The sequence below is a fragment of the Aeromonas sp. 603757 genome (assembly GCF_049171255.1).
Lineage (GTDB): Bacteria > Pseudomonadota > Gammaproteobacteria > Enterobacterales > Aeromonadaceae > Aeromonas > Aeromonas veronii_A.
In genome coordinates, this window is sequence record NZ_JAAKOE010000011.1 from 1 (window position 1) to 56478 (window position 56478).

Annotated in this window: 56 protein-coding genes, 2 tRNA genes, 1 pseudogene and 1 riboswitch (1 of these 60 only partly in view); of the genes and pseudogenes, 36 read left to right on the forward strand and 23 right to left on the reverse strand. The window is 59.9% G+C overall.

Translation table 11 applies throughout. From position 1 onward, the window contains the following. The 8 genes and pseudogenes from G5332_RS11860 to lolB form a co-directional block, all read right to left on the reverse strand. Window positions 1-77: transfer RNA gene (locus tag G5332_RS11860), tRNA-Met, on the reverse strand. A 234-nt stretch (window positions 78-311) separates the two neighbouring features. Continuing rightward, complete coding sequence (ychF, locus tag G5332_RS11865) at window positions 312-1403, reverse strand: redox-regulated ATPase YchF (RefSeq protein ID WP_005334961.1); 1092 nt, start codon at window positions 1401-1403, stop codon at window positions 312-314. A 116-nt stretch (window positions 1404-1519) separates the two neighbouring features. After that, the gene (gene pth, locus G5332_RS11870; protein WP_058059203.1) at window positions 1520-2116 is read right to left on the reverse strand and encodes an aminoacyl-tRNA hydrolase; all 597 of its coding nucleotides are present in this window, start codon (window positions 2114-2116) and stop codon (window positions 1520-1522) included. Between the two features lie 218 nt (window positions 2117-2334). Beyond that, window positions 2335-4323 (reverse strand): bifunctional metallophosphatase/5'-nucleotidase, encoded by a 1989-nt coding sequence (locus tag G5332_RS11875; protein ID WP_421311262.1) that lies wholly within the window; start codon window positions 4321-4323, stop codon window positions 2335-2337. Window positions 4324-4438: 115 nt separating this feature from the next. Next, complete coding sequence (locus G5332_RS11880) at window positions 4439-5386, reverse strand: ribose-phosphate pyrophosphokinase (protein ID WP_005343846.1); 948 nt, start codon at window positions 5384-5386, stop codon at window positions 4439-4441. Window positions 5387-5583: 197 nt separating this feature from the next. After that, window positions 5584-5658 (reverse strand) — tRNA-Gln (locus G5332_RS11885). After that, window positions 5638-6508: pseudogene (gene ispE, locus G5332_RS11890) on the reverse strand (4-(cytidine 5'-diphospho)-2-C-methyl-D-erythritol kinase). Before ispE ends, G5332_RS11885 begins: the two are co-directional and overlap by 21 nt. Beyond that, window positions 6508-7086 (reverse strand): lipoprotein insertase outer membrane protein LolB, encoded by a 579-nt coding sequence (lolB, locus tag G5332_RS11895; protein WP_005353907.1) that lies wholly within the window; start codon window positions 7084-7086, stop codon window positions 6508-6510. The pseudogene ispE and the gene lolB overlap by 1 nt, the downstream one beginning before the upstream one ends. 126 nt (window positions 7087-7212) lie before the next feature. Between lolB and hemA the strand changes: the two genes are divergently transcribed. From hemA to kdsA, 6 genes are all read left to right on the forward strand, one after another. After that, entirely contained in the window at window positions 7213-8472 is a 1260-nt protein-coding gene (hemA, locus tag G5332_RS11900; RefSeq protein ID WP_005362209.1) for a glutamyl-tRNA reductase, read from the forward strand. A 51-nt stretch (window positions 8473-8523) separates the two neighbouring features. Further along, entirely contained in the window at window positions 8524-9612 is a 1089-nt protein-coding gene (gene prfA, locus G5332_RS11905; RefSeq protein WP_005353897.1) for a peptide chain release factor 1, read from the forward strand. Window positions 9613-9673: 61 nt separating this feature from the next. Continuing rightward, a complete protein-coding gene (prmC, locus tag G5332_RS11910) occupies window positions 9674-10525 on the forward strand; it encodes a peptide chain release factor N(5)-glutamine methyltransferase (protein ID WP_421172529.1) in 852 nt (283 codons plus the stop codon). A 56-nt stretch (window positions 10526-10581) separates the two neighbouring features. After that, a complete protein-coding gene (locus G5332_RS11915; protein ID WP_236302749.1) occupies window positions 10582-10965 on the forward strand; it encodes a SirB2 family protein in 384 nt (127 codons plus the stop codon). Between the two features lie 12 nt (window positions 10966-10977). Then, complete coding sequence (locus tag G5332_RS11920) at window positions 10978-11778, forward strand: SirB1 family protein (protein WP_005334938.1); 801 nt, start codon at window positions 10978-10980, stop codon at window positions 11776-11778. Window positions 11779-11875: 97 nt separating this feature from the next. After that, a complete protein-coding gene (gene kdsA, locus G5332_RS11925) occupies window positions 11876-12730 on the forward strand; it encodes a 3-deoxy-8-phosphooctulonate synthase (RefSeq protein ID WP_216951850.1) in 855 nt (284 codons plus the stop codon). Window positions 12731-12874: 144 nt separating this feature from the next. Here kdsA and grcA read toward each other — a convergent pair whose 3' ends face one another. Further along, the gene (gene grcA, locus G5332_RS11930; protein WP_216951849.1) at window positions 12875-13255 is read right to left on the reverse strand and encodes an autonomous glycyl radical cofactor GrcA; all 381 of its coding nucleotides are present in this window, start codon (window positions 13253-13255) and stop codon (window positions 12875-12877) included. 459 nt (window positions 13256-13714) lie between these two features. Here grcA and G5332_RS11935 point away from each other — a divergent pair, with 459 nt between their 5' ends. From G5332_RS11935 to G5332_RS11945, 3 genes are all read left to right on the forward strand, one after another. After that, window positions 13715-14362, forward strand: a complete 648-nt coding sequence (locus tag G5332_RS11935) for a substrate-binding periplasmic protein (protein ID WP_254204216.1) — start codon at window positions 13715-13717, stop codon at window positions 14360-14362. Window positions 14363-14431: 69 nt separating this feature from the next. Beyond that, window positions 14432-15109 carry a uracil-DNA glycosylase gene (gene ung / locus G5332_RS11940; protein WP_227341130.1) on the forward strand — a complete coding sequence of 226 codons (678 nt, stop codon included), beginning with the start codon at window positions 14432-14434 and terminating at the stop codon, window positions 15107-15109. A gap of 72 nt (window positions 15110-15181) precedes the next feature. Continuing rightward, a complete protein-coding gene (locus G5332_RS11945; RefSeq protein ID WP_216951846.1) occupies window positions 15182-15733 on the forward strand; it encodes a hemerythrin domain-containing protein in 552 nt (183 codons plus the stop codon). 73 nt (window positions 15734-15806) lie between these two features. On the opposite strand, the gene G5332_RS11950 is transcribed toward G5332_RS11945, so the two are convergent. Next, window positions 15807-16781, reverse strand: coding sequence for an ABC transporter substrate-binding protein (locus tag G5332_RS11950; RefSeq protein WP_266134093.1), 975 nt, complete (start codon window positions 16779-16781; stop codon window positions 15807-15809). Between the two features lie 445 nt (window positions 16782-17226). Here G5332_RS11950 and nrdD point away from each other — a divergent pair, with 445 nt between their 5' ends. The 4 genes from nrdD (at window position 17227) to G5332_RS11970 (ending at window position 20751) form a co-directional block, all read left to right on the forward strand. Further along, complete coding sequence (gene nrdD, locus G5332_RS11955; protein WP_263084400.1) at window positions 17227-19344, forward strand: anaerobic ribonucleoside-triphosphate reductase; 2118 nt, start codon at window positions 17227-17229, stop codon at window positions 19342-19344. 100 nt (window positions 19345-19444) lie between these two features. Continuing rightward, window positions 19445-19954, forward strand: coding sequence for an anaerobic ribonucleoside-triphosphate reductase-activating protein (gene nrdG, locus G5332_RS11960; RefSeq protein WP_064337043.1), 510 nt, complete (start codon window positions 19445-19447; stop codon window positions 19952-19954). A gap of 64 nt (window positions 19955-20018) precedes the next feature. Then, window positions 20019-20189, forward strand: a complete 171-nt coding sequence (locus G5332_RS11965; RefSeq protein ID WP_005343870.1) for a YqaE/Pmp3 family membrane protein — start codon at window positions 20019-20021, stop codon at window positions 20187-20189. Between the two features lie 169 nt (window positions 20190-20358). Further along, a complete protein-coding gene (locus tag G5332_RS11970; protein ID WP_005358848.1) occupies window positions 20359-20751 on the forward strand; it encodes a TonB family protein in 393 nt (130 codons plus the stop codon). Between the two features lie 56 nt (window positions 20752-20807). Here the strand turns inward: G5332_RS11970 and G5332_RS11975 are convergent, their stop codons facing one another. From G5332_RS11975 to G5332_RS11995, 5 genes are all read right to left on the reverse strand, one after another. Further along, window positions 20808-21164 carry an MliC family protein gene (locus G5332_RS11975; RefSeq protein ID WP_201972991.1) on the reverse strand — a complete coding sequence of 119 codons (357 nt, stop codon included), beginning with the start codon at window positions 21162-21164 and terminating at the stop codon, window positions 20808-20810. A gap of 146 nt (window positions 21165-21310) precedes the next feature. Next, window positions 21311-22075 (reverse strand): substrate-binding periplasmic protein, encoded by a 765-nt coding sequence (locus G5332_RS11980; RefSeq protein ID WP_421275088.1) that lies wholly within the window; start codon window positions 22073-22075, stop codon window positions 21311-21313. A gap of 174 nt (window positions 22076-22249) precedes the next feature. Further along, complete coding sequence (locus tag G5332_RS11985; RefSeq protein ID WP_206665078.1) at window positions 22250-23347, reverse strand: DUF2955 domain-containing protein; 1098 nt, start codon at window positions 23345-23347, stop codon at window positions 22250-22252. Next, window positions 23337-24392: an HlyD family secretion protein gene (locus G5332_RS11990; RefSeq protein WP_042079833.1), complete on the reverse strand. Its 1056-nt coding sequence runs from the start codon at window positions 24390-24392 to the stop codon at window positions 23337-23339. The genes G5332_RS11985 and G5332_RS11990 overlap by 11 nt, the downstream gene beginning before the upstream one ends. Window position 24393: 1 nt before the next feature. Further along, entirely contained in the window at window positions 24394-24906 is a 513-nt protein-coding gene (locus G5332_RS11995; RefSeq protein WP_421231281.1) for a MarR family transcriptional regulator, read from the reverse strand. Between the two features lie 986 nt (window positions 24907-25892). On the opposite strand from G5332_RS11995, the gene G5332_RS12000 reads away from it, so the two are divergent. From G5332_RS12000 to G5332_RS12015, 4 genes are read left to right on the forward strand one after another with little or no spacing between them, the layout of a single operon-like run. After that, entirely contained in the window at window positions 25893-27209 is a 1317-nt protein-coding gene (locus G5332_RS12000) for a 2-hydroxycarboxylate transporter family protein (RefSeq protein WP_421249694.1), read from the forward strand. A gap of 23 nt (window positions 27210-27232) precedes the next feature. Then, window positions 27233-28783 (forward strand): NAD-dependent malic enzyme, encoded by a 1551-nt coding sequence (locus G5332_RS12005; protein ID WP_421231279.1) that lies wholly within the window; start codon window positions 27233-27235, stop codon window positions 28781-28783. 17 nt (window positions 28784-28800) lie between these two features. Beyond that, the gene (locus G5332_RS12010) at window positions 28801-30369 is read left to right on the forward strand and encodes an ATP-binding protein (RefSeq protein ID WP_263084395.1); all 1569 of its coding nucleotides are present in this window, start codon (window positions 28801-28803) and stop codon (window positions 30367-30369) included. A 3-nt stretch (window positions 30370-30372) separates the two neighbouring features. Continuing rightward, window positions 30373-31068, forward strand: a complete 696-nt coding sequence (locus G5332_RS12015) for a response regulator (RefSeq protein ID WP_005338420.1) — start codon at window positions 30373-30375, stop codon at window positions 31066-31068. Window positions 31069-31144: 76 nt separating this feature from the next. On the opposite strand, the gene G5332_RS12020 is transcribed toward G5332_RS12015, so the two are convergent. Further along, entirely contained in the window at window positions 31145-32044 is a 900-nt protein-coding gene (locus G5332_RS12020) for a DMT family transporter (RefSeq protein ID WP_040066692.1), read from the reverse strand. A gap of 233 nt (window positions 32045-32277) precedes the next feature. Between G5332_RS12020 and G5332_RS12025 the strand changes: the two genes are divergently transcribed. The 12 genes from G5332_RS12025 to G5332_RS12080 all read left to right on the forward strand — a co-directional run bounded on the left by G5332_RS12025 (window position 32278) and on the right by G5332_RS12080 (window position 42742). Next, complete coding sequence (locus G5332_RS12025) at window positions 32278-33072, forward strand: AraC family transcriptional regulator (protein ID WP_167572381.1); 795 nt, start codon at window positions 32278-32280, stop codon at window positions 33070-33072. A 167-nt stretch (window positions 33073-33239) separates the two neighbouring features. After that, window positions 33240-34520, forward strand: a complete 1281-nt coding sequence (locus tag G5332_RS12030; protein WP_167572380.1) for a GGDEF domain-containing protein — start codon at window positions 33240-33242, stop codon at window positions 34518-34520. A gap of 35 nt (window positions 34521-34555) precedes the next feature. After that, window positions 34556-34969 (forward strand): VOC family protein, encoded by a 414-nt coding sequence (locus G5332_RS12035; protein WP_167572379.1) that lies wholly within the window; start codon window positions 34556-34558, stop codon window positions 34967-34969. A 101-nt stretch (window positions 34970-35070) separates the two neighbouring features. Beyond that, window positions 35071-35760, forward strand: a complete 690-nt coding sequence (gene phoB / locus G5332_RS12040) for a phosphate regulon transcriptional regulator PhoB (protein ID WP_026457670.1) — start codon at window positions 35071-35073, stop codon at window positions 35758-35760. Window positions 35761-35768: 8 nt separating this feature from the next. Then, the gene (phoR, locus tag G5332_RS12045) at window positions 35769-37064 is read left to right on the forward strand and encodes a phosphate regulon sensor histidine kinase PhoR (protein ID WP_266134086.1); all 1296 of its coding nucleotides are present in this window, start codon (window positions 35769-35771) and stop codon (window positions 37062-37064) included. A 178-nt stretch (window positions 37065-37242) separates the two neighbouring features. Then, complete coding sequence (locus G5332_RS12050) at window positions 37243-38217, forward strand: PstS family phosphate ABC transporter substrate-binding protein (RefSeq protein ID WP_216951835.1); 975 nt, start codon at window positions 37243-37245, stop codon at window positions 38215-38217. A gap of 181 nt (window positions 38218-38398) precedes the next feature. Then, entirely contained in the window at window positions 38399-39205 is an 807-nt protein-coding gene (locus G5332_RS12055; protein ID WP_216951834.1) for a M48 family metallopeptidase, read from the forward strand. Beyond that, window positions 39193-39699: a GNAT family N-acetyltransferase gene (locus G5332_RS12060; RefSeq protein ID WP_421249693.1), complete on the forward strand. Its 507-nt coding sequence runs from the start codon at window positions 39193-39195 to the stop codon at window positions 39697-39699. Before G5332_RS12055 ends, G5332_RS12060 begins: the two co-directional genes overlap by 13 nt. Window positions 39700-39807: 108 nt before the next feature. Continuing rightward, on the forward strand, window positions 39808-40710 hold the full coding sequence (locus G5332_RS12065; RefSeq protein ID WP_139443243.1) for an ROK family protein: 903 nt from the start codon (window positions 39808-39810) through the stop codon (window positions 40708-40710). A 41-nt stretch (window positions 40711-40751) separates the two neighbouring features. After that, window positions 40752-41477 (forward strand): copper homeostasis protein CutC, encoded by a 726-nt coding sequence (locus G5332_RS12070; protein ID WP_421231275.1) that lies wholly within the window; start codon window positions 40752-40754, stop codon window positions 41475-41477. A 150-nt stretch (window positions 41478-41627) separates the two neighbouring features. Beyond that, a complete protein-coding gene (locus G5332_RS12075) occupies window positions 41628-42239 on the forward strand; it encodes an FKBP-type peptidyl-prolyl cis-trans isomerase (RefSeq protein ID WP_005338405.1) in 612 nt (203 codons plus the stop codon). A 188-nt stretch (window positions 42240-42427) separates the two neighbouring features. Beyond that, window positions 42428-42742: a DUF2845 domain-containing protein gene (locus tag G5332_RS12080; RefSeq protein WP_005338404.1), complete on the forward strand. Its 315-nt coding sequence runs from the start codon at window positions 42428-42430 to the stop codon at window positions 42740-42742. Between the two features lie 52 nt (window positions 42743-42794). On the opposite strand, the gene G5332_RS12085 is transcribed toward G5332_RS12080, so the two are convergent. Continuing rightward, window positions 42795-43013 (reverse strand): DUF1107 family protein, encoded by a 219-nt coding sequence (locus G5332_RS12085; RefSeq protein ID WP_005338403.1) that lies wholly within the window; start codon window positions 43011-43013, stop codon window positions 42795-42797. 203 nt (window positions 43014-43216) lie between these two features. On the opposite strand from G5332_RS12085, the gene yfcD reads away from it, so the two are divergent. Then, the gene (gene yfcD, locus G5332_RS12090) at window positions 43217-43699 is read left to right on the forward strand and encodes an NUDIX hydrolase YfcD (protein WP_047435956.1); all 483 of its coding nucleotides are present in this window, start codon (window positions 43217-43219) and stop codon (window positions 43697-43699) included. 83 nt (window positions 43700-43782) lie between these two features. Here the strand turns inward: yfcD and G5332_RS12095 are convergent, their stop codons facing one another. Next, a complete protein-coding gene (locus tag G5332_RS12095) occupies window positions 43783-44709 on the reverse strand; it encodes a phenylacetate--CoA ligase family protein (RefSeq protein ID WP_216979277.1) in 927 nt (308 codons plus the stop codon). A gap of 126 nt (window positions 44710-44835) precedes the next feature. Between G5332_RS12095 and G5332_RS12100 the strand changes: the two genes are divergently transcribed. Then, window positions 44836-45309 (forward strand): peroxiredoxin, encoded by a 474-nt coding sequence (locus G5332_RS12100; RefSeq protein WP_100646526.1) that lies wholly within the window; start codon window positions 44836-44838, stop codon window positions 45307-45309. 125 nt (window positions 45310-45434) lie between these two features. Next, window positions 45435-46403 carry a calcium/sodium antiporter gene (locus G5332_RS12105; protein WP_421249692.1) on the forward strand — a complete coding sequence of 323 codons (969 nt, stop codon included), beginning with the start codon at window positions 45435-45437 and terminating at the stop codon, window positions 46401-46403. 84 nt (window positions 46404-46487) lie between these two features. On the opposite strand, the gene G5332_RS12110 is transcribed toward G5332_RS12105, so the two are convergent. Further along, window positions 46488-47654 carry a type III PLP-dependent enzyme gene (locus G5332_RS12110; RefSeq protein WP_216977247.1) on the reverse strand — a complete coding sequence of 389 codons (1167 nt, stop codon included), beginning with the start codon at window positions 47652-47654 and terminating at the stop codon, window positions 46488-46490. 507 nt (window positions 47655-48161) lie between these two features. Further along, window positions 48162-48277, forward strand: a riboswitch (glycine riboswitch). Between the two features lie 107 nt (window positions 48278-48384). Between G5332_RS12110 and G5332_RS12115 the strand changes: the two genes are divergently transcribed. Beyond that, the gene (locus G5332_RS12115; RefSeq protein WP_069526299.1) at window positions 48385-49761 is read left to right on the forward strand and encodes an alanine/glycine:cation symporter family protein; all 1377 of its coding nucleotides are present in this window, start codon (window positions 48385-48387) and stop codon (window positions 49759-49761) included. Between the two features lie 114 nt (window positions 49762-49875). On the opposite strand, the gene G5332_RS12120 is transcribed toward G5332_RS12115, so the two are convergent. Beyond that, window positions 49876-50592, reverse strand: coding sequence for a lipoyl protein ligase domain-containing protein (locus G5332_RS12120; protein WP_421172540.1), 717 nt, complete (start codon window positions 50590-50592; stop codon window positions 49876-49878). Between the two features lie 99 nt (window positions 50593-50691). Continuing rightward, window positions 50692-52089 (reverse strand): nucleobase:cation symporter-2 family protein, encoded by a 1398-nt coding sequence (locus G5332_RS12125; RefSeq protein WP_040066712.1) that lies wholly within the window; start codon window positions 52087-52089, stop codon window positions 50692-50694. Between the two features lie 246 nt (window positions 52090-52335). On the opposite strand from G5332_RS12125, the gene G5332_RS12130 reads away from it, so the two are divergent. Continuing rightward, window positions 52336-53457, forward strand: a complete 1122-nt coding sequence (locus G5332_RS12130) for a GGDEF domain-containing protein (RefSeq protein WP_421172541.1) — start codon at window positions 52336-52338, stop codon at window positions 53455-53457. A gap of 33 nt (window positions 53458-53490) precedes the next feature. Here G5332_RS12130 and G5332_RS12135 read toward each other — a convergent pair whose 3' ends face one another. Together G5332_RS12135 and G5332_RS12140 are read right to left on the reverse strand one after the other, a co-directional pair. Continuing rightward, window positions 53491-53739, reverse strand: a complete 249-nt coding sequence (locus tag G5332_RS12135) for a YciN family protein (RefSeq protein ID WP_005338382.1) — start codon at window positions 53737-53739, stop codon at window positions 53491-53493. 123 nt (window positions 53740-53862) lie between these two features. Further along, complete coding sequence (locus tag G5332_RS12140) at window positions 53863-55242, reverse strand: MATE family efflux transporter (RefSeq protein WP_407956428.1); 1380 nt, start codon at window positions 55240-55242, stop codon at window positions 53863-53865. A gap of 120 nt (window positions 55243-55362) precedes the next feature. Here G5332_RS12140 and G5332_RS12145 point away from each other — a divergent pair, with 120 nt between their 5' ends. Together G5332_RS12145 and G5332_RS12150 are read left to right on the forward strand one after the other, a co-directional pair. After that, the gene (locus tag G5332_RS12145) at window positions 55363-56220 is read left to right on the forward strand and encodes a helix-turn-helix transcriptional regulator (RefSeq protein ID WP_270904672.1); all 858 of its coding nucleotides are present in this window, start codon (window positions 55363-55365) and stop codon (window positions 56218-56220) included. 69 nt (window positions 56221-56289) lie between these two features. Next, window positions 56290-56478, forward strand: the beginning of a protein-coding gene (locus G5332_RS12150; protein ID WP_100654267.1) for an NAD-dependent malic enzyme. 1506 nt of this gene lie beyond the right edge of the window; the window shows 189 of its 1695 coding nt (coding positions 1-189); its start codon is at window positions 56290-56292; the stop codon falls past the right edge of the window.

The following is a 56478-nucleotide window of genomic DNA, read 5'->3' on the forward strand; positions in this document are numbered from 1 at the left end:
TGGTGGCTATGACGGGATTCGAACCTGTGACCCCCGCATTATGAGTGCGATGCTCTAACCAACTGAGCTACATAGCCAACCTTGCTTCCGGTGAGTCGTTACCTCGTCACCGTGCGGGCCGAATTATGCGTATCTGGCTCTGGGGCGTCAACCCTTTTTTTGCCAGAAAAACGCAATTTGAGTGCGTTTGACCAGTTATTGGTCTCTGTTGCGCAAAAGCCCAACAATCTGGTTTTTTTTAAGACATTGCCATTATTGCCCGGGCAATGGCAGATAAAAAACAGGCCAGCAAATGCTGGCCTGTCATGGGATTAGACGTTGAACAGGAAGTTCATGATATCGCCATCTTTGACGATGTAATCTTTCCCTTCAGCGCGCATCTTGCCCGCTTCCTTGGCGCCTTGCTCACCCTTGTAGTTGATAAAGTCTTCAAAGGCGATGGTTTGGGCGCGAATAAAGCCTTTTTCAAAGTCAGTGTGGATCTTGCCAGCCGCTTGCGGGGCGGTGGCACCGACCGGAATAGTCCAGGCGCGCACCTCTTTCACACCGGCGGTGAAGTAGGTCTGCAGGTTGAGCAGCTGGTAGCCGGAGCGGATAACACGGTTCAGGCCCGGCTCTTCGATGCCAAGGTCAGCCATGAACTCGGCGCGATCTTCATCGTCCAGTTCGGCTATGTCGGCTTCGATGGCGCAGCAGACCACGACTACGACTGCGTTCTCGGCGGCGGCGATTTCACGCACCTTGTCCAGATAGGGATTGTTCTCGAAACCATCTTCCGCCACGTTGGCGATATACATGGTGGGTTTCAGGGTCAGGAAGTTGAGGTGGCTCACGGCGGCCAGCTCTTCCTTATCCAGCTTCATGCCGCGGATCATCTGGCCGTTTTCCAGCGCGACCTTGATCTTCTCCAGGGTTTCCACTTCCAGCTTGGCATCCTTGTCGCCGCCTTTGGCGCGCTTGGACTGACGGTGAATGGCGCGCTCGCAGGCGTCCAGATCCGACAGGGCCAGCTCGGTGTTGATCACTTCGATGTCGTCGGCAGGGGAGACCTTACCGGCAACGTGAATGATGTTCTCGTCGTCGAAGCAGCGCACTACGTGGCCGATCGCTTCGGTTTCACGGATGTTGGCCAGGAACTGGTTACCCAGACCTTCACCCTTGGAGGCACCGGCAACCAGACCGGCGATGTCGACGAATTCCATGGTGGTCGGCACAACGCGCTGCGGATTGATGATGGCAGCCAGCTGATCGAGGCGCGGGTCCGGCATCGGCACCACACCTGTGTTCGGCTCGATGGTGCAGAACGGGAAGTTGGCGGCTTCGATACCGGCCTTGGTCAGCGCGTTGAACAGGGTGGATTTGCCTACATTGGGCAGGCCCACGATACCGCATTTAAAACCCATGGATTGTTACCTTACTTGATGGATGCTGTTGGGGGTCGCCCGCAGGCGGCCCATGTCATGCTTGTTCTGGTCGTTGCTCATGTACCGGCACAATGCCCGTACAGGGTCAAACCGACCTAACCCTTTTCAGCCTTGAAGCTGTGCAAGCGATTCATGGCCTTGGTCATATCTTGTTTGAACAGGATGTCGGTGGCACGCAGGGACTCGTCCAGCGCGGCGTCGATCAGGTTCTGTTCACTGCTGGGGGCCTTGGTCAGGACGAAGCCAGCCACCTGCTCTTTGCTGCCGGGATGGCCGATCCCGAGACGCAGCCGGAAGAAGTTATTGTTGTTGCCCATCTTGGCGATGATGTCCTTGAGGCCGTTATGGCCACCGTGACCACCACCCTGCTTGAACTTGGCGATGCCTGGCGGCAGATCCAGTTCGTCATGGGCCACCAGTATCGCTTCCGGTTCAATCTGATAAAAACGCGCCAGTGCGGCCACCGCCTTGCCAGAGAGGTTCATATAGGTGTTCGGGATGAGCAGCCGCACATCCTGCCCCTCGACCAGGATGCGGGCAGTATGGCCGAAGAACTTGGGTTCTTCACGCAGGCTGACATTGTGCCAGCGGGCCAGTTGCTCCACATACCAGGCGCCCGCATTGTGGCGGGTCTTGGCATATTCCGGGCCGGGGTTGCCCAGTCCGACGATCAGTTTGATTTCGCTTGTCACGCTTGATGTCTTCACTCGCAGCTGCCATGGGCACACTACCCAGGGCAATAGGACGCAATATTCTAGCCGCCGAGTGGCGATCACTCAACCAATGCGCATGTTATGGCGGGATTTGCAGCATTATTGCGGCCAATGGGTAGCTAACGGTGGGCAAACGGGCCTCTTGCATGAGGCCCGTTTCAGCTTACCGATGGATTGTGCCCGGTTGACTACCGTCGTTATTTGGCGCGCAGCAGGGTGACGGTCTCTTCATCCAGTACGGTCAGGGTGGGACGGGCATCGCGCACATACTCCACGAAAGACGCTGCATCGGTGCCGCAATCCACGCCGCTGGCTTTGCAATCGAGGGCCTGGCCCGTGGCATAGACGGCGCTCAGCAGTTCACCGTTTTGTGCCACCTTCAGCACCGGGAAGGCGGTCAGCTTGCCATTGACACTGGCGATGTCGACCCGCTCGCTCTTCTGACGCTGGGCATTGGCCAGTGCTTGCCAGCCATCGTTGCCGTTGGCGCTGTAGGCGTTCATCACTACCCGATAGCGCTGGCTATCCACCAGATCTTGCCACTCGCCGCTTGCGGTCTTGCGCTGCAATTGGGTCAGGATGCCCGCCTTGCCTGCGTCGGTCTCCTGGAAGGTGTAACGCAGGTGGCCGCCATAGGGGAACTTGCCGGCATGGGCGCTGGCGGGCAGGGTGGCGGTGATGGTCTCGGTCAGCAGGGCGCGGACCTCGGCGCCGGTCAGGGTAAGCACCGAGAGCTGGTTCTTGAACGGCAGCAGGGTGAGGGCGCTATCCCCTTCGCGCCATTCTCCTGCAGGCAGGTCGGCACGCACGCCGCCCACCGCCACCAGAGAAAAATCGACCTGGCCACCGGTCAGGGCCTGAACGGCCGGGGTATTGGCCCAGTAGAACTCCCCTTCGGCAACCAGCGGCGCTACATCTGAGCCGTGGCTGTCGCTGCCGTTGTCGCCGGGGCGACGGGCATTTTGCAGCTGCTCGGGGATGGTGCCGATCACCGGGCCATAAGCTTTCTCCAGCGCCGGTTTGTAGTGGCTGTCGATGATGCCGCGCAGGCGCGGATCTTCATCCACGGTCACCAGATTGGGCTGGTTGTCGACAAACTGGCTTGCCTCTTTGCTGCGGGCGTCGTCGAGCGCTTGCTTGCGCGCCGCATCGGCGAAGAAATCGCGGCTGGCCAGCAGGCTGTTGTGGCCCTGGCAGTCGGTCACCTGACCCTGGCTGTCAAAGGTCACCTGAGCCAGGCCGATGGCCTGGGCGTAGGAGCCCGCCTGCACCACGCAGGTTTTGCCGATGCCATCCGGATTGGTCACCAGCTTGGCGTAATCGCCGGTCTTGCCCCAGCCGATATTGCGAAAATCGCCGAGCAAGCTGTGGGAGTGGCCGCCGACGATGGCATCGAGGCCGTTTACCTTGGCGGCCAGTGCCAGATCCCGCTCGTTGCCGATGTGGGTGAGCGCCACGATCTGATGGATCCCCTTGGCTTGCAGCATGTCGACCGTGGCCTGAGCCGAGGTGACCTCCTTGCCAAAGCGCAGCTTGCCGACGTTGGGGGCGATATTGCCCATGTCTTCCAGCACCAGACCGATGACGGCGACCAGTTGCTTGCCTTGCGGCAGGTTGTCGAGATCGGTGACCGGACTCTTCTGGTTGCCGTCAAAGGCGTAGACCACGAAGGGCTTGAGGTTGTCAGCCTTGCTGAGGGCCGGATCGGCCTTGGTGTCGAGGTTGGCGGCCAGCACCGGGAAGTTGACCCCCTCGATGAAGCGGGCCAGCTTCTGGTTATCCAGATCGAACTCGTGGTTGCCCAGCGCCATGGCATCGAGGCCGAACTGGCTCAGCAACTCGGCATTGGCCATCCCCTCGTTGAGCTTGAAGTAGCCACTGCCCTGCCAGGCATCGCCGCCGTGCAGCAGCAGCAAGGGTTGGTTCTTGGCCAGCGCATCGGCCTGATAGGCTTTCGCCATGGTCAGCAGGCGCGGATAACCGCCAAAGCGGGTATAGAGGGTGTCCGTCTCCCCCTGCTGGGCAAAGATCTGCCCTTTGATCTCGGCATTGACCGGATCAAACTGGGAGTGGGTGTCGTTCATGTGAGCCAGGGTCAGCACAAAGGGCGGGTTCTCTTTGGCGGGCTGACAGGCGAACAGGGCGGAGGTGAGGGTCGCGAGCAGGAGGGGACGCAAGCAATTCATGGGTAAATCCTTAAGCCTGCCGGGGCAGGGTCGTACCAGATAGCAGAAAGTTGGAAAGAGAAGGTCCAGAAAGACGAAAACCGCCTGATGGCGGTTTTCGTTATTGCTGAATCTATCAATGCTCAAACATGGCAGAGATGGACTCTTCGTTGCTGATGCGACGAATGGCTTCGGCCAGTACAGTTGACAGCGTCAGCTGCTTGACCTTGCCTACCGCTTTCATCTCCGCAGTGAGCGGGATGGAGTCGGTGATGATCAGTTCATCGATCACGGAGTTCTTGATGTTCTCGACGGCGGAACCGGAGAAGACCGGGTGGGTAGCGTAGGCGAATACACGCTTGGCACCGCGCTCTTTCAGGGCCTCTGCGGCTTTGCACAGGGTGCCGCCGGTGTCGATCATGTCATCAACGATGATGCAGTCGCGGCCGGCAACGTCACCGATCAGGTGCATGACCTGGGAGACGTTCGGGCGGGGACGGCGCTTGTCGATGATGGCGATGTCGGTGTCATCCAGCAGCTTGGCGATGGCGCGGGCACGCACGACGCCACCGATGTCCGGGGAGACAACGACAGGAGACTCGAGGTTCTTGGACTTCATGTCTTCCAGCAGCACCGGGCTACCGAACACGTTGTCTACCGGAACGTCGAAGAAACCTTGAATTTGCTCGGCATGCAGGTCAACGGTCAGCACGCGATCCACACCGACGCTGGAGAGGAAGTCAGCGACAACCTTGGCGGTGATGGGTACACGGGCGGAGCGGACACGGCGGTCCTGACGGGCATAACCAAAGTAGGGGATAACGGCAGTGATACGGCCAGCTGAAGCACGACGCAGAGCATCCACCATGACGATCAATTCCATCAAATTGTCGTTGGTCGGGGCACAGGTGGATTGAATGATGAAGATATCGCCACCACGTACATTCTCATTGATCTGTACGCTGATCTCGCCGTCGCTAAAGCGACCTACGGCAGCATTGCCGAGTTTGATAAACAGGCGATCTGCGATCTTCTGGGCTAGTTCCGGCGTTGCGTTACCAGCAAACAGCTTCATGTCAGGCACGGTTTGAAACCTCGGGGTTGCATCCAGTATGTGGGGGAGTCTGAAATCAGACCCTATCGTTTTGGGGCAAACGATTTATCAAGATAACGTACAAGGTGTCTGCTGCCCAATGATTGTGATGATACCGGTAACCCGAATCCGTGGCCGAGTGCAAAACCGGCCACGTTAATCACAACGCATCATTGATACTTGGGAATTGGCTGGGGTACTAGGATTCGAACCTAGGAATGGCGAGATCAAAACCCGCTGCCTTACCGCTTGGCGATACCCCAATCATTTGAACTGTTGCAATGTGGAGAAGAGAGGTGATATGTTCTCGCCCTTGGCGACAAACCCATCAAGTCCCTTCGGCACGCAGGCCAACACTTCCCGAGCAGTCACTTCGTCTTCAAATTGAGCAAAGACGCAGGCTCCTGTGCCCGTCATTCTTGACGGCGCGTATTCTAGCAACCAGCCGAGCGCATTGGCAACCTCGGGGTGGCGCTTTTTCACCAGTGATTCGCAATCGTTTTTCCACTCGCCTTCCAGCAGGTTGTCCAGCGCCATTTTCGGCGTGGCTCTCGGCAGGTCCGGATCCTGAAATACGGCCGCGGTCGCTACATGGCAATCGGGCTTGAGCACCAGATACCAGGCATCGGGCAGTTCGACCGGTTGCAGCCGCTCACCTACTCCTTCGGCAAAGGCCGCCTTGCCACGGACAAACACCGGCACATCGGCCCCCAGCTGGACGCCAAGCGCTGCCAGTTCATCTTCGTCAAGACCTGCCTGCCAGAGGTGGTTAAGCGCCACCAGCGTGGTGGCCGCATCGGACGAACCGCCGCCAATGCCGCCGCCCATGGGTAGCACTTTCTCCAGCCGGATATGGGCACCTTGCGGGCTCGGCAGGGTTGCTTGCAGCAGGCGTGCCGCCCGAATAATCAGATTCTGCTCATCCGGCACCCCGGGAATGGCCGGGCTCAGGGTGAGAGTGTCGCTATTCGGTATCACTTCAAACTCGAGCCAGTCGCTGTGATTGAGGAAGATAAACAGGGTCTGCAGCTCGTGATAGCCATCGGGACGACGGCCATTGACGTGTAGAAACAGGTTGAGTTTGGCCGGTGCCGGCCAGCGTGTGGAAGCCATTAACGTGCAAGAGTCCATTGGTTGATCTGAAGCTTGAGGCGGCTGTTCTGGCCGGTCATGGTCAGCTGGTGCGGCAGGCGGTAGCCATCCTGATCCCGATAATCGCCATAGACGATCTGCCACTGGCCGTCGCGCACGCTGGCCAGACTGCTGTCGGGGTTGAGTTCAAACTCCGCCTGACCCGGCAGCCCCTTGATCCACTCTGGCAATCCAGCAACCGGAATATTCCAGCCGGTCAGTTGATAGATGAGCGCTTCGGCATCCTGGCTCTGGTGGCGATTGCCGTCGCTGTCGAGCAGGGTGATCTCCCCCTTGCTGCGGGAGAGCTCCAGAATGCTGGTGCCGATCAGGCTGGTGAGGTTGAGGCGATAATCCTCGCCATCCTGCTGCCAGTTGAGACGGGCGCTGCCCTTTTGCTGTGGCGTGATGATGGCCATCTTGCCGGATAGCTGCCAGTGGGTCAGCTGCTCGAGACGGGTCCGCTCCTGGTTCCAGTTCACCTGGTCACGCTGGGGCTGGGTGGTGGCACAACCGGCCAGCAACAGCAGGCAGGTGAGGGTAAAAATACGTAGCAGCAAGAGACGGCTCCAGAGAGAGGAATTTGCCACAGTATACGGGGCGGCCGTATTGCTTTTAAAGACTTACCCTTTCTCGTACAATTGGCAGCCTTTGCACCCAGCGTATGAAATGATCGTCGCCCACTCATGAGTTTGCTTGCCCTCGGAATCAACCACAACACCGCCAGTGTCGCCTTGCGGGAACGGGTCGCCTTTGGCCCGGACTGCATCGATCGCGCCTTGCGTGAGCTGGTGAGCCAACCCGGTGTCAGCGAGGCGGTGATCGTCTCCACCTGCAACCGGACCGAACTCTATTGCAATCTGGAGGAGGAGCGGCAGGAGCAAGTGCTGCGCTGGCTGCAGCAGTTCCACGGGCTGGACGCTGCCGAACTGGTCACTGCCATCTATCAGCATCACGATGAAGAGGCGGTGCGCCACTTGATGCGGGTGGCGTGCGGGCTCGACTCGCTGGTGTTGGGGGAGCCGCAGATCCTGGGGCAGATCAAGCAATCCTATGCCCACGCCCAGCAGGCGGAGTCGGTGAAGGGGGCGCTGGAGCGGCTGTTCCAGAAATCCTTCTCGGTGGCGAAAAGAGTGCGCACAGATACCGAGATTGGCGCCAGTGCCGTGTCGGTGGCGTTTGCCGCCGTCAGCTTGGGTCGGCGGATCTTCTCCGATCTCTCCCAGACCAAGGTGCTGCTGGTCGGTGCTGGCGAAACCATTGAACTGGTGGCCCGTCATCTGCGCGAGCAGAACGTCACCAAGATGATGGTGGCGAACCGCACCCTGCAGCGCGCCCAGACTCTGGCAGCCGAATTCGGCGCCCAGGTGATGACGCTCGAAGAGATCCCCGACTATCTGCACGAGGCGGATATTGTCATCAGCTCGACCGCCAGCCCCCTGCCCATCATCGGCAAGGGGATGGTGGAGCGCGCGCTGAAGGCCCGCCGCTTCAAACCCATGTTTCTGGTGGATATTGCCGTGCCGCGCGACATCGAAGCCGAAGTCGATGAGCTCTCCGATGCCTATCTCTACACGGTGGATGATTTGCAGGGGATCATTGAGCAGAACCTCGAAACCCGTAAACGGGCTGCCGCGCAGGCGGAAGTGATCGTGCAGGAAGAGCGTGACGAGTTTATGGGCTGGTATCGCGGCCAGAGCTCGGTCGACCTCATTCGCGATTATCGCCATCAGTCCCAGCAAGTGGCTGATGAAGAGTTGCAACGGGCCCTGCTGGCATTGGCGCAGGGCGAGAGTGCCGAACAGGCGCTCAAGGCGATGGCCCATCGCCTCACCAACAAATTGATCCACGCGCCGACCCAGGCGTTGCGCCAGGCTGCCTCCCAGGGGGATCAGAGCGAGCTCTCCCGCTTGCGGCAGGCGCTGGGGTTGTCACAAGAGCCATAATTTTCGGGCAACCTGCCGGTTGTCCCGTCCTCCATTGAGAATGCAAGAGTTATGAATCCGTCACTGATCAGAAAGCTGGAAGGCCTCATCGAGCGCCACGAAGAAGTACAGGCCATGCTCGGCGAGCCAGACGTGGTCTCGGATCAGGATCGCTACCGCGCCCTGACCCGCGAATATGCCCAGCTGGAAGATATCGTTCACGCCTTCCAGCGTTACCGTCAGGCTCAGGATGATCTTGAGACCACCCAGATGATGCTGGAGGAGGACGATGCCGACCTGCGCGAGATGGCGCAGGAGGAGCTGCCGCTCGCCAAGGCCAATCTGGAGGCGTTGGAGCAGGAGCTGCAACTGATGTTGCTGCCCAAGGATCCCAAGGATGACAACAACTGCTATCTGGAGATCCGCGCCGGTGCCGGTGGCGACGAAGCGGCCATCTTTGCCGGTGACCTGTTCCGCATGTATTCACGGTTTGCCGAGCGTCAGGGCTGGCGCGTCTCCATCGTCAGCTGCAACGATGGTGAATATGGTGGCTACAAGGAGGTGATCGCCAAGATCGACGGCGAGCGCGTCTATGGCCGTCTCAAGTTTGAATCCGGTGGTCACCGGGTACAACGGGTGCCGGAGACCGAATCTCAGGGCCGCGTGCACACCTCCGCCTGTACCGTCGCCGTGCTGCCGGAAGTGCCGGAAGCCGAGCAGATCGAGATCAACCCTTCTGATCTGAAGATCGACACCTTCCGCGCCTCCGGTGCCGGTGGTCAGCACGTCAACAAGACCGACTCGGCCATCCGCATCACCCACCTGCCGACCGGTCTGGTGGTGGAGTGTCAGGACGAGCGCTCCCAGCACAAGAACCGCGCCAAGGCGATGTCGGTGCTCTCCGCCCGCCTGCAAGCGGCCGAGGATGAGCGCCACCGCGCCGCCGAGCAGAGCACCCGCCGCAATCTGGTGGGCTCCGGCGATCGCTCCGAGCGCATTCGTACCTACAACTACCCGCAGGGCCGCCTCTCCGAGCACCGCATCAACCTGACCCTCTATCGCCTCTCCGAAATTTTGGAAGGGGATCTGGACTGCGTCATCACACCGCTGGTGCAGGAGTATCAGGCCGATCAGCTCGCCTCGCTGGCCGAGAACAACTAATGCAAATGGTGATCCGGCAAGCTCGCATTAAGTGTTCTGCCCATAAGGTGGAGTGGCACTGATGCAGATCCAGCAGGCCCGCGCCCATATCATGACTGTGTTGGCTGAGGGGGAGTCCCCCCGCGCCGACGCCGATGTACTGCTCTGCCATCTGCTCGGGTGTCGTCGCAGCTATCTGATGACCTGGCCCGAGCGTGAGCTGGATGCCGCCCAGCAGGCCACCCTGCAGGGGTGGCTGGCTCGTCGTCTCAACGGCGAACCCATCGCCCATCTGGTGGGCGAGCGGGAGTTCTGGTCGCTGCCGCTGAAAGTGAGCCCGGCGACCCTGATCCCGCGCCCCGATACCGAGGTGCTGGTCGAGCAGGCGCTGACCAGAATCCCGCAAGGTCCTTGCGCCGTGCTGGATCTGGGCACCGGCACCGGCGCCATCGCGCTGGCGCTCAAGTCCGAGCGGCCCGAGGTCGATGTGTGGGCGGTGGATCGGATGGCGGATGCCGCGGCGCTGGCCCGCGAGAACAGCGCCGCGCTGGGGTTACCCATCGAGGTGCGTCATGGCAGTTGGTTCGAGCCCCTTGGCGAGCCGGATCGCGACGAAACGCCACGTTTTGCGGTGATTGTCTCCAATCCCCCCTATATTGATGGCGCCGATCCCCATCTCGAGCAGGGTGATGTGCGTTTTGAACCCCGCTCGGCGCTGGTTGCCGATGACGCCGGGCTGGCCGATATCTGCCACATCGTGGCCCATGCCCCCGCTTATCTGTTGCCTGACGGCTGGTTGCTGCTGGAACATGGCTGGGATCAGGGGGAGGCGGTGCGTCAGTTGCTGCGTGATGGCGGCTACCGCGAGGTAGCCACGGTGCGCGATTACGGGGATAACGACAGGGTGACGCTGGGCCTCTGCCCGCTGCGCTGACAGCCCCTTACTGTTACACGGCGGGTTGCCTGTGCGCCCCCATGCAAGGATTGAATATGGTTTTTGTGCTCAAACACCTGCACCTCACCCTGATTGCCGGGGCCGTGCTGATGTTTATGCTCCGCTTCTACTGGGTACAGACCGCCACTAGCCGAGCCTATAGTGCGCCGGTGATGAAGGTCAGCGGCTGGCTCAACGGTCTGGTGGTGCTCTCCGGCGTATTGCTTTGCATGGTGCTGGATCTCAACCCGCTCAATAACGGAACGCCCTGGCTCAGCGAGAAGCTGATGGCCATTCTGGTGCTGGTATTTCTGGCGGCGATGGCGCTGCGGCTGGCCAAAAGCAATCTGGTGCGCTGGTGCTCCTTTCTGGGGGCGCTCGGCTGGATCTACTTTATTGCCAAGTTGGCAGTGCTCAAACAGACGAGTGTGTTCGGCTAAGGCATGAAGAGAATGTTACACATAGACGAATGGACCGATTTCGAAGCCCACGACATCACCGAGCTGGCGTTGTCAGTCAGTGACGAAATTTATGGCTCGGTCGAGGAGGGGATGCGCGAGTTGAACCTGCTGGACGAGTGGCTGGACGAGCAGATCGAAGAGGGCACCTGCGACGAGGTGCGCCAGCAGTTGCTGCAGGGCTTCTACCACAGCCTCGGTTTTCATGGCGACTGGCAGGATTATTTCTCTGCCAACAACTGCGATCTCAATCAGGTGCTGGTTCAGCGCAAGGGGATCCCGGTCAGCCTCGGCATTCTCATTATCCAGCTGGGGCGCAAGCTCGGGCTCGATGTGGAGGGGATCTGCTTCCCCGGCCACTTCCTGGTGAGCTTTGCCGGTGGCGAGGGGGAGGTCTATGTCGACCCCTTTACCGGCGACGAGCTGAGTCTGGCCCGCATCGAGCTGCTGCTGCGCGGTGCGTTGGGGGACTTGGCGACCCTCACTCCCGACTACCTGCAGCCCTCCGGCCAGTGGGAGATCATCGAACGGCTGCTCAACGTCAGCAAGGGGGCCCTGCTGCGGGAAGATCGCATGCCCGAGGCGCTGCGTTGCAGCGAGCTGTTGCTGCGGATGAAGCCCGGCGATCCGCTGGAGACGCGGGATCGCGGCTTTATCTACGAGCAGCTCGATTGCCCGCGCCAGGCCGCCGACGATTTTGAATATTTTATTGAACAATGCCCGGACGATCCGGTCGCCGATGTGCTGAAAGTACAGCTGGCCGCGCTGGATCTGAGCCCCAAGCCCCTCCATTAAGGGCGGCTTGAAACTGAAACAGAAGAATATCAAGGCCGCTGCGTCCGGTCGCAACGGAGTAACTAGGCTTCAAGCCCTTTTATTAAGGATGTCTTAGATGGAACAGAAGAATATCAAGATCAACCAGATCGACGTTGCCAACGACAAACCGTTCGTGCTGTTTGGTGGCATGAACGTGTTGGAATCCCGCGACATGGCGATGGCGGTGTGCGAGAAGTACGTGGAAGTGACAAGCAAGCTGGGCATCCCGTTTGTCTTCAAGGCGAGCTGGGACAAGGCCAACCGCTCCTCCATCCACTCCTACCGCGGTCCGGGTCTGGAAGAGGGTATGAAGATTTTCCAGGAGCTGAAAGCGACCTTCGGCATGCCGGTCATCTCCGATCTGCACGAACCCCATCAGGCCAAGCCGGTCGCCGAGGTGGTGGACGTTATCCAGCTGCCCGCCTTCCTGGCGCGCCAGACTGATCTGGTGGAAGCCATGGCCCGCACCGGCAACGTCATCAACATCAAGAAGCCGCAGTTCCTCAGCCCAAGCCAGATGAAGAACATCACCGACAAGTTTGAGGAGTGCGGCAACGATCAGCTGATCCTGTGCGAGCGCGGTGCCAACTTCGGCTACGACAACCTGGTGGTGGACATGCTGGGTCTGGGCGTGATGAAGAAGAGCACCGGTGGCTATCCGGTGATCTTCGACGTGACCCACTCCCTGCAGTGCCGTGATCCGCTGGGTGCCGCCTCCGGTGGCCGTCGCGAGCAAGTGACCGAGCTGGCGCGCGCCGGCATGGCGGTCGGTCTGGCCGGTCTCTTTATCGAATCACACCCGGATCCGAAAATTGCCCGCTGTGATGGCCCGAGCGCCCTGCCGCTCGACAAGCTGGAAGGCTTCCTCAAACAGATGAAGGCCATCGATGACCTGATCAAGGGTTTTGAGCCCCTGGATACCTCTGCTTGATGGGACAAGCACTTATCACAAGGCCTCGCAATGCGAGGCCTTGTTTTTTGCGCTTGCCCAGTGAAAGCACGTATAAAAAAACGGCCGACAGGCCGTTTTTTGTGCTGATACAGCAAGTATCAGCGGTTCACTGCAGGACGCTGATTACAGGCTCTGGGTGAAAGTACGGGTAACCACGTCACGCTGCTGTTCCGGGGTCAGGGCGTTGAAACGCACTGCGTAGCCAGATACGCGGATGGTCAGCTGCGGGTACTTCTCCGGATTCGCGATAGCATCTTCCAGGGTTTCGCGACGCAGCACGTTGACGTTCAGGTGCTGACCACCTTCAACAGCCGGTTCGGCCTGAACAGGCAGTTCGCGGTATTCGAACTGACCCAGATCAGAGAGTGCGACTTCCTGATCGGCAGCAAAGGCATCGCCTTTGACACAGATGCAGCGAGCCTGTTGCTTCTCTTCGTCCAGCAGCCAGAAAGAGTTCAGCAGGGCGGTGTTGGCAGCCTGGGTGATTTGAATGCCTTTGATCATGGTATGACTCCTCAATGGGAACGCGAATCCAACTGTAAGGAAATTACCCTGATGTATTTAAGCTACCGTTAATTGTGGTGGCTTAAAGGGCCCTTGCCTTACACCTTTGCTTTGATGGGGTCATATATACCATGTTGGTAATATTACTAAAATTGATCTAGATCAATAAAAATCAATAAAGTGCCATTTAAATGGGATTAAATTCTTGAGTTTAATCAAAAATAGGTCATTTTTCTGATTTTGTAAGATATCAAAATTATGCATCTTTTACCTTTTTAATCTAGTAATTTAACTACATCTTTTTCGGCTTTTCTGTGGTGGATTGAGGAGTTGGCTACACTCAGCAGAAAGCAAGGAGAGTGTCGGGTGAATATCAGGTGGCGAATGTGGGGATGGTTGGCCCTGTTCTGTTGCTGGGCAATCACAGCTGTGGTCCGGGCCGAAACAGTACGCATAGCGGTGGGCGAATGGCCGCCTTATATCAGTGAGTCGCTTCCCAATCAGGGGTTTCTCTGTCAGGTGGTACGTGAGGCCTTTGCCGAGCAGGGGGTCGATGTCAGCTTTCATTTCTACCCCTGGTCTGAGGCATACAGCCTGACTCTTGAAGGGCGTTATATGATTACCATGCCCTGGTTTCGCTCTCGCGAGCGCGAGCAGCACTTCTATCTCTCTGCATCGCTGGGCAAATTTACGACCCGTCTGCTTGCACTTAATGGTTCGCCATTGGTCAGTTTGGGTGAGCTGAAAAACGAGCCTGTCGGGGTTACCCGTGGCTATTTTTATGGTGAAGGGTTTGCAGCAAGACAATCCGAGCTGTCTCTTGAGTGGTCCGACTCCGATGAGGAGAGCATGGAGAAACTGCTCACCGGACGCATTCGTTATCTGGTCATGGATGAACAGGTGGCACAGGTTCTGTTTCAGCAGGTTCTCTCTCGTCATCCCCAAGCGGCAGCATTGAGTGGTGCCCCCGATCCCATCTGGTCCCAGCCGGGCTATCTGCTGATGCGCAAGGCCGATCCCGATGCCCGCCGCTTGATGTTGCTGTTTAACGCCGGTCTGCACAAACTGGAGCGCTCCGGCCGGCTCGCCAGGCTCTGGAAAGTGTGAGTCACGGTTGCGTCTTGCGGGCTGCCCCCCTATCCTGACTCCTTCGCCGTATCAAGTGAGGAGGCCGGGGTGCTGACCTGGAGTGATGTGATTGGCTCTGAAAAAGAGCAGGACTATTTCAAGTGTACGCTGGCGACCGTCAGGGCAGAGCGGGAAGCGGGCAAGGTGATCTACCCCCCCCCGGCCGATGTGTTCAATGCTTTCAAACTGACCGAACTGGATCAGGTCAAGGTGGTGATCCTGGGGCAGGATCCCTACCATGGCCCGAATCAGGCACATGGTCTCTGCTTCTCCGTCCTGCCCGGGGTGCGTACTCCCCCCTCACTGGTCAACATCTATAAGGAGATGCAGCGGGATCTGCCTGGTTTCGTCACACCCAATCACGGTTTTCTGGAGTCCTGGGCCAGACAGGGGGTTCTGCTGCTCAACACAGTGCTGACAGTGCAGGCCGGTCAGGCACACTCTCATGCCCATCTGGGGTGGGAAACCTTCACCGATCGGGTCATCGAGCAGATCAATGCCAGTTGTAACGGGGTGGTATTTCTGTTGTGGGGCTCCCATGCCCAGAAGAAAGGGCGTTTTATCGACCGGCAGCGCCACCACGTGTTGACGGCACCCCATCCCAGCCCCCTTTCAGCCCACCGTGGTTTTATCGGCTGCGGCCACTTTTCCGAGACCAACCGCCTGCTGGAATTGCAGGGTAAAAGCCCGATCGAATGGCAATCTGTCTGCCAACCACTTGATTGAGTGCAAAGTTCGGGCGACAAATGACCGTATACTCAGGAAAGTAACATTTTATTTCAGCGCCAAGGAGTGCCCATGTTATCGAGTTTGCACAAGGATCACCTCAATATCGCCCGACTGCTGGATCTGCTGAAGCAGAAGCTAGCCGCCATTCGTGCCGAGCAACCTATCAGCTATTTTCTGGTGCGCGATGTCATCGATTATCTGCGGGAGGTTTCTGACAAGTATCACCACCCCAAGGAAGATCTTGTCTATGACTACTACCTGAAATACCGGGTGGTGGAGGGGGATGTCGCGAACCGCTTGCATGAGGAGCATCTCAAGTTGCTGGAGGCGGGGACCGAGCTCAAGGAGATGGTGGAGATGATCCTGATGGATGCGGTGATCCCGCTCGATCAGTTCACCGCCAAGCTGGAGCGCTTCGTGGAGCTGCAAGAGGCACACATGAACTACGAAGAAGGGGTGATCTTCCCCCATCTGCGTGACTCCCTGACCGAGGATGACTGGCGTCATCTGGAGCAAAACTGGCAGAACCGAGCTATCGGTGATCCTCTGTTTGGTGCCGAGATCAGCCAGCACTTCCAGGCGCTTGCCAAGCGCCTCTCCCTGCCTTTTGCTGCCAGCTGACGCACGCGGCTTTCGGTCATCAGTCATCTGACTGTGCAGGTGTTACCCGGCCAATGTGCCGGGTTACTTATTGTTACTCACGCCACATGATCTTGTTGTGCCATTTGTCGGGCACAGTGAGCTGCCAGCGGGCCAGCTCGCTCTTGCTGAAGACATATTCGCCGCGCAGGGCCGCTCGCGGGGAGATAGTACGGGGCAGGGTGCCCGCCAGTATGGTGTTGATAAGGGACGCTGCCTGCAACCCCTGATCGTGGCCGTCCAGTACCAGCCCGCCGATGGCCATCCCCTTGCCGACGGTAAACTCCCAGAAACAGAAGAGCGGCACCGGCGTGTTGGCGCTGGTCCACTCCAGCACAGTCTGTTCGCTCACATGCTTGCCATTATCATCGACCAGCGTGTGGTAGAGGCCGAGGAAGATTGCCTGATAGCCATTCTTCTTGGCGTTGAGCACCGCCTCCTGCCAGAGGCTGTAGTCGCCCATCAGCTGGCTGTTGACCCGGGTCTGGCCGACTCGCAATTCGGTCTGGGTCTTGAATTCATCCTCGATAGCGGTGAGGGCCACATTGCTGGAATCAAACAGTACCAGCGCCTTGTCGAGCCCCCCCATCATCTGGCTTATTTCGCTGATGTTGCGCTTGAGCAGGGGGCGTTCCAGCACCCCGGTGATCTTGGGGTGGCCGACAAAGCCCTTGAGGCGGGGGTTTTCGTTCATGCCGAGAAAGACCACCGGGGTACCCAGCGAGGCGATCTCGTTGGCCAGATAGTTGATGGCATTGTCATCCCCCAGCACCACCAGATCCGGTTTGCTCTTGAGATAAAAAGCGATAGCCCGTTGAGCGATGTCGTCGAACGCCTCCCGTGGATGGCGTTTGGTGTCCATATAGAAGTGAGAGATCTTGTGCTCCCCCTGCAACCCTTTGCGCAAACCTTCGTTGTAGCTCTGGTCCCAAAGGTATTCGGGATGGTAGCTGCTGATCACCAGAATGTTTGCGGCCCAGAGCGGCAGGGAGAGGGTGGAGAGCAGTAGCAACAGCAGGGAGGTGCGCATGGGAAGGCCCCTGTCGAGTGATAGTGTATGCATGCTCAGTATGGGCAGTGTTTGCCGTTACTGTCATCTCGAAACCGGTATGGCAGGGCGCGATTTTTTTTCGGTTGAGCGGATCGGACGCCAGCCCGCACTCTGCTTGGGATCGGGTTTTATTGAGTCTTTTTTTGGTTGGTCGTGAACTGTCCCGCTCGCTGAAAAACCTGTTCTGGATCAAGAAATGAGGCTGCGCTTTGGTGCCTAATAGACACCACATATAGGGACGCATTCGTTTTTAATCCCTATATGTTGTGTTATTAAGCTGTGTATAAGCTGTTCCCCTCCTATCTTCAGCCCAGGCTTGTCAAGCCTCGGCTGAATTTATTTGCGTCCAGGACGAGATGCCGGGAGGGGGGCCCAACAAGGGTGAGCCAGAGGCAAATGCCTGGCCTTTTAACGGGGAAAATCCATGAAACCGGTTGTGATCAAACGTGACGGATGTCGCGCACCATTCAATGCCCAGCTGATTCGCGATGCGGTCAGCCGAGCGGCGGAAGCGGTCAATCAGGCCAATCCGGCACTCGCCTCCCGCATTGCCAATGCAGTGAGTCAGGAGCTGGAAGGGCGTGGTGAAGTTGATATCCACGAGATCCAGAACCGGGTCGAAAACCACCTGATGGCTTCCGACGACAAGGCCATCGCCCGTGCCTATATCGAATATCGCCACGACAGGGATCAGGCTCGCGAGGCGCGCGGCCGTCTGGCGCAGGAGATCCGTGGTCTGGTCGAGCAGACCAACGCCGCCCTGCTCAACGAAAACGCCAACAAAGACTCCAAGGTGATCCCGACCCAGCGCGACCTGCTGGCCGGTATTGTCGCCAAGCACTATGCCACCAGCCACATGCTGCCCCGTGATGTGGTTCAGGCCCACGAGAGCGGTGATCTGCACTTCCACGATCTCGACTACTCACCTTTCTTCCCGATGTTCAACTGCATGTTGATCGATCTGAAAGGGATGCTGACCCACGGCTTCAAGATGGGCAATGCGGAGATCGATACCCCGAAATCCATCAGCACCGCCACGGCCGTGACCGCCCAGATCATCGCTCAGGTGGCGAGCCACATCTATGGCGGCACCACCATCAACCGCATCGACGAAGTGCTGGCCCCCTATGTGACCATCAGCTGGCAGAAACACCGTGAAGTGGCCGAAGAGTGGGGCATTGCCGACGTGGAAGCTTACGCCATGGCCCGCACCGAGAAAGAGTGCTACGACGCCTTCCAGTCGCTGGAGTACGAGGTCAACACCCTGCACACAGCCAACGGTCAGACGCCGTTTGTCACCTTCGGCTTTGGTCTGGGGGACAGCTGGGAGTCGCGAATGATCCAGCGCGCCATCCTCAGCAACCGCATCGCTGGCCTTGGCAAGAACAAGAAGACCGCCGTGTTCCCGAAACTGGTGTTTGCCATCAAGGATGGCCTCAACCACAAGCAGGGTGATCCCAACTACGACATCAAGCAGCTGGCGCTGGAGTGTGCCTCCAAGCGGATGTATCCGGACATCCTCAACTACGACCAGGTCGTGAAAGTGACCGGCTCCTTCAAGACTCCCATGGGTTGCCGCTCCTTCCTCGGTGCCTACGAGGAGAATGGCGAGCTGATCCACGAAGGTCGCAACAACCTGGGGGTGGTGAGCCTCAACCTGCCGCGCATTGCCCTGAAATCCCGTGACGAAGCGGACTTCTGGGATCGTCTCGATGCCTCCCTGCGGGTCGCCAAGAAGGCGCTGATGTACCGCATCACCCGTCTGGACGGGGTGAAAGCGCGGGTTGCACCGATCCTCTATATGGAAGGGGCCTGCGGCGTGCGGCTGAAGGCGGACGACAACGTCAGCGAGATCTTCAAGAACGGTCGTGCCTCCATTTCCCTCGGTTATATCGGGGTTCACGAGACCATCAACGCCCTGTTTGGTGACAAGGTTCACCTGTTTGACAGCACCGAGCTGCAACAGAAGGCCATCGCCATCATCGCCCGTCTCAGGGCGGCCATCGATGAGTGGAAAGAGGAGACCGGCTACGGCTTCAGCCTCTACTCCACCCCGAGCGAGAACCTCTGCACCCGCTTCTGCCGCATCGACGCCAAGGAGTTTGGTGTGGTATCCGGCGTGACCGACAAGGGTTACTACACCAACAGCTTCCACCTCGATGTGGAGAAGCAGGTCAATCCCTACGACAAGCTGGACTTCGAGGCGCCCTATCCGCCCATCGCCAGCGGTGGCTTCATCTGCTACGGCGAGTACCCCAATATCCAGCACAATCTGGAAGCGCTCGAAAACGTCTGGGATTACAGCTATGACAAGGTGCCTTACTACGGTACCAACACCCCCATCGACGAGTGCTACGACTGCGGCTTTACCGGCGAGTTCGAGTGTACCTCCAAGGGCTTTACCTGCCCGCGCTGCGGCAACCACGACCCCGCCAAGGTGTCGGTGACCCGCCGTGTCTGCGGCTACCTCGGCAGCCCGGATGCACGCCCCTTCAATGCGGGCAAGCAGGAAGAAGTAAAGCGCCGCGTCAAACATATGTAAGCGCACAGGCGATGAAGAGCTGGCCCCTGACTCAAGGGGCCATTTTCATTGGAGGGCGGCAGTTATGCCGCTGTCCAGTGAACGAGGCAGGAAACAAGCGATGCACTACCACCAATACTACCCGGTCGATGTGATCAACGGCCCCGGCACCCGTGCCACCCTGTTTGTCTCCGGTTGTGAGCACCAGTGCCCGGGTTGCTACAACCAGAGCACCTGGCGGCTCGATGGCGGCAAGCCGTTCGATGAGGCGATGAGCGATCGCATCATTGCGGATCTCAATGACAGCCGCATCAAACGGCGAGGTCTGTCGCTCTCCGGCGGCGATCCGCTCCACCCTGCCAACGTGCCCCACGTGCTGGAGCTGGTGAAACGGGTGCGCGCCGAGTGTCCGGGCAAGGATATCTGGTGCTGGACCGGCTATCTGCTCGGCGAGCTCTCGGAGGTCCAGCGCGAGCTGGTGGTCTTGCTGGATGTGCTGGTGGATGGCAAGTTTGAAAAGGAGTTGGCAGACCCCGGCCTGCTCTGGCGTGGCAGCAGCAATCAGCAGATCCACGACCTCAACGCCTGGCGTGATGCGGGTGAGCGGATCCCCTGTCTGGTTTGCAGTTGAAGTCCGGGATGTTTATGGTTAGCCCACCCCAATCCTGACGACATTTTTGAAAAGGAGAGCCGAGATGAACAATCTGCTCAAGATCCTGTTGGCCATTTTCTTGCCCCCTGTGTGCGCCTTTATCCAGGTGGGCTTTAGCCTGCACTTTTTAATCAACATCGTGCTGACCCTGCTGGGCGGTCTGCCGGGCATGGTGCATGCGCTCTGGCTGGTGGTGAGCGACAAGCGCGGCTGATTGGCTGGTTAATGAGTTTATTGATGATAAAAGGGCCAACCTCTCGGGGTTGGCCCTTTTGTTCATGTTCATACGAATACTTTTTCGTTAGGATGGGTCACTGACCAAGGGGCGCATTGAGCGGCCTGCAGTCCGGCAACAAGCACCGGCAAAGAACAAGGAGCGTTACATGAAGTGGAAAGTCGCAGTATGGTCAGGTCTGGCAGTGACACTGCTGCTGGGGTGCTCATCCCGTCAGGAGGTGGCGCACGAGCGCGCTCCGATCGCTATCCCTCTCGAGCAGTTGTCCAGCTACTGGGTTCAGGAGAAGCAGTGGTCATGGCTTGGCAACGACGAGCCCGCCCTGCCAGCCAAACCGGTCAAGGGGTATGTGGAAGTACGCTATCAAATCGACGCCAGCGGCACGCCGGTCAAGCCGGAAGTGGTGGCGGCCGAGCCCCCCGGCGAGCTGGAGCAGAGCGCGCTGGCGACCCTTTCGCGGATCCGTTACAGCCCGGCAGAGGGCAACCCGGATGCCATTCCGGTCGAGGTGACCAACCGCTTCGAGATCGAGATCAACTGATCCCCCACCACTCTGATGCCAGAGAAAGAGAGACCCCGGCCAGGCCGGGGTCACGTTTATTGCTGTTTGCAGTCGTTGTAGGCGGTCTGCCACTCGCCATCCTGATCCCGAAGCTCGACAAAGCCCTCATCCCCCTTGTTCCACCAGACGGCCTCATGTTCGTCCGTATAGCGGGCGCCGGAGGCCGAAATGGCCTGGGGCAGGGTGTAATCCTTGCCGTTCGGCAGTGATAGCTTGATAAAGTTGAGGCTCTCGTCTGAGAGGGAGAAGTAGCGCACCTGCACCTTCTTGCCCTGCTCGCACTGGTAACTGACCGGTTCGCCACCAGTGACTGAGAGGGTATTGCCCTGATTGCAGCCAGCGAGCAGGCCGAGGGCCAGCGCACCAGCGGCCATCATATGTGCTTTATTCATGATTACAGCTCCATTGGTGTCATACGGGCGTGAGCCTAACAGGTTGCCGTTATTGTGCAATCAGCGGGGCCATTCGGTGCGTCGCTGGCTGTCCGGCATACCGCGCGAGTATGAGGGGGATGCCGCTATCAGCAAGGTAGTGTCAATCAGTGCAGGCCAAGTCTGGTTTCAAACTGGCGGATCAGCGTCTCATAGGTGCCGTTGTTTTTGATCTTCTGCAGCCCCTGCTCGAACTGTTTGGCCAGCGCTTCCCCTTGCGGGTGGTGGCGGGAGAAGGCGAGCCAGAAGCCATCGGTGGAGAGCTTGCCAACCTTGACCACCTTGCCGGTCAGCTGCTTCTGCTGGATCTTGAGGTAGCCCGGCATGCCGTTCATCAGGATGTAGTCGACCCGGCCACGTACCAGCATCTCGAGGATCTGGGCATCGGATTTGGCCTGAAAGCGGGTGATCCTGGGGTTCTCCATAAAATCGGTGGGGTAGGTGTAGCCGAGGGTGATGCCCACCCGCTTGCCCTCCAGCGAGGTGAGCTTGAGATCCCGTTGCGGCTCGCTGGCGAGGGCGAAGATGGCAAGATCCTCCTCGAACATGGGGGTATCGTGCCAGTGGTACTGGTAGCGGTTCTCTTCGGTGATGGTGGCGTTGAAGCACCCCGCAAGTTTGCCGCTTTTCGCATCGTGCATGCAGCGGGCGAAGGGGAGGGTGCGAAAGACTATCTCGATCCCTTCGGCGGCGAACACCGCCTTGACCAACTCAGGCGCCAGTCCGTGGGGCTGGTCATCCTCATTGTCCTTGTCGCGCTCGCAGTAGGGAGCCCAGTCATCTTCGGCGCCAATGACAAGCGGGGTGGCCCCGAGCGGGCTGGTAGCCAACAGCATCAGACAAACCAGCCATTTTTTTAACAACGGAACCATAAGTGTGCACCTCACCGACAGCAGCCTTAAAAGCATAGCCACACTTCTGCGCTGACTTGTAGTGGCAGGAGTATTGGTGAGGGAGGTAAACGAGGGCGAGAAAAAAAGCCCCGGCAGGCGACGGGGCGAAAAAGAGCTCATCCATGGGCTGACAACAGTGCTTACAACAGGAGATCAATAACCGAAGCGGGTCGCCTCGAAGCGGTTGAGCAACCGGTGGACGAGGTAGCAGGCCAGCAGGGTGACCACGATGGCAAACAGGATGCTGCTCACTCGGTAGAGGGCGCTGAACACCAGATCGTTGCCCGGAGTGAGGTACTGGCCAAACAGGATGCCGAGGGTAGTGAGGGCGCCAAAGCCGACCCCCGAGCCGCCTGCCTCCTTGACATGGGCATGGCTGAACAACATGGCGCCGAGCCACAGCAGTGGAGCGACAAGCAACAGTTGCCCTGACCAGTCATAGAGCAGCAGCTGGCCGAGCAGGCCGAAGGTGACCCCCAGCAAGGTGCCCATCGCCCGTTTGCGGGCATAACTCAGCGCACCGTTCCAGTGCATGGGGAACAGCACCAGCAGGGTTGTGGCCTGGGCAGACATGGAGTCGCGCAGGTCAAACACCTGAAATACCAGAAACGACAGGGTGGCCACAGTGGCACCCAGCAGGGCTTCATGGCGCATCCGGTGCGGCGCCTTGGGGGCCGAGGCTGGCTTGGGTCTGGCTTCCACATCCGGGATCAGCATGGTCATCAGGTAAGCGATCAGCACCGACAGCACGCTCGCCCAGATATTGTTGAGGATCAGGTCGTTGAGGTCGGTCTGCGGATAGCTGGCAAAGTGCAGCATGATGCTGAGGCTCAGCACCCCGTTGGCCCCGAACAGAAACAGGCTGCCCCGCGACATGGCGGCGAAACGGTAGAGAAACAGCAGAAAGGCGATGGGAGTCATCAGCGCCGGATGGCTGCCAAACAGCCCCCCCAGCAGCCCGACCTCCACCCCACAGACCACCGCCGCCGCGATCAGCTGGCGCGCGGCATGGCCATTCATCACCGGCACCATCCCCAGCAGCAGCACCGGCGTGACCGTATAGAAGACCCCGTAATTCCAGCCAAATAGTTTGCAGAGCAGAAAGCCCGTGGTGCAGCCAAAGGCGATGCGCAGGCACTGGCGCAGCTCGTTGCCAGTGAGGGGCCGATACCAGAGGTGAGTGGCAGCACCACCGACGAGGTGGGCTGGGGCAGTATTGGCCGACGGGTGAGTGGCGTGGTTAGTAGACATAATGGAGCAGGCTGAGCAGGTGGATCTGGCCCCGTGCCAGCATGGCGGTCAGGGCATTGTCCGGCAGCAGTTGCACCGTGGCCCGCGCCCCGGCTGGCAGATGGTCGGGGAGCTGGTCCAGCTCGAGGTGCAGCCGCATCCGCTGGGCATCCCGCACCCAGCGATCCGACTCCACCGGTGCGGCCAGTCGACCATTGGCATCAAACTGACCGGCACTCACCCCGGCATCCAGACTGCTCACCCGGGCAGGATAGAGCTGACCCGGCTCGCCATCGAAGGCCACCAGTGCGCGGGTTTGCTCGCCAACATGGCGCAGGCTCTTCTCCCGAAAATCGGCAATGACGTCCACCTGTTCCGACACCAGCGCCAGCAGCGGGCTGCCGGCGCTGGCGATACTGCCCGGCTTGAGCTGCAGGTTGGTGATGGTGCCATCCTGATCCGCGTGGACCTGGCTGTAAGAGAGGGCCAGCTGCGCTTGCGCCAGCTTGTTGCGGGCCTGGCGCAGCAACAGATTGTCCTCACCGGTCACGCCACGACTGGCCTTTATCTGGGCCAGTTTGGCCTGACTGGCGCGCAGGTTGGCCTGGGCGCTGCGCAGGGCGCTGTCAGCTTCATCTTTTTGTTGCAGCGAAACCATGTGACGTTGGTACAGCGCATCGATCCGCTCAGCCTCGCGCCACTTCTGGCTGGCCAGGGTCTCCTTGGCGTTGATCTCGGCAACGGCGGCGGTCAGGGCCGCATCCAGTTCACTGTTCTGCTGCTCTGCCTGCGCCAGCGCAAGGCGGGCCTGCTCCACCGCCAGTTCAAAAGGGGCCGGATCCAGCCTGAACAGCAGATCCCCCTTCTTGACCTGCTGGTTGTTGTGAACGGCGACCTCGATCACCTTGCCGCTCACCTGGGGGGCCAGCTTGGTGACCACCCGGGTCGCCATCGCCTGAGGGGTGAGGGGCATCAGCAGGTCGGCTATCAGAAAATAGGCAAACAATGTGGCAAAGCCAGCCATGGACCATTTGATCCAGCGGGTAAATTGTTGATCCGGAGTCATCTTATTCTCTCTCTGTGTCGGTCTCGGGAGGGCTTGTATCGCCTCCGGCTTGTCGGTCGTGGTGTTGTTCAATTTTGCTGAGGGCGTTGGCCGAGATCCGCTGCACCGTGGCTTCAAACAGCTGCAGGGTCTGCTCGTCGATGCCCCCCAGCAGCTCGCGGCGGATATTCATGATGCGGTCGGCGATCTGATCGAGCAGGGTCTGGCCAGCCGGGGTCACGCAGACGATGCGGGCCCGCTTGTCCTGCCTGCAACAGTGGCGCTCAATAAGTCCCTGCTCTTCCAGCTGGCCCAGGGTGCGCATCAGGGAGGGGAGCTCTATCTCGAGGGCTTCGGCCAGGGTCTTCTGGCTGACATGGTTCCCCATGCGGGAGAGCTTCCACAGCGCGGTCCAGCGGGGATGGGTGAGGCCAAGGGGGGCCAGCTCCAGATCGGCGGCAGTGCGCCATAGCCGGTGCATCCGCGCTATCTGCTCGGCGAGCGACAGCTCGCGCAACCTTTCCAGATCCGTCATCTTCTCATCCTCAATCTACTTAGCCTGCTAACTATCATACTTGTTTAGCAGGCTAAGTAAATAGTGTGATGCGGATCATGTTTCTGGTCGGATCTTTCGCTGGTGCGAGTTAGTATCGTTCGAGCCTCTGATATTATTCTCGGGGCTGATCCACTCGAGGCTCTCTTGCCGATTCGGATATTGCGCCGTGAATGGAGGATATCCGGCGATTATTTTCATGAAATTTTCAGCTTCAGCGAGCAGCTCTTTTTTTATCCGCTAATATTGATGGGGTTATAAAACAAGGGGGAATCGGGTTGTGGATGGATATGACAGTGGATGTGTGTATCTGGCAATTGAAGCGCTGTTGAGTGATGGGGAATATGGTGCAGAGTCACACCATGGCGTGAATCGGGAAGGCGCTATCAGAAGTACCGATATCAGTCATGATTTTGACCCCGCCAATATTCCATTGCTGTTGGCAGAATAGACCTGACCGTGTGTGATCCTTGTGAGTTCAAGCCAGTGCTCTGGTATTCGCTGGCTTGGCTCATCACTATTTCAATCTCCCCTTTTTGTATCTTTCTCCTCACCATTTTTCATCGTGAGAGCTTCCTATATGCTGACTCAAACCCTGATGTGGCATGCCGTGGCACTCGCGTTATGGCGATGATATTGCCCGCTGATTATCACTCACAGGATCTGTGGCGATAAATGGTCGCAGAGCTTGTCATCTGGCTCTGTTATTTCCCCGAAGGGGGGAGATCATCGCATCGTTATTACTGCTGATCACCCAAATATCCGCCATTGGGCTCGCTCGTTTTATCGCCCTATTTCCTGGTCGAGCAGGGCATCGATGGTCTGGTGTTCTATTGTGCAGCGCACGTTGGCGGCACCATGATGTTTAAGTTTTTAATGTTTTTATATGGCTTTGCAGTCTGGCTAACCGACAGGGGCGAGGGGGATCAATAAAGTAGCGGCCACAATCACACGCAGAGTACATAACAATGAAAAACCTCTCACCCCTACAAACCACACAAGAAAAGGCCGCCTTTATGGGCGGCCAACAAATTGCCGGTATGCCGCTCTTTATATTTCTCGGGTTGGCAACCTGTGTTCTCTTTTCCGGCTGGAACGGCTCGCTGCCGCTGGGCATGGTCGGTGCGCTGGCGCTGATGTTCGTGCTGGGCACCCTGCTGACCGAGCTGGGTGAGCGGATCATGCCGATCCGTGAATATCTGGGGGGTGGCACCATTCTCGCCATCTTCGGCGGCGCCGCCCTGTTCGAATATCAGCTGCTGCCGGTGCAGGCGGGGCAGGTCATCACCAACTTCATGAAGGAGGGTGGCTTTCTCAACTTCTTTATCGCCAGTCTGGTGACTGGCTCCGTGTTCGGCATGAGCGGCGCTTTGCTGAAAAATGCCGCCATGCGCTACCTGCCGGTCATTCTTGGCGGCGTGGCGCTGGCACTGCTGAGCGTGGGGCTGGTCGGCTCCCTGATGGGGTATGGCTTCAAGAATGCGGTACTGCTGATCGGCCTGCCCATCATGGGCGGTGGCATGGGGGCTGGCGCGGTGCCTCTGGTGGAGATCCTCTCCGGCCCGATGCAGATGTCCAGTGCGGATCTCTTGTCACGCATGGTACCGGCGGTGGTGATCGCCAATACCCTGGCCATTCTGGTGGGCTCCCTGCTGGCGCGGCTCGGTCGCCGTTACCCCTCTCTGACTGGCAACGGCAAGCTGATGGTTAAAGAGAGTAGCCAGAGTATCGCCGAGGAGCAGGCTGAGGCGCCGACCCTGCAGAGTCTGGGTATGGGGCTTTTCATCAGCTCCAGCATGTTTGTGCTGGGCTCCCTGCTTGGCAACTTTATCCCCATGCACCCCTTCGCACTGATGATTTTGGCCGTCGCCTTTATCAAGGTGAGCGGCCTGCTGCCGCGCCGTTATGAGCAGGCGGCGGCCGACTGGTATCAGTTTGTGGTGAGCAACCTGACCCCCTCCCTGCTGGTGGGGATCGGCGTCGCCTATACCAGTATTCCCGAGCTGATCAGCGCTTTTTCCATCAGCTACTTCGTGCTGGTCATGGTCACAGTGATTGGCGGCGCCCTCGGCGCGGCGCTGGTCGGCAAGCTGATCGGCTTCTATCCCATCGAGGCAGCCATCACTGGCGGGCTCTGCATGGCCAACATGGGCGGCACCGGCGACGTAGCCGTGCTCTCGGCGGCCCAGCGGATGAAGCTGATGCCCTTTGCCCAGATCTCCTCCCGTCTTGGCGGCGCCGTGATGCTGATCCTGGCTACTGCTCTTATCTCCCTGCTCGCCTGATACCGGATTGAGGAACAAACAAAATGAACGACATCATGATGGGCACCAGCCTGCCCTATGCCGAGCGCAAGCGTCAGGGTGTACGGGGTCGCATGCCCCACAAGGAGGAGTCCCTCTCCCAGCAGCGGCGCCGGATCTACCGGTTGGTCAGCGCCATGCAGAGCCCGTTTGATCAGCATCTGCTGCTGCGCCAGTTGCAGGAGGACAACCCGGTGCTGTTTTACGATCTGGTGCGCCACCACCTGCCGGAGCTGCTGCCGATCATCTACACCCCGGTGGTGGGGGAGGCGTGTCAGCGTCACAGTGACCTCTATCTGCGCAGCCACGGTCTCTATCTCTCCTGGCATGACAGGGACGATCTCGACGATATTCTCGAGTCGGTGGAGCAGGAGGTGGACGTGATCGTCATCTCCGATGGCGAGCGGGTGCTGGGGCTCGGCGATCTCGGTATCGGCGGTATGGGGATCTGTATCGGCAAGCTGGCGCTCTACTCCGCTGCTGGCGGCATCAATCCGGCGCGCACCCTGCCGCTCTGTGTCGATGTGGGCACCAACAACCCCGAGCTGCTGGAGGATGACTCCTACCTCGGCTGGCAATCCCCGCGCATCGACGGCGAGAGCTACTACCACTTCATGGACAAGGTGGTGGCCGCCATTCGCAAGCGCTGGCCGCAGGTGGTGCTGCAGTTTGAAGACTTTGCCGGCAAGCACGCCGCCAATCTGCTGACCCGTTATCGGGACGAGCTCTGCATGTTCAACGACGATATTCAGGGCACGGCGGCAGTGGCTTCTGCCTGCGTGCTGGCCGGTCTGCAGCAGGCGGGTAACGCCCTTAATGATGCCCCTGTGCTGATCGTCGGTGCCGGTTCTGCCGGTTGCGGCATCGCCGCCATGTTGGCCCAGCTTGCGGGGAGCCACGATGGCGTCTGGCTGTTTGATCAGGACGGGGTGGTCTGCGCCGATCGTCCCAACCTGACTCGCGCCCAAAAGCCGTTTGCCCGCGCCGTTGAGGAGGGGAACAGTTCGCTGCTGGAGACCATCCGCCAGGTGCGTCCGGCGGTCTTGATTGGCGTGAGCGGGCAGGGTGGCCTCTTTACCCGCGAGGTGTTGCAGGCGATGGGGGAGGTGTGCGATCAGCCGGTGATCCTGCCACTCTCCAACCCGACCCGCAGTGCCGAGGCGACCCCCGAGCAGGTGTGGGCCGCCACAGATGGCCGCGCCCTGCTGGCCACCGGCAGCCCCTTTGCGCCGGTAACGGTGGCCGGCGAGCGGCGGGTAGTCTCCCAGTGCAACAACGTCTATGTCTTCCCGGGGATTGGTCTCGGGGCCTGCGCGGTCAAGGCGCGCCGCATCAGCGACGGCATGTTGCTCGCCGCGGTGCGGGCGGTTGGCGCCTATCCGCTGGTGGCGGGCCGACTGCTGCCTCCTATCGAGCAGGTGGGTGAGGTAGCCCGCGCCGTGGCCAGAGCGGTCGCGTTCTGTGCTCGCGAGGAAGGATTGGCTGATTTTGTCGGCGATCCGGCACCTTTGATTGACCAGACCTGGTGGCATCCGCACTATTGGGCAGCGTCCTGACGTTTTAAGGTATGTGCATGAAACTTCGCCACCAGTTGGTCACCCTCTCTCTTGGGCTCTCCCTGCTGCTGATCCTCATTCTGGGCAGCCTGCTGGCCCTCTTTATCCGCCATCTGCTGGAGAGCAACCTACAGGATAAGGGGAGCGATCTGGCACGGGTGATGGCGGCGGACACCCGGGTGGTCGAGGCTCTGCGTCAGGGCAGTGATCCTACCCTGCGCGACTACGTGGAGGCGGTCTGCAATCGCACCGACGCCACCTATATGGTGGTGACCGATGAGCATGGTCGCCGCCTCAGCCACCCCAACCCCGAGCTGGTGGGACAGAAGTTTCGCGGCGAGGATATCTGGCCCGCGCTGCAGGAGCGGCGCAGCTACTGCTCCAAGGATCGGGGCACCATGGGGCCGGCGATCCGCTGCTTCTCCCCGGTGGTGGGCGGGGATGGGCGCGTCATGGGGGCCGTGGTGGTGGGCTACCTGATGCAGCAGGTGGAGGGCATCTATATGGAGCGGGTGGCCCTGCTCATCTGCGCCATCGTTGCTGTGCTGGGGTGCGGCCTGCTGTTGGCACTCTGGGTGCAATACCTGCTGCGCAAGACCCTGCTCGATCTGGAGCCGGAGGCAATCGTGCGCCGCTTCACCCTGCAGGATCTGGTGCTGGAGCACATCACCGAAGGGGTGATTGCCCTCGATGGCCGCGGCAACATCAACATGATCAACAGCACCGCCAGCTATCAGCTGCGGCTGCCGGTTACCGGGCGCCATGCCCTGCAGGGGCAGTCGCTGGCGGAGCTGGTGCCACCCCTTGCCCCCTGTCTGGAGCAGGAGGGTGGGGAAGTGAGCTTCACCATTCAGGGGGAGTCTTTCGTCGGCCGCTGGCAGGCGGTGCAGGGCAAGGCACCGGGGCGACTGCTGATCTTCAGCCGTCCGGAGGTAGCTGCCAGTCTGGGGGTGCAGGTGACCCACCTGCGCCAGTATGCCGAGATGCTGCGGATGCAGAGCCACGAGTTCGCCAACAAGCTGAGCAGTCTCTCCGGCCTGTTGCAACTGGGCCATGTGGAGCAGGCGGTGGAGCTGATCCAGCAGGAGAACGAAGCGTGCCAGACCATGCTGCAGGAGCTGCTGCGGCTGATCGACAACAAGCCGGTGGCGGGGCTGATTCTCGGCAAGTTCAGCCGGGCCCGCGAGCTCGGGGTGACCCTGGAGCTCGATCCCGATTCGGCGCTGGCGGAGTATCCGGCCTCGGTCTCGGCCGATCTCATTACCCTCATTGGCAACCTGCTGGACAACGGCCTGCAGGCGGCCTGGCGCAACCGCCAGCAGCGGCCGCCCCGGGTGCTGCTGTCCCTGTGCGATGTGGGGCGGCGACTGGTGATCGAGGTGGAGGATAGCGGTGAGGGGGTCGACGAGGAGCTGGCCGATCACCTGTTCGATTACGGGGTGAGTCGCCAGAGCGGCGATCACGGGGTGGGTCTGTTCCTGGTCAAGGAGACCGTGGGTCGGCACGAGGGTGTGATAGAATGGCGGCGAACCGCCGAGCAGACCACCCTGTTTGGTATCTACTTGAATAAAAACCAATTAATGTGAGCCATGGACCCAATAATCACGCTTGTTATTGAAGATGACGATCGGATCGGTGCCATCTTGTCAGAACTGGTGGCGGCGACACCCGGTTTCTCCCTGCTGGGGCGGGCCGGCACCCTGGCCCAAGCCGATGCCATGATGGCCGGTGTGGTGCCCCAGCTGCTGCTGGTGGATGTCTCCCTGCCCGATGGTTCCGGCCTTGAGTGGGTGAGCCGCCTGCGCAGCCACAACCGCGAAGCCTATGTCATCATGGTGACCGCCTCGCGGGATGTGGAGACCATCCAGCAGGCCCTCAATCTGGGGGTTCATGACTACGTCATCAAACCATTGCGGCTGTTTCGCATCCAGCAGAGTCTGGACGAGATCCTGCAACTGCACAGCCGCCTCTGCGAGCGGGGTCGGCTGGAGCAGGAAGATCTCGATAAGTTGCTGGGCAAGGGGGGGCGCTCCCAGATCAAGGAGATGCGCGTCACCCCCAAGGGGATCGACAGCATCACCCTGCGTCAGGTGCTGGATCTGCTGGCGGGCGAGCCGGAGAACGTCTTCTCCACCGACACGGTGGCGCTGCGACTCTCCCTCAGCCGCACCACGGCGCGCCGCTATCTGGAATATCTGGAGTCGGAAGATCGGGTGGATGTAGATCTCAACTACGGTCAGCGGGGGCGACCGGAGCGGCGCTACCGCTGGCGCCGGGCCGGTTGAGATGCGCACTGGTGCACATTGCAGAAACAACAAGGGAGCCATGGGCTCCCTTGTTGTTTCCGGACGATGTTGGTTCTCAGGCGGCTTCCCGTTCGGCTACCGGCGCACGCCCCTTCAGCTGGGAGGCCATCACCCCGCCCAGGATCAGCCCGCCACCCAGCAGGTGATAGCCGTGGATTGGCTCGCCCAGGCCGACGACGGCGATCAGCGCCGTACAGAGCGGCATCAGGTTCATAAAGACCGAGGTGCGCTCTGCCCCCATGCAGGCGAGGCCGCGCATCCAGCAGTAAGCCGCCAGCAGGGAGGAGGCGAGCCCGGCGAAGAGCACCAGTCCCCACCCTTCGGCCGGTACCGCCATCGAGTCGGCGCTGAGGGCGAGTGGCACCAGCAACAGTACCGCCAGCAGGATCTGCATGTAGAGGTTTAGCCAGGGGCCAAACGGCAGGTGCCAGCGGCGGATCAAGAGGCCGTAAAGGGCGTAGCTGGCGGACCCCAGCAGCATCATGCCATCCCCCGGGTTGATGCCGTTATGGAGCAGGGCAAGCGGTTCGCCCTTGCCAAGCAGCCAGAGCACCCCGAACAGGGAGAGACTCATGCCGAGCAGTGCCTGTTTGCCGGGACGCTGGCCGAAGAAGAGCGCCCCTTGCAGCAGGGTGAGCAGTGGAATGAGGGAGCCGATCACCCCCATATTGGTGGCCGAAGTGCTGTGAGCAGCGTAGTAAGCGAGGCACTGGTAGAGCACCATACCGAGCGCCGCCAGCACCAGCAGCTTGCCGAGCCAGGGGCGAACCTCGCTACGGCGGCGCCACAGCTGCGGCAGGCAGAAGGGGGTCAGCGCCAGAGCGGCGATCACCCAGCGATAGAAGGAGATAGCCGCGGGGTCGAGCACACTGGCGGCCGCCTTGGACACCACGGTATTGGTAGCCCAGATCAGCACCGCCATCAGCGGAAAGAGAAGAGGGGAAAAGATTCGCATCAGAGGCTCCTTATTAACAGGGGGCCAAGTCTACCCTTGTCTTTATATTATCAAGTAGCGTAAAACAGACAGATGACCCAGCAGAAAAGACAACTCTTTCTGATGCACCTTATTCCGGCCCACACGGGCTGCGTCTGCCCGCAACTGATGGCTGCTTTTGACCTGTGCCGGAGACCGAGCCAACAGGGCGTTGCATCACGCCTGCTCCTCTCTCTCGCTGACAAGGGGCGCTGATGGCCACTCACCACTTTCAGCCGGTAGATGTCGTTCTGCCCGCTCCCAATCCGCTCTTTTTCAGTTACCAGCAGATGTTGGCCGACAGCGCGACCGTGCTGCACTCCCACCCCTGGGGCCAGCTCAACATGATCAGCCTGGGGATCATGGAGATAGAGCTGGGGGATCAGCGACTGGTGGCCCCTGCCGACTACCTGATCTGGGTACCGGCGGATCTCGACCACACCTCTTACAACGAGCAGACCCTCGACTACACCTCCATCTACGTCAGCCACGAGCTGGCGGCCAAGCTGCCGCCAGAGCCCAGATTGCTGCTGCTAACCCCACTTATTCGCGCCCTGCTGAGCGACTTTTGCGAACGGCGGGTGAGCCATATGGCGGATGAGTGGGATCAGCGTCAGGCCGAGTTGCTGGTGGAGCGGCTGGCGCGCACCCGTTGTCAGGAGAGCTACCTGCCGATGAGTCAGGACAAGCTGCTGGCTCCCATGCTGGCGGTGTTGCACAGCGATCCTGCCGATCCCCGTACTCTGGCCCAGTGGGCCGGACAACTGCACACCACAGAGCGCACCTTGTCGCGGCGCTGCCTGCGGGAGCTGGGGATGAGCTTCGGTCAGTGGCGGGCGCGGTTGCGGCTGCTCAAGGCGCTGGCCTGGCTCAAGGGCGACATGCCCATTCAGGAGATCAGCTGGCGGCTCGGTTACGGCTCCACCTCGGCCTTTATCGCCATGTTCAACCGGGAGCTGGGATGTTCACCCCAGCGTTATCGCCAGCAATCGGCAGAACGGGGGTTCTAATGGGAAAAAACGGGAGCGATGCAGTGTGAATGCCATGATAAGTAGCCTGTTTCTTGTCGTTACAGGGATTATCATAGAGCCCTGTTATCATGGGCCATCTGGCAGCAACGATCGGTTGTCTGCCGGAGTGAATGGCTGTGCCTTCATATTCAGGGGTTAGGGTAAGCATGATCGCGTCCGGTTCCCGTTTGGCCGAGTCACTATTCTGGTATCTGCTGGCGCTCACCGGTTGTGCCATCCTGCTGTTCGAGTTCGGGCCAGAGCGAGTTCTCGATATCAAGGAGTGGCCGCTCTCCATCACAGTGCAGCAGCCACGGGATGCTGGGCCGGGGGCGGTGCGCTATCACCCCTCGGCGGATGATCATCCCGGAGTGGTCTGTACGTTAACCGCCAATCCGGCCAGCTACCCAAGTTGCGGCCTTATCCTCACCCTGACCCCCCGTGACAAGGGGATTAATCTGACCCGTTTTGGCACACTTCATATCCGTTTGAGCGTAACCGGGGCTGGCGAGCAGGATTGGCGCTTGTATCTGCGCAACTACAATCCGGTCTATGACCGGGTTGATGAGCCTGAGCAATCCAAGTTCAACGAGATCATTTTTCGGCCGGCGGATTACGGCCGGGATCACGAGGTGCCACTGGATGTGTTTACCCCGGCGACCTGGTGGATCACCCGTTACAATGTGCCGTTGCAGCAGCAGGGGGCCAATCTGGATCGGGTTTATGCCATCGAGGTTATGGCTGGTTCAGATATGCCGCCCGGTAAGCATGGCGTGGTGATCGAAGCGCTGCAGTTTCACGGTAGCTGGCTCGATGCCACCCTCTTCTATCGGCTGATCCTGTTTGTCTGGTTTCTTTACGGTTGTACCGTTTTTCTGATCAACCACCTTTTGATGAAGCAGCGCTTGCAGCATGCCCATCAGGCCAAACTGGAGGCCGAGGCGCTCAACCGGACCTTGAGTGAAGAGAATCGCCGCTCCCGCGAGGAGGCCTGTTATGATGCCCTGACCGGCGCCCTCAACCGGCTCGGCGGTGAGCGACTGCTGCTCGAGATAGGTGAGCAGCCCTGCACTCTTGTCTATATCGATGTGGATCACTTCAAACAGATCAACGATAGCCATGGCCATCCGGTGGGAGACGAGGTGCTCAAACTGCTGGTCAGCGAGATCCTGCGCCACTGCGATCCCCTCTGCCATCTGGTGCGCTGGGGGGGAGAGGAGTTTGTGTTGGTCTGCCTTGATTACGATGAGTTGCGGGCGTGTATCCTGGCCGAGCGGCTGCGTACCCTGCTGGAGGCATCTCCCCATTGGCCGCTGGCCTTGCGGGTGACCGCTTCGTTCGGGGTGGCCGAGCGGGGGGGAGAGCCATGGGAATGCGTACTCAAACGTGCCGACGAGGCGCTCTATCAGGCCAAGACGCAGGGACGCAACCGGGTAGTGGCGCATTGAGGGCGGTAGCATGACATGTTAAAGACGAGAGCAAGATGACCAGACAATCTATTGGTGCCCTGACCCTGCTGGTGGCCGACTATGACGAGGCTATCGCCTTTTTCACCGAGGGGCTGGGGTTTGCGCTGCTGGAAGATACCCGGCTCGACGAACCGGGCAAACCGGGCAAACGCTGGGTGCGGGTTGCTCCCGCTGGCAGCTCGGGTTCCTCGTTGCTGCTGGCGCGGGCTGCGACCCCGGAGCAGCTGGCCGCCATTGGCAAACAGGGTGGCGGACGGGTATTTCTGTTCCTCGAGACCGATGACTTCTGGCGGGATTACCGGCGGATGCAGCAGTATGGTGTCCATTTTTGTGAACAGCCTCGACAGGAGTCCTACGGCACCGTGGTAGTGTTCGAGGATATCAGTGGCAACCGCTGGGACCTGCTGCAACGCGCTGCTGCCAACTGAATCTGAAAACGTTTATCATCCCGCCTGTCATAAAGTCATAAAAGTGTCACAGAAAATTCTAATAATTGGCGCACCCATCTTCACAGAGGAGAGAGAAGGGAATGGCTAAGCGAATTCTGGTGGTCGAGGACGAAGCACCGATCCGCGAAATGCTCTGTTTCGTGCTGGAGCAGAAGGGGTATGAGACGATTGAAGCGGAAGATTTCGCCGACGGACTGGCGAAGGTGCGTGAACCCTACCCGGAACTGATCGTGCTGGACTGGATGATGCCAGGCGGCAGTGGCATCCAGTTTATCAAACAGCTCAAGCAGGATGAGGTGACCCGCCAGATCCCGGTGGTGATGCTCACCGCCCGCGGTGAGGAGGAGGACAAGGTGCGTGGTCTGGAGGCCGGTGCCGACGACTATATCACCAAGCCGTTCTCGCCCAAGGAGCTCACCGCTCGCCTCCATGCGGTGATGCGCCGAGTCTCCCCCACCTCGGTAGACGAGGTGATCGAGGTGCAGGGGCTCAAGCTGGACCCCGTCTCCCACCGGGTCAGTGCCGAGGAGAAGGCGCTCGACATGGGGCCGACCGAATTCAAGCTGCTGCATTTCTTCATGACTCACCCCGAGCGGGTCTATAGCCGTGAGCAGTTGCTCAACAATGTCTGGGGTACCAATGTGTACGTCGAGGACAGAACCGTGGATGTGCATATTCGGCGCCTGCGCAAGGCGATTGAAGAGACAGGGCACGACAGATTGATCCAGACGGTGCGTGGAGCCGGATACCGCTTCTCAACCCGTCTCTAGAGGCAGTTATGTTGCAACCTTACGCCTGGCGGCGACAGTTGTGGCGAATGGCGTTTTTCTACGCCCCCTTCGCATTGGTTGGCTGGTTGATTGATCATCTTGCCCTCTGCCTGTTGGTGGCGGCAGTGTTGCATCTGGGCTGGCATTACCGTTTTCAGAAGCGGCTGTCTGATTGGCTGTGGCACGACCGCAGCCTGGTACCACCTAACGGCAGTGGCAGCTGGGAGCACATTTTCAACGGGATCTACAAATTGCAACAGCGTCACCGGGCTCGGCGGCGCGAGCTGGCGGGGCTGATCCGCCGCTTTCGGGAGGGGGCCGAGGCGCTGCCCGATGCGGCCGTGGTGTTTCGCGAAGATGGCAGCATCCTCTGGTGCAACCGGCTGGCAGAGCAACTGCTCGGTTTCCGCTGGCCGGAAGATGCAGGTCAGCACATTGGCAACCTGATCCGCCATCCTGCCTTTGCCGCCTATCTGGGGAAGGGGAGCTATGATGAACCACTGGAGATGACTTCTCCGATCAACGAAGAGAAGTTTCTCGAGTTTCGCATTATGCCCTACGCCTCCGATCAGGCGATGCTGGTGGTACGCGATGTCACCCGCCTGCGCAGTCTGGAGAAGACCCGCAAGCACTTTGTCTCCAATGTCTCCCACGAGCTGCGCACTCCGCTCACCGTGCTCAAGGGCTATCTGGAGATGACTGAAGATCCGCCCCCGCCTGCCATGTGGGCCAAGGCGCACCGGGTGATGATGGAGCAGACCATCCGGATGGACAATTTGGTCAACCAGCTGCTCACCCTGTCGCGCATCGAGGCGGCACCGACCGTTGATCTCTCCCATCTGGTGGACATACCTGCCATGCTCGGACTGCTGGAGCAGGAGGCGCGGGCGCTCTCGGGCGAACGGGCCCACCAGATCGAATTCATGGTGCAGCCAGACCTGTTTGTGCGCGGGGATAAGGAGCAGCTGCGCAGCGCCGTCTCCAATCTGGTCTACAACGCCATCCACTACACACCGGCAGGGCGCAAGATCAGCGTGGAGTGGCGCAAGCAGGGGGCAATGGCGCTGTTTGCCGTGAGGGATGAGGGGGAGGGGATTGCCCCCGAGCATCTGGCGCGGCTGACCGAACGGTTCTATCGGGTCGACAAGGCCCGCTCCCGCCACACCGGTGGCTCCGGACTCGGCCTTGCCATCGTCAAGCATGCCCTCAGTCATCATGACTGTCAGCTCGAGATTGAAAGTCGTGTCGGCCTTGGCAGTCGCTTCAGCTTCATGATACCGGCTCGTATGGTGGTGTTAAAATAGCCTTTTATGACAATGGGTTAGTAAATTCGAGAGGGCCACAATGCGGGCCCTCTCTGCATTTGTGCAACTTTGTTGTCATGTCATTAAAGTGTCACATTTAATCCATAAATTTGTCACTGCCAGGTCAGATACTGGCGCCGTCTTAAGAACGGACCTTCTGTAACTTTGGAGAGATTGGATGAAACTCAACAAACTGGCTGGTGTAATCGGATTTACCGCAGCAACCCTGTTTTCTGCCAGCACCCTGGCCTATGGTGTCGACAAGGATCTGCCGGATTACACTCCGACCAGCGGTATCTCAGGCAACCTGTCCTCTGTCGGCTCTGATACTCTGGCCAACATGATGACCCTGTGGGCAGAAGAATTTAAGCGTGTCTACCCCAACGTCAATGTCCAGATCCAGGCTGCCGGCTCTTCTACCGCACCGACCGCCCTGACCGAAGGGGTTGCCCAGTTTGGTCCCATGAGCCGCGCCATGAAGGCCGGTGAAATCGAAGCGTTCGAGAAGCGTTATGGCTACAAGCCGACCGCTATCCGCGTTGCCGTCGATGCCCTGGCGGTATTCGTCAACAAGGACAACCCCATCAAGGGGCTGACCATGCAGCAGGTTGATGCCGTTTTCTCCAGCACACTCAAGTGCGGCGAAGCCAAGGCGGCTACCAAGTGGTCTGATCTGGGTCTGGATGGCAGCTGGTCCGGCAAGGATCTGCAACTGTTCGGTCGCAACTCGGTATCCGGCACCTACGGTTACTTCAAGGAGCACGCGCTCTGTAATGGTGACTTCAAGAGCGGTGTGAACGAGCAGCCGGGTTCCGCCTCCGTGGTGCAGTCTGTTTCCGCTTCCCTCAACAGTATCGGTTACTCCGGTATTGGTTACGTTACCTCCGGCGTTCGTGCCATTCCGCTCTCCAAGGATGGCAAGACCTTTGTCGATGCGACTGCCGATAATGCCATCACCGGCAAATATCCGCTGTCACGCTTCCTGTACGTTTACGTGAACAAGCATCCGAACAAGCCGCTCTCTCCGATGGAGCAGGAGTTCGTCAAGATGATGCTCTCCAAGGCGGGCCAGAACATCGTTGCCAAAGATGGCTACGTACCGGTACCGGCCAAGGTGGTGCAGGCGGATCTGAAAAAGCTGGGCATCATGTAACCGCTTGCTGCCAGCATCTACTGATAAAACGAGCCCCAATCGGGCTCGTTTTGTTTTTGGTGACTGTCAGTTCTGTTAATAGCGCTGGATGGATGTTTTTCCGCCAGCCGGGGGCAGGTTCCCTTGCGTAGCAGGGCTGCATTTCCGAGAATAGGGCAACGTTATGGCAAAGGATCCCTTCATGATTGCGTCCCTCTCCAAGTTTGGCCTGGTAGCCCTCTGTAGTTCCCTGCTGGTCGCCTGCGCCCAGTCGCCGACTGGCCGCAGCCAGATGCTGCTCTACTCCCCCCAGCAGATGAACCAGCTTGGTGCCGACTCCTTCGAGCATATGAAAAAGCAGGAGAAGGTGAGCAAGGATGCCAAACTCAACGCCTATGTCTCCTGTGTCGCCAAGGCGGTGACCGCCCAGGTGCCGGCCAGCTATGGCATCACCAATTGGGAAGTGGTGGTGTTTGACTCCAAGCAGGTCAACGCCTTCGCCCTGCCCGGCGGCAAGATCGGGGTCTACAGCGGCCTGCTCAAGGTGGCCAAGAATCAGGATCAGCTGGCGACCGTCATCGGTCACGAGTTGACTCACGTGCTGGCCCAGCACTCCAACGAGCGACTCTCACGCAGCCAGTTGGCGGGGATCGGTCTGGCGGCTGCGGACATTGCCATGGGCACCAGCGAGTATCGCGGCGCCACCATGGCCGCCCTTGGCCTCGGGGTTGAGGTCGGAGTGATGCTGCCCTATGGCCGTACTCAGGAGAGCGAAGCGGATCGGCTCGGGCTTGAGCTGATGGCGCGCGCCGGATTCAATCCGGCCGAGGCGATCCCCCTGTGGCAAAACATGAGTGCCGCTGCCGGTGGCAACACCCCGCCGCAACTGCTCTCCACCCACCCGAGCAACGAGAACCGGATCGCCGAGTTGCAGGCGCAACAGGCGCAAGTGCTGCCGCTCTATGAGCAGGCCCGCGCCAACGGTCTGGTGCCCCAATGCAAGGCATAAGCCTGCGCATGGCGCGCAGCGACGATGCCGCCGCCATGACGGTGATGCAGCGAGCCAGTTGGCTCGCTGCCTATGGCCAGGTGCTTGGTGCCGACCTGCTGGAGCAGCTGGACGTTACCGCCCATCTGCAGATCTGGCAGAGCCGTCTGGCCGAGCCGGGCCCAAGGCCCATGCTGCTTTGTCTCGATGAGGTAGTGATAGGCCTGCTCTACTGGCAACCACAGCAGGAAGCGGAGCAGAGCAGCGCCCTGATCCGCGCTTTTTACCTCCATCCCGACCACTGGCGACAAGGCTATGGCAAACGGCTGTGGCAGGCGGTGGCGATGCAGATGCGCCACGCCGGTTGCCATAGCGTCAAATTGTGGCTGCTCGATGGCAACCACATTGGCGAGGGGTTCTACCTGCGCCGCGGCTTTGTCTTTGATGGCGAAGAGCGCACCCTGATAAGCCTCGGGCAGCCCTGCCTGCAGCGACAAATGAGCCGTTTGCTCTGATCACTCTCCCGTTTTTCGCCTTTGGTCACTTTATTTTTTTTGCGAATTAATACAATGTCCCCCTTGAAACAGAGTTGGATAAACACGGGCTGACAAGGGAGTGCTGGTATGTATTACGGCTTTGATATCGGTGGCACCAAGATCGCCTTCGCGGTCTATGACGGTGCATTGAACCTCTGCCACGAGGAGCGCATGAGTACCCCGGGCAACGATTACGAGGGGTTGCAGCAGCTGATCCGCTCCCGGGTCGAGCAGGCAGATGCCCGCTTCGGCGCTCGGGGCTCGGTCGGTATCGGTTTCCCCGGTGTCATCAACAGCCAGGATCACAGCATAGTGGCGGCCAATCTGCCCTCCATCAATGGTCGCCATCTGGGCGCCGATCTGGCCGAGCTGCTGGAGCGGCCGGTCAAGGTGGATAACGACGCCAACTGCTTCCTCTGGTCCGAAGTGCATCAGGGTGCCGCCGACGGCGCAGGCAGTGCGCTTGGTGTCACCATCGGCACCGGCATCGGCGGCGCCGTTTATCTGGCGGGCAAGCTTATTCAGGGGCGCAACTGGCTGGCTGGCGAGATTGGTCACTACCCCTTGCCCGCGACCATGCTGATGAAGTACCCCGAGTTGCCCCGTCCCCGTTGCGGCTGCGGCCGTTTGGTCTGTTTTGAAACCTATGCCTCCGGCACCGGTCTGGAGCGTCTCTATCACCATTTCCATGGCCAGCGCGCCACGGGTCACCAGATTGTGGGACGCTTCGAGGCCCATGAACCCCATGCGGTCGAGACGGTCGACTGCTGGCTGGAGGTCATGGCCGCCGGGCTTGCCACCGCCATTTCGGTGATTGATCCCGAAGTGGTGGTGTTGGGGGGCGGCCTGAGCGGCCTGCCCGCCCTCTATGAACAGCTGCCGCTGCGTCTGCCCGGTCACTTGCTGCCCGGGGTCGCCCTGCCCGAGATCCGCCAGGCTCGCTTCGGCGGTGCCGGTGGTGTGCGCGGCGCAGCCTTGCTCAATCTATGAGATCAGATGTGGGGTCTGATCTCCCCGAAAAAGGAGTCCTCATGACCCGTCTTGAAATCTGTATCGACAACCTGGAATCCCTGTTTACCGCCCAGCAATCCGGGGCGGATCGCATCGAGCTCTGCTCTGCGCTGGGGCTGGGCGGTCTGACCCCCTCCTACGGCTTTATGCAACTGGCTGCCCGCCACGCCACCGTGCCGGTGTACGCCATGATCCGCCCGCGCGCCGGGGATTTTTGCTTCAACGACGGCGAGTTCGAGATGATGCTGCAAGATATCGCGGCGGCAAGCGCTGCGGGGCTGCAAGGGGTGGTGGTCGGTCTGCTGGATGAGGAGGGGCGGGTGCCTGCCGCCAAGCTCAAACAGCTGGTGGATGCAGCAGGATCGTTGGGGGTTACCTTCCATCGCGCCATCGACCTCTCCTCCGACTGGCGTCTGGATCTGGAGACCATAGTCGCGGCCGGCTGCGAGCGTATTCTGAGCTCGGGCCACGCCGCAACCGCGCTGGCTGGGCTCGAGACCCTGCAGGAGATGCAGCAGGCGCTGGCGGGACGTGCCAGCCTGATGCCGGGGGCCGGGGTCAATGCCGACAACGTGCGTACCATCATCGAGTTCACCGGGGTGAGCGAAGTGCATATGTCCGGCATGGGCTGGCGCGGTGGCATGGTGCCGCACGGAGTGAATATGGGCACTTCGGATGATGGTCGGGTCAATATCACCGATGGCGCCAAGGTGGCTGCGGTCAGAGCCTTGCTGGATCGCGGTTAAGCAGATCGCCGCCGTTGGGCGGCGTTCATCCGCATCTTGTGTGAAGTTCCTCCCACTGACGGGGAAATCAGGGGCACCCCCGGCAGCACCCCGGCTAAAAGTCTGATATCATCCCGCCTCTTTACTACATGGATCTGGAGCAACATCTCAATGTCCCAATACGACTCTATCGAACAGAAGGCCAGCTATGGCATCGGCCGTAACATGGGTGATCAGCTGGCGCAGCAAGCCTTCGCCGGTCTGGATATCCCGGCCCTGCAACAAGGTCTGGCAGATGCCCTGAATGGTCTGGAGTTCGCGGTCAGCCGTGACGATATCAATGATGCCTTCCAGGTGATCACTGCGCGTATGCAAGAAGAGCAGGAAGCCGCCGCCAAGGCCGCCGCTGCTGACGGCGAAGCCTTCCTGGCTGACAACGCCAAGCGCGCTGAAGTGAAGGTGACCGACTCCGGTCTGCAGTACGAAGTGCTGGTAGAAGGCAACGGTGCCGTTCCGGTAGCCGGTCAGTCCGTGCGTGTGCACTACCACGGTACCTTCACCCACGGTGGCGTATTCGACAGCTCCGTCGCTCGCGGCCAGCCGGCTGAATTCCCGGTGACCGGCGTGATCGCTGGCTGGGTTGAAGCGCTGCAGCTGATGCCGGTTGGTTCCAAATGGAAGCTCTACATCCCCCACGATCTGGCCTACGGTGCCCGTGGCGCGGGCTCCATCCCGCCTTACTCTGCACTGGTATTTGAAGTCGAGCTGCTGGACATCCTGTGATCCTGCTGGCTTGATGCAAACGGCGACCCTCGGGTCGCCGTTTGTTTTTGGGCTATGTGATAGACAGCATTTGTCTCGACCAGCGGGCTGGAGAGCAGAAAAGGGCGGCACTTTTGCGCTTTTTACTGGTTTTTTCAGAAACCGGAACAGGCATACTGCGACTCATTAGAGAGGATAAGGAGAACCCGATGAGCAAGAAGATGAAGAAAGTAGCGGGGCTTGCTCTGTTGCTGCTGAGCATTCCGGCCAGTGCTGATGCCATGCGCTGCAAGAACGCCCTGATCACCGAGGGAGACACCACCGCCGAGATGCTGCTCAAGTGCGGTGAGCCGATGTTGCGTGAAGAGCTCAACCGCAACGAGGAGAACCAGTTTGGCAACATGGTGCAGGTCAAATATGGTGAACGCTGGACCTACAACTTCGGCAAGAACGAGTTCATGCGCTTTGTGACGGTGCGCAACGGCATCATTACCGATATCGAAAACGGCCCGCGCGGCCAGTAGCCGGCGGGCAAAGCATGGATGCACAACAGACAGTAGGGCAAGACCCTTTGACTCACATGTCCGGCAAGGGGTCGCGGTGACCAAGTTGTCTGACCGCCAGATTGATCTGGCGAGCCAGTCTTAGCCGCTGGCGGCAGGTCAGGCCATGGAGGCTGATCCTGCCCGCGTTGAATTCAAATGTCCCCAGCGACTCGATGGCAAAATAGCCTCGATGAAAGCTCTTGATGTAGCGAGCGATCTGCCGTGGGGATAACTGCTTGAATACCTTCATCACACGGTTCCCTGATTGCCTGGACAGGGCACACTATGGTGTCGGTCGATGACACTGATATGACGGTTTATAAAGATTTGCATGAATCCTTATTTTGCCAGTGAGCTCGGCAAATTGACGGCATCATCGAAAAAGTTGTGCCATGACAAACCACCGCACCGATATACTGCGGGCTTGAATGGAACAAATAAAAGGGCCTGTGCGTGGAATGGGTTGATGTGGTGGACGAGGATAACCGGGTGATTGGCGTGGCCGAGCGAGCCAAGGTGCGGCGGGAGAATCTCTGCCATCGCGCCAGCTATATTCTGGTGCTCGACGACGCGGATCGGATCCTGGTGCAGCGACGCACCCTCAGCAAGGATTTCTGCCCCGGCATGCTGGATGCCTGCGCCGGTGGCGTGGTCACCACCGGTGAGGAGATGGAGCGCTCCGCCCGCCGCGAGCTGGCCGAAGAGCTGGGGATTATGGATGTTCCTCTGCAAGGCTTTGGCAGCTTTTATGCGGAAGGGGAGGGCTACCGGGTCTGGGGTGGCCTCTTCAGTTGCCGTTATCAGGGGCCGCTGCAGTTGCAGGCCGAAGAGGTGAGCGCGGTGCACTGGATGAGCCTGGCCGAGATCGCGGAGCGTGCCAGCGAATTTACCCCCGACTCCCTGCTCGCCATCGCCACTTGGCAGGCGAGACGCTGACAAGCGCCGCACATTTTCTTCGCCAGAGAGAAGACGGGCAGCCTGATGGCTGCCCGTCTGCATTTGTGAATTTACTTGGCCTGCTACACCAGTTTTAGGCGCCGGTTGGAGCGACCGCACGGGCTTGGCGTCGTGAGCCAGTGCCCCTGCCAGTCGGTGACGAGGCGCAGCAATGGATACTCCAGGTCAAGCCTAGTCAGCACCAGCTGGCCGGTCTCGTCGCCGCTCACCGGCTCGCCGCTGGCGGGATCGATGATCTCGATGATGCAACTCTCGCTCACAATAAATCCCTCTCCTGGTCGGCTCTCGTAAGCCACCACCCCCACATCCTGCCACACCAGACAGTTGAGGGCTGCAATGCCGTGAATGGCGCGCAGCGGCGCGGTTTCCGGGTGAGTGGCTTCACACAGCAGGGCGCGGCGCAGTGAGTCGGTCGGGATGTCGGCCGCTTCGGCCGCTTCCAGCAGATCGAGCAGGGTCACCAGCGGACCGACGTAGCCGGTGGGTTGATAGCGCAGCAGCGCCTCCAGTTGGCGCTGGGTATCGTGGGGCCCGCAAGGTACCACGGGGGCACCCAGCTGTCGGGCACCGTTATCGAAGATAAAGGCGGTGGGGCCGGCATGATAGTCGTGGCCATTGAGTATTACCTCACCCGGCTTGAAGCCGGCGGCAAACAGTGCTCGAGCGGCCCCCCACCAGTCTGCTCCCGCATACTCGGGGATGGCCAGCTGGCCCGGACAGGAGAAGACCCGCAACGCCTGACTGGCGGGGCGGCCGGTGAGTCCGGCGAACGGAGGGTGAGCCTGCTGGGCGGCAAACAGCTCTTTGCTGTCGAGCAGTGGCAGGGTGGCCAGCTCTGCCAGATCCTCGAGGCGGCACTGGCGATAGACGCTGGAGTAACCGGCGCAATATTGACTGACATGGGTAAGCTGATGATTGAGCTGCTCCAGCTGCTGTTGTTCGCGCAAGGCGGGGGGGCGAATTTCCAGTCCATCGTAATAGTGCTGCATGAGGCTTCCTTGGTCGGCTGATCCTGCTCAAGGTTAGTTCAAATGATCCCGGCAAAGGGAGGTCTGTGTCACAGCTCGGCAGTGGGGTAAACTGGGGCCTCCTCCCTCCACTTAAGGACGAGCACAATGATTGCGATGGGTCAGACTCTGCCTTCGGGCGAATTTACCTTTATCACCGCCGAGGGCAAGCAGCTGCGGGATAGCCAGACGCTGTTCGCCGGTAAAAAAGTAGTGCTGTTTGCCGTGCCCGGTGCTTTTACTCCCACCTGCTCCAATGCCCACCTGCCCGGTTATGTGGTGCTGGCCGATCAGTTTATGGCCAAAGGGGTGGATGCCATCTGCTGTCTGTCGGTCAACGATGCTTTCGTGATGCGGGCCTGGCAGACGGCCCAGAATGCCGAGGCGATCACCATGCTGGCGGATGGCGACGGCAGCTGGACCCGGGCGTTGGGTCTGGCCAAGGATACCGGCGCCTTTGGAGGTATCCGCGCCCAGCGCTTTGCGTTGATCGCCAACGATGGCGTGGTCGAGCAGCTGTTTGTGGAGGCGCCTGGCAAGTTTGAGGTCTCCGATGCCGCGAGTCTGCTGGCTGTGCTGTGAAATGTTAATCGCAGTTTGATTTTCCCTTGAAATGGGAGGCTGGCTCGTTACACTGGCGCCACTTTTGAATTGGGTCAGGAGCTTGTCCTGACTCTGTTGCTTACTGGCGATGAGATGGAGATGTTATGACCCTGGCTGTTGTTGCCCTGATTGCCGGACTGGCGCTGCTGGTCTGGAGTGCTGACAAGTTTGTGGATGGTGCTGCGGCGACCGCCCGTTATGCGGGGATGCCACCGCTGCTGATCGGCATGGTGATCATCGGTTTTGGTACATCGGCCCCTGAGATGGTGGTCTCGGCGCTGGCGGCGTCACAGGGCAATCCCGGGTTGGCGCTTGGTAATGCCTATGGCTCCAACATCACCAATATCGCGCTGATCCTGGGGCTGACGGCACTGATCAGCCCTATCGCGGTGGCCTCTCAGGTAGTGCGCAAGGAGATCCCCATCCTGCTCGGTATTACCCTGCTCTCAGGTGCCCTGCTGATTGATGGTCATCTGGGCCGGATGGATGCGGTCATTCTGGGGGCCGTCTTCGTTGCCCTGATGGGCTGGTCGATCTGGGCTGGCATGAATGGCAAGGGAGATGCGCTGGATACCGAGACCGCCGAGGATATCGAGAGCGAGGGGATGTCCATCAAGAGCGCCGTTTTCTGGCTGGTGGCCGGGCTGGTGCTGCTGATCGGTGCTTCCCGCCTGTTGGTCTGGGGGGCGGTGACCATCGCTCAGGCGCTTGGTATCAGCGATCTGGTGATTGGTCTCACCATAGTCGCGATAGGAACCTCCCTGCCGGAGCTGGCCTCGTCTCTCATCGCCATTCGCAAGAACGAGCATGATCTGGCCCTTGGCAACGTGCTGGGCTCCAACCTGTTCAACACCCTGGCGGTGGTGGGGATCGCGGCGGGTATTCATCCGTTGGATGTGGCGCCGGAAGTGCTCTCCCGCGACTGGAGCATCATGATGGGGCTGACCCTGCTGCTGCTGGTGATGTGTCTGGGCCGCAAGGGGCAGGGCCGCATCAACCGGTTGGAGGGGGGCGTGCTGCTCACCTGCTTCGTCGCCTACACCGGCTGGCTGCTGACCAGTCAGTTTATCTGATAGGGGTTGGTGAAATGAGAGAGGGGGAAGCTCAAGCTTCCCCCTCTTGTTTTTGCCCAGTGAACCTGTTGGCGAGCGGTGTGCTCAGGCTACTGCCACCAGCTTCTGCCCCTTCTGGCTGCTGTCCAGAATGAGGATGCTGGCCTTGGGAAAGAAGTTGAAGGTGGAGGCGGAGGCCCAGGTGTAGGCGCCCATCACCTTGCCAACCACCAACTCGCCGATAGCCAGATCCGGCAGCATGATGCCATCGCGGATCACATCCACGCTGTCGCAGGTGGGGCCGGAGAGCACCGAGTTGTGCTGCTCGCTACAGGCATAAGGCGTGCTCACCGGATAGGTGACGTGGTCATAGAGCTGGCCGTTGTAGCTGCCGTAGAGACCGTCATCCAGGTAGTACCAGATCTTGTCGCCACGGTGGGCCTTGCCCATCACGCTTGATACCGAAGTCATGGCCGGCGCGCTGATAAAGCGGCCCGGTTCGGCAATCTTCTGCACGGTAGCGGGCAGCTTGGCCAGTGCTTCGCGGATCGGCGCGCAGAAGCCGTCGATATCGAACTCGCCCCCCTCATAATCCACCGGGAAACCGCCGCCGATATCCAGCACCCAGGGCTTGAGCCCGAGCGCCCAGGCTTGTTCCATGATCTCGCGGCACGCGTCGATGGCCTGCACATGGCGACGGGCATGAGGCACTTGCGAGCCGACGTGAAACGACAGCCCCATCACCTTGATCCCCTTGGCGTGAGCCAGTTGCAGCAGCGGCAGCGCCTGCTCCGGGGTGCAGCCGAACTTCTTGGAGAGATCGACCTTGGTCTCGGGGTTCGGGAAGCTGACCCGCAGCAGCAGTTTCACTTCGTCCTTGTAGGGAATGAACTTTTCCAGCTCCAGCGGGTTGTCGTAGACAAACACGGTGCAGCCGAACTCCAGCGCGTAACGGATATCGCTGTCGCGCTTGATGGGATGGGTATGAATGCAACGTCCCGGGCGAACCCCCTGACTGCGCACCAGATCCACTTCGCCATTGGTGGCCAGATCGAAACAGGCCCCCTCTTCCTTCAAGACAGAGACCACCGCCTCATGGGGCAGGGGTTTGAGTGCATAGTGCAATCGTACATCGGGCAGGGCGGCGGCCAGTGCCCGATACTGTTTGCGGACGGCTGCCTTGTCGAGCAGCAGCAGGGGGGAGCCGAATTGTTCAACCAGCTGACGGTAATCTTGTGCGACCACATCTTTTGCAACCAGGGTCTCGTTCATTCTCTTTTGGTCATCCTTAGGGGGCGTGATATGCCCAAGCCATATGCGATTGAACCGGCGACGGCCGGGTCAGGCGAGCGGTCCGGTGGGACCAACCGAACACAGTGCATAAATTGATGGCAAAGTGCTTGGTTATGCAGCGGATTATCGGCTTATTGATTCTGTGTGCAAGCATTTTGATTGGATATGTCGGCAAGATTTTCTTGGCGAAACGAGAGGGATCACTGTTCTCTATCCGCCATTTTTCCCGTTTGGGCCACATTTGATCCGTGAGCGCCTAACTTGTTGATAGTTAACTAACATTTAACATTCTTGCCGCGGTTCTGGCGGTCACTAAAAAAATATAAATGGGGGCGGCCAAGTGCGAGACAGCTCACATTTTTTGGATTAACATGCCGACTTCCTAATCCAAACTAGTTCGGATGAAGGTAGCAGGAGAGCGATGGGCAACCATCCACCGAAGAAGTGAATCTTTCAGGTACCGGGCAACCGGTGTGGACTGCTACTGGACGATACTCTGGAGAGACCCGTTAAATCGGGCGCCGAAGGAGCAAGGCACCATGACTACCCGCAAGGGCAGGCTGGCGCCGGAAACTCTCAGGCAAAAGGACAGAGGGGATGGGATGGTTGTACCTGGGCTTGGCCCGCATCCGATCGCCTCTGGCCGATCGCGACACCTATGGGAAGATCATCCTTCTCCTCCTTAATTTCTGTTTCTTAAGGAGGATGCATGTCATCAATTCAATCGGCGTTAACCGCCATCGATAGCTTTATCTGGGGGCCGCCCCTGCTGATCCTGCTGGTCGGGACCGGTATCTATCTCACCCTGCGTCTGGGTCTGCTTCAGGTCGTGCGCTTGCCGCTCGCTCTGCGGCTGGTCTTTGGTCGCGATCAGGGGCAGGGCAAGCAGGGGGATGTCTCCAGCTTCGGTGCTCTCTGTACCGCTCTCTCTGCCACCATTGGTACCGGCAACATCGTCGGGGTGGCTACCGCCATCAAGCTGGGGGGCCCGGGTGCCCTGTTCTGGATGTGGATGGCGGCGCTGTTCGGCATGGCCACCAAGTACGCCGAGTGTCTGCTGGCGGTGAAATATCGTGAGCAGGATGCCAACGGCCAGATGGCGGGTGGTCCCATGTATTATCTGGAGAAGGGACTCGGTTCCAAGTCGCTCGCCAAGCTGTTTGCCCTGTTCGGCATCGGCGTGGCTTTCTTCGGGATCGGTACCTTCCCGCAGGTCAATGCTATCTCCGATGCCATGAGCCTCTCCTTCTCGGTGCCCCGTGAAGCGACCGCCGTGGTGCTGACCCTGATCGTGGCGCTGGTGACCCTGGGGGGGATCAAGTCCATCTCCAGCGTGTCGAGCAAGGTGGTGCCCTTCATGGCTATCTTCTACATCGTCGCCTGTCTGGGCGTGCTGGTGAACAACGCCAGCGCCCTGCCCGATGCCGTCATGCTGGTTATCGAGAGTGCCTTCACCGGCCATGCGGCGACCGGCGGCTTCGTCGGTGCCAGCATCATGCTGGCAATCCAGTCCGGGGTGGCGCGCGGGGTCTTCTCCAACGAGTCAGGTCTGGGCTCTGCACCCATCGCGGCGGCGGCGGCCAAGACTGACTCTTGCGTGGAGCAGGGGCTGGTCTCCATGACAGGTACCTTCATCGACACCATCATCATCTGCACCATGACCGGCCTGACCCTGGTGGTCACCGGCGTGTGGAGTGGCGATGCAAGCGGCGCTGCCATGACCAGTCTGGCCTTTGCCCAGGGGCTTGATGCCCATGTTGGCCAGTATCTGGTGAGCATTGGCCTGCTGTTCTTCGCCTTTACCACCATCCTTGGCTGGAACTACTACGGCGAGCGCTGCACCGAGTACCTGTTCGGGGTGAAGGCAATCAAGCCCTATCGTCTGGTCTATCTGGCGCTGGTGGCGAGCGGTGCTTTCCTCCATCTGGATATGATTTGGCTGCTGGCCGATATCGTTAACGGCCTGATGGCGGTGCCCAACCTCATCGGCCTGATTGGTCTGCGCCATGTGGTGATCGCCGAGACCCGCGCCTACTTTAGCCGGGATCTGGATAGCGAAGCCGAGCCGGAGCCGCAGACGGCCTGAATGCCTCAGCCCGTTTCACGCTCCCATTGAAAAGAACAAGCCACGACTCCGGTCGTGGCTTTTTTGTGCGTTGTGTCTAAGGATGGGGACTATCCCTCTCCCTTCGGGATAAGGTCAGGATGAGGGGGATAGCCCCTCGCTCAGCAGGCTATCCAGACGTGCTCGCACTTTCTCTACCAGTGCCTGATCGCTACCGTGCCAATCGATGCAGCTTGCTAGCGTGGTGGAGGTTCCCGCCATAAAACGCAGCTCGCCGCCCGCCAGCTCGTAGAAGCGGCTCGCCATCCTGGTTCCCTCATCCACATCACCCGCCACCAGCAGCATGGCTTGCGCCAGCACGGCGCCCTGGTGATCCTGCCCCGGCGCCAGCCAGCGCTGGGCAGTGCCGGTGATCTTGCGTCCCCCGATCACCAGATTGTACTGACCATCGCAAAAGGAGCCGGGCACGAAGTCATAGCTTCCCTCAAGGCCGTACTCTGCCAGCAGGGTCAGTAGCGGCGTCCCCAGCAGCCGGTAGTAGTGGGCGAGGTCTGTGGTCGTGCGGGGCAGCAGCAGGGATAGGTTGAGGATCCCTGCCCCGTGGGGCACGGCGGTACCGCCGCTGTCGCGCACATGTACCGGCCAGCCTTCATCTGCAAGTTGCTGGCAGGCGGCTTCGTAACGGGGGAGGCGGGTATCCTTGCGAGTGACAATCAGGCATTGGGGCGCCTGCCAGAGGTGAGCGCGGGGCTGGCCGTCATGGGCACAGTCGCGCAACCAGCGCTGCTCTTGCGCCAGTATCTGTACGGGTGAAGCGGTATTGGATAGGGGGGAGAGCAGGCGATAGGGCATGGCGGCATCCTCAAAAAAGGCTGCCCAGCACACTACCCGTGGCGACTGGCAAGGTAAAGCCCCGCAGTGCGGGGCTGTTGGCTATCGGTAGGCGGTGTCTCAGGAGTGACGCGCTTCGCGCTTGGGCAGCAGCAGGTTGAGCACGATGGCGGTAATGCCACCGGTGGCGACGCCGTAGGAGAGCACGCTCTTGGCCAGCTCCGGCAGGTGTTGCAGCACTTCCGGCACCTGCGCGACTCCCAGCCCCATGGCCAGCGACACTGCCAGGATCATCAGGGCGCGGCGATCCAGCTCCTCGCGGGCAATGATGCGCACGCCAGCGGCGGCGATGGTGCCGAACATCACGATAGTGGCGCCCCCCAGCACGGGCTCGGGGATCTGCTGCACCAGACTGGCGACCGCCGGGAACAGGCCGAGCAGCGCCAGCATGGCGGCGATAAAGAGCCCGACGTGGCGGCTGGCGACGCCGGTCAGCTGAATAACGCCGTTATTCTGGGCGAAGGTGGACATGGGGAAGGTGGAGAAAACCGCTGCCAGCATGGAGTTGGCGCCATCGGCCAGCACGCCGCCTTTGATCCGCTCCATATAGACAGGCCCTTCCAGTGGCTCGCCGGAGATATCCGAGGTGGCGGTCATGTCGCCGATCGCTTCGAGCGCCGTCACCACGAAGATGATGGCGAGCGGCACGAACAGCTGCCAGTCAAAGCCGAGACCGTAGTGGAGCGGAATGGGCACCATCACCAGTGGGCCGTCGAAGGTGGGGGCGCTCACTTTGCCCAACAGCAGGGCCACGGCATAGCCCGCCAGCATGGCGATCATGATGGCGGAGAGGCGCAACCAGGGGTTGCGACTGCGTTGCAGCAACACGATAAGGCCGAGCACCAGCAGGGAGAGGAAGAGGTTGGTGTGACTGGCGAAGCTGCCATCAGAGAGGGCTGCATAGCCGCCGCCCATGCTGATCAGGCCCACTTTGATCAGGGTCAGACCGATCAGCAGCACCACTATGCCGGTGACCAGCGGGGTGATGATCCGTTTCACCAGATGGAGGAAGCGGCTCATCACCACGATAGTGAGTGCGGCAACCATCATGGTGCCAAACAATGTGCCCAACAGATCCTCGGTGGGCATGGCGGCCTGCTTGAGGGCGAGACCGGAGGCAATGATGGGGCCGAGGAAGTTGAAGCTGGTGCCCTGTACCGAGAGCAGGCCGGAACCGATGGGGCCGAAGCGGCGGGTTTGAATGAAGGAGGCGATGCCGGACATGACCAGCGACATGGAGACGATATAACGGGTGTCGGCGGCAGGGAGGCCGAGGGCATTGGCGATAATCAGGGGCGGGGTAATGATGGCGACAAACATGGCGAGCATATGCTGCAGGGCGGCGAACAGCGTCTGGGGCAGAGGCGGGACATCCTCTATGCCATAGACCAGTTCGCTATGGGCTCGCCTGGGTGGATGTGCCTCTCGATTGGCGCGTGTGACAGCAGCCTGTTCCATAAGTACCTCGAATTGTGTGGGGAGGGGGAGAAAATTGGGCGCTATTGTAGTGATTGAAATGAGGCTGACCAGCGCTAATTATGCAAAAAAAGGTTTATTTTTTGATGGGTTGAAACGTTTGCGCGCTGCGATTATCATCTGTCGGTTTGTGTGACCGACCTCTCCTTTTTATTCTCCCCGCTAATGACATTTTTACCACTTTGTAGGTGTAGAATGAGCCCTCAGTATTCATCGTGGAGACTCTGGATGCTCAAGTTGTCAGAGTTCTGGAGTGCGAGGGTTCACTCCGAAGACTTTACTCGTACTCGCATGGGCTTTATGACGGTGCGTTTGCGCCTGCTGACCTGCCTGCTGATGCTTGGATTGCCCGCCTGGGCCGTGGTGGATTGGTTGACCTTGCCCGCCGTTCATTTCGAGCAGCTATTCCAGGCAAGGATCTTCTGCACCCTGGCGCTCTCGCCACTTATTCCGCTCTCGTACCTCATCCACTTCAAGCGAGAGCGAATGAAGCTGGCCCTTGGCTACCTGATGGCCGTGATGATGCTCTTCTCCCTCTTTTGCCTGAACAGCTTTGGCGTAGGACAGGAGTTGCAGGCGGGCTATGCGGCCTTTCCCTATCTGCTGATCACCCTGTTTGCCATCTTCCCCATCCCCCTCTCCCTCGGTTTGCAACTGGCAGGCGTGGTACTGGTGACCATGCTGCTGGGCCACTGGCTGCTGGTGGGCCAGAGCATCTGGAGTCAGGCCACCCTGAATCAGGTGTGGGTGCTCGGCATGTTTACCATGGCCAGTTGCTGGGTGCAGTGCGGCCAACTCAACATGCTGCTGCGGCTCTATCGGGAATCGACCACCGATGAGCTGACCGGCATGATGAACCGCCGCCTGCTGATGAAGCAGCTGGAGCAGGCCAGAATCCGGCTGCAACTCAAGAAGAAGTCCTTTGCGGTGATGCTGCTGGATCTCGATCGCTTCAAGCGGATCAACGATATCTACGGCCATCTGGCGGGGGATGCGGTGCTCAAGGAGGTGGCTACCACCCTGGGCGAGCAGCTGGAGCCTGACATGGTGCTGGGGCGCTATGGCGGCGAAGAGTTTGCCATCCTGATGCACAACTGCGCCGATCCGGCACTGGCGAGCAAAATGGCTGAGCGGCTGCGCATTGCCGTCGAGGCGCGGCTGGTGAAGAGCCCCACCTCGGACGAATTGCTGGAGGTGACGGTGAGTATCGGGATTGCCATGGCTCGTTCCGATGACACCATCGATATTCTGATCAACCGTGCCGACGAGTGTCTCTATCAGGCCAAGATGGCGGGACGCAACTGCGTGGTGGTCGAGGGGCAGAACCGCGCAAAAACAGATGCCGCCTGAGGGCGGCATCCTGTTGGCAATGTGCTGGCTAGATCAGGCCAGCTTGTACTTGCCGGAGAGTTGCTGGGCCAGCAGCTTGAACATGTTGAAGACCGCCATGGTCTTGCCGGTCGGGGTGCCATCTTCGGCCAGGAAATACTCCCCCTTGAACACCAGAATATCCCCCTTCTGCTCCACCGAATCGGCGCGCATACCGTGGATGAAGTCTTCATGCTCTTTAATGATCTTGTTGGCCATCTCAAGCAGGGCCGTCTCGGTGATCAGCTCTTTCTGTGGTTGCATGCTCGTCTCCTTAAACGACTACTGGACAGGGAAATCGTGGATCCCTGCCTCTGATTGAAGAGGCGCCCAGCATACTGCAAACAGGGTTTTTCTGTCATTGATATGACCCCGATTTGTGGCTGTTTATCCGATCACCAGATTCTTCAACCAGCAGCGCTGGCGAATACGGCGCTGCACCAGCAACACCTTGCTGAGCTCCTCCAGCAAGACCACCGCCACCACCCAAGAGAGGGGCCAGCCGAGCAGCGTGACCGCCACCCAGGCGAGCGGGATGCCGATGCACCACATGCCGACGATGTCGATAAAGATGCTGTAGTTAACATCGCCGCCAGAGCGCAGCACCCCGATGATCCCCACCATGTTGAACACCTTGAGCAGCATCCCGAGACACATGATGCCGAGCACCTGACCCGCCTCCGTCATCAGCCCAAGGGGCAGGTTGCCGACCCACTGCAACAGGTTGGCTTGCAGCAGCCAGACGATGATCCCCACCAGTAGCGCGCCAATCGGTGCCAGCAGCAGGAACAGCTGGGAGTGCTGCCAGGCGACCTCGTACTCCTCGGCCCCGAGCCGGTGGCCGAGCAGGGTGGAGCAGGCCACCGCCAGTCCGAAGAAGAGGGAGATAAGGATGCTCTCCAGGGTGCCGAGTGTGGTCATGATGGCCAGCGAATCGGTGCCAAGATGGGCATAGAGAAAGCCGTAAATCAGCATGCCGAAGGCCCATAGGCCGTCGTGGAACAGCAGCGGCAGGGCGATCAGGGTAAAGCGCACCACCTCCTTGCGCTTGAAGGCGGCCAGCCAGTCTGGTGCGCGCGGGATCAGGCGCGCTTCATAACGCTTTACGTAGAGCAGCAGCAGGGCTGTCTGCAGCAGCCGGGAAATGGTGGTGCCCCAGGCCGAACCGGCCACCCCCATTGCCTCGAAGCCGAAGTGACCGAAGATGAGGGCGTAGTTGAGGATGACGTTGGCGATGATGGCGATAATGCCGATCCGGGTCGGCGCGGCGGCATTGCCCACCGAGCGCAGGGCTGATTCCAGCGGCACCACGATGGCGGTACAGAGGATGGTGGCGCCGGTGATCATCAAGAATTGATCCGCCAGTGCCCGCAGCGCCGGATCCTGACTGGCAAAGCCGAGCACGCTGCCCGGTGATAACACATAGATGAAGGCAAAGGGCAGGGTGACCAGCAGGGCGCCCACTATGGCCAGCGCCAAGGAGCGGCGTACCCCGGCCATCTCCCCGCGCCCGAAGTATTGTGCTGCCAATACCGAGACCCCGCCCGCGAGGCCCGCTATCACCAGCAGATTGAAGAAGAAGACCCGGTTACCCAAGCCGACCGCCGCCACAGCTGTGGTACCAAGCTGGCTCACCATCATGATATCGATGAGGCCAAGCAGGGAGAACATCATGGATTGCAGCGAGACGGGCAGGGCCAGTCGCCACAATCGGGTCATGAACTCGCGATCGGTGGTTTGTTTTAAAATCGCTTGCCAATAATTCATAGTTGTTAACCGGGTATGAGAAAAGCAAGGGTTGTCAGGGGTATGATAGGGACTAGCGAGGCTCTTCTCACTGTGAGTAGCTCTCGATTTTCTTGTGTAAAACTATCCTGTTGAGGTGTTATGCCATTTGCCAGCGAGTGTCTGGAGATAGCGCCAGCCTGTGAAGAGCAGATGCTGGGACGTGAAGGGCTGCCCCTGCTCGGCGAGGCGGGGATCTTCCTGACCGGCCTATCCCGGGTGCGGGATCACTACCTCATTCGCCGCAATCGCCCCGAGTTTCACATTCTGATGGTGAGTCACGATGGGGGGGGCGCGCTGCTCACCGACGAGGGGGAGCAAGCCATTCCGGCCGGATCGCTGATTTTCCTGCCCGCCGCCGTGCCCGGTGGTCTCAAGCTGATTGGCGAAAGCTGGCAGATCAGCTGGATTTTGCTCGATGACGTGCCGCGCTGGCAGCATCTGCACTGCCTTGGCCACCGTATCTGGCAAGGGGATGGCGGCGATCAGCTCTACCATCTGCTCAGCCTGATGCAGGGGGAAGGGGTTCGATCTTCGCTGCAACCCCAACTGCTTAGCCTGTTGCTGGCGCTGCTGGAGCGTACCCTGCAAGGGGAGGTGCGCGGTACCCCTGAACTCAGATTGCAGGCGCTGTTTCGCCGGGTGGAGGCGCGCCTGGACGAGCCCTGGAGTGTCGCCCTGTTGGCCCGACAGATGGCCTGCTCCGTCCCCCATCTGCACCGGCTTTGTCAGCAAGTGTTCGGTATGGGGCCGATGGCGAGGGTGACCGAGCTCAGAATGAACAAGGCACGCCAGCTGCTGCTCTATACCAACTGGCCACTTGGCGAGCTGGCGGCCCGGGTCGGTTACAGCGATGGGGCCAACTTTGCCAACTGCTTTCGCCGTCTGACTGGTCAGACCCCCGGCGCCTTTCGTCGACTGGGTCGCAAACCTTTTGCAACGGATGTGCAAACTCTTTGAAATTAATGACACAAGCCCCTAGGATCGGCGGGTCCCTGCGTCTAGCTAACCGTTTAGGTACCAAGATCCATGTTTGAAGATAATAACCAGAAACGTCCTCTCTACATTCCCTACGCCGGTCCCGCCCTGCTGGAGACCCCTTTGCTCAACAAGGGCAGCGCCTTCACCAGCGAAGAGCGCAGCAACTTCAACCTCGAAGGTCTGTTGCCCCAGAATATCGAGACCATCGAAGAGCAGGCCGAGCGTGCCTATCGCCAG

Coding starts and splice junctions, on each gene's coding strand:
- ychF (WP_005334961.1), bottom strand. CDS start 1,403: ATGGGTTTTAAATGCGGTATCGTGGGCCTGCCCAATGTAGGCAAATCC.
- G5332_RS11875 (WP_421311262.1), bottom strand. CDS start 4,323: ATGAATTGCTTGCGTCCCCTCCTGCTCGCGACCCTCACCTCCGCCCTG.
- hemA (WP_005362209.1), top strand. CDS start 7,213: ATGAGTTTGCTTGCCCTCGGAATCAACCACAACACCGCCAGTGTCGCC.
- prfA (WP_005353897.1), top strand. CDS start 8,524: ATGAATCCGTCACTGATCAGAAAGCTGGAAGGCCTCATCGAGCGCCAC.
- prmC (WP_421172529.1), top strand. CDS start 9,674: ATGCAGATCCAGCAGGCCCGCGCCCATATCATGACTGTGTTGGCTGAG.
- G5332_RS11915 (WP_236302749.1), top strand. CDS start 10,582: ATGGTTTTTGTGCTCAAACACCTGCACCTCACCCTGATTGCCGGGGCC.
- G5332_RS11920 (WP_005334938.1), top strand. CDS start 10,978: ATGTTACACATAGACGAATGGACCGATTTCGAAGCCCACGACATCACC.
- kdsA (WP_216951850.1), top strand. CDS start 11,876: ATGGAACAGAAGAATATCAAGATCAACCAGATCGACGTTGCCAACGAC.
- grcA (WP_216951849.1), bottom strand. CDS start 13,255: ATGATCAAAGGCATTCAAATCACCCAGGCTGCCAACACCGCCCTGCTG.
- G5332_RS11945 (WP_216951846.1), top strand. CDS start 15,182: ATGTTATCGAGTTTGCACAAGGATCACCTCAATATCGCCCGACTGCTG.
- G5332_RS11950 (WP_266134093.1), bottom strand. CDS start 16,781: ATGCGCACCTCCCTGCTGTTGCTACTGCTCTCCACCCTCTCCCTGCCG.
- nrdD (WP_263084400.1), top strand. CDS start 17,227: ATGAAACCGGTTGTGATCAAACGTGACGGATGTCGCGCACCATTCAAT.
- nrdG (WP_064337043.1), top strand. CDS start 19,445: ATGCACTACCACCAATACTACCCGGTCGATGTGATCAACGGCCCCGGC.
- G5332_RS11965 (WP_005343870.1), top strand. CDS start 20,019: ATGAACAATCTGCTCAAGATCCTGTTGGCCATTTTCTTGCCCCCTGTG.
- G5332_RS11970 (WP_005358848.1), top strand. CDS start 20,359: ATGAAGTGGAAAGTCGCAGTATGGTCAGGTCTGGCAGTGACACTGCTG.
- G5332_RS11975 (WP_201972991.1), bottom strand. CDS start 21,164: ATGAATAAAGCACATATGATGGCCGCTGGTGCGCTGGCCCTCGGCCTG.
- G5332_RS11980 (WP_421275088.1), bottom strand. CDS start 22,075: ATGGTTCCGTTGTTAAAAAAATGGCTGGTTTGTCTGATGCTGTTGGCT.
- G5332_RS11985 (WP_206665078.1), bottom strand. CDS start 23,347: ATGTCTACTAACCACGCCACTCACCCGTCGGCCAATACTGCCCCAGCC.
- G5332_RS11990 (WP_042079833.1), bottom strand. CDS start 24,392: ATGACTCCGGATCAACAATTTACCCGCTGGATCAAATGGTCCATGGCT.
- G5332_RS11995 (WP_421231281.1), bottom strand. CDS start 24,906: ATGACGGATCTGGAAAGGTTGCGCGAGCTGTCGCTCGCCGAGCAGATA.
- G5332_RS12000 (WP_421249694.1), top strand. CDS start 25,893: ATGAAAAACCTCTCACCCCTACAAACCACACAAGAAAAGGCCGCCTTT.
- G5332_RS12005 (WP_421231279.1), top strand. CDS start 27,233: ATGAACGACATCATGATGGGCACCAGCCTGCCCTATGCCGAGCGCAAG.
- G5332_RS12010 (WP_263084395.1), top strand. CDS start 28,801: ATGAAACTTCGCCACCAGTTGGTCACCCTCTCTCTTGGGCTCTCCCTG.
- G5332_RS12015 (WP_005338420.1), top strand. CDS start 30,373: ATGGACCCAATAATCACGCTTGTTATTGAAGATGACGATCGGATCGGT.
- G5332_RS12020 (WP_040066692.1), bottom strand. CDS start 32,044: ATGCGAATCTTTTCCCCTCTTCTCTTTCCGCTGATGGCGGTGCTGATC.
- G5332_RS12025 (WP_167572381.1), top strand. CDS start 32,278: ATGGCCACTCACCACTTTCAGCCGGTAGATGTCGTTCTGCCCGCTCCC.
- G5332_RS12030 (WP_167572380.1), top strand. CDS start 33,240: ATGATCGCGTCCGGTTCCCGTTTGGCCGAGTCACTATTCTGGTATCTG.
- G5332_RS12035 (WP_167572379.1), top strand. CDS start 34,556: ATGACCAGACAATCTATTGGTGCCCTGACCCTGCTGGTGGCCGACTAT.
- phoB (WP_026457670.1), top strand. CDS start 35,071: ATGGCTAAGCGAATTCTGGTGGTCGAGGACGAAGCACCGATCCGCGAA.
- phoR (WP_266134086.1), top strand. CDS start 35,769: ATGTTGCAACCTTACGCCTGGCGGCGACAGTTGTGGCGAATGGCGTTT.
- G5332_RS12050 (WP_216951835.1), top strand. CDS start 37,243: ATGAAACTCAACAAACTGGCTGGTGTAATCGGATTTACCGCAGCAACC.
- G5332_RS12055 (WP_216951834.1), top strand. CDS start 38,399: ATGATTGCGTCCCTCTCCAAGTTTGGCCTGGTAGCCCTCTGTAGTTCC.
- G5332_RS12060 (WP_421249693.1), top strand. CDS start 39,193: ATGCAAGGCATAAGCCTGCGCATGGCGCGCAGCGACGATGCCGCCGCC.
- G5332_RS12065 (WP_139443243.1), top strand. CDS start 39,808: ATGTATTACGGCTTTGATATCGGTGGCACCAAGATCGCCTTCGCGGTC.
- G5332_RS12070 (WP_421231275.1), top strand. CDS start 40,752: ATGACCCGTCTTGAAATCTGTATCGACAACCTGGAATCCCTGTTTACC.
- G5332_RS12075 (WP_005338405.1), top strand. CDS start 41,628: ATGTCCCAATACGACTCTATCGAACAGAAGGCCAGCTATGGCATCGGC.
- G5332_RS12080 (WP_005338404.1), top strand. CDS start 42,428: ATGAGCAAGAAGATGAAGAAAGTAGCGGGGCTTGCTCTGTTGCTGCTG.
- G5332_RS12085 (WP_005338403.1), bottom strand. CDS start 43,013: ATGAAGGTATTCAAGCAGTTATCCCCACGGCAGATCGCTCGCTACATC.
- G5332_RS12095 (WP_216979277.1), bottom strand. CDS start 44,709: ATGCAGCACTATTACGATGGACTGGAAATTCGCCCCCCCGCCTTGCGC.
- G5332_RS12100 (WP_100646526.1), top strand. CDS start 44,836: ATGATTGCGATGGGTCAGACTCTGCCTTCGGGCGAATTTACCTTTATC.
- G5332_RS12105 (WP_421249692.1), top strand. CDS start 45,435: ATGACCCTGGCTGTTGTTGCCCTGATTGCCGGACTGGCGCTGCTGGTC.
- G5332_RS12110 (WP_216977247.1), bottom strand. CDS start 47,654: ATGAACGAGACCCTGGTTGCAAAAGATGTGGTCGCACAAGATTACCGT.
- G5332_RS12115 (WP_069526299.1), top strand. CDS start 48,385: ATGTCATCAATTCAATCGGCGTTAACCGCCATCGATAGCTTTATCTGG.
- G5332_RS12120 (WP_421172540.1), bottom strand. CDS start 50,592: ATGCCCTATCGCCTGCTCTCCCCCCTATCCAATACCGCTTCACCCGTA.
- G5332_RS12125 (WP_040066712.1), bottom strand. CDS start 52,089: ATGGAACAGGCTGCTGTCACACGCGCCAATCGAGAGGCACATCCACCC.
- G5332_RS12130 (WP_421172541.1), top strand. CDS start 52,336: ATGCTCAAGTTGTCAGAGTTCTGGAGTGCGAGGGTTCACTCCGAAGAC.
- G5332_RS12135 (WP_005338382.1), bottom strand. CDS start 53,739: ATGCAACCACAGAAAGAGCTGATCACCGAGACGGCCCTGCTTGAGATG.
- G5332_RS12140 (WP_407956428.1), bottom strand. CDS start 55,242: ATGAATTATTGGCAAGCGATTTTAAAACAAACCACCGATCGCGAGTTC.
- G5332_RS12145 (WP_270904672.1), top strand. CDS start 55,363: ATGCCATTTGCCAGCGAGTGTCTGGAGATAGCGCCAGCCTGTGAAGAG.